Consider the following 55,923-nt stretch of genomic DNA (forward strand, 5'->3'; position numbering starts at 1 on the left):
CCTTCACCGGCTTCGCCACCGTCGGCGCGGTGGCGTTCTTCGCCGCCTGGAGCGTGCTGTCCAACCTCTTCTGCGCGCTGCTGATCTACGTCACCCGCGCCTTCCGGATCGGCGACGTGGTGGAGCTGCTGGAGTCCGGCGACAAGCCCGGCGTGAAGGGCCGCGTGATCGACATCAACCTGGTCTATACGACGCTGCTGGAAAGCGGCGACCCGGCCAGCGGCACCAGCCTGCAGCTGCCCAACAGCCTGTTCTTCCAGCGCGCGCTGCGCCGCTGGCATGGCGCGGCGGCCGACGGCGCGATCCTGCCCGCGCAGCAGATCCGGACCTGAATGACTTTCGGGCGCCACGGCCGGCGTTGCATTAACGTCGGCCCCCTGGACATCTCAGATCGGAACCCCGCATGAGCCTCACGCGCTTTTATCCCATCGGTACCCCGGGCGTGCCCTGGGGAGAACCGGAACGCGCCGCCTGGCGCGAGCGCCAGGTGCGCTCACGCAGTTATCGGGACGACGTGGTCCGCCGCGTCGAGGCGCTCGGCGAGCCGTTTGAAATCATCCGCTACGGCCAGCTGACCCATGACGGCGACGAGTTTCCGCTGCTCGCGCTGAAAAGCCGCTCCTGGAACGCGATGCGCCCCGTGGTGCTGGTCACCGGCGGCGTCCATGGCTATGAAACCAGCGGCGTGCTGGGCGCGCTGCGCTTCGCCGAGGCCCACGCGGCCCGGTATGCGAAGGACGTGAACCTGCTCATCGTCCCGTGCGTCAGCCCCTGGGCCTACGAACGCGTGTGCCGCTGGAATTACTTCGCGGTCGACCCCAACCGGAATTTCGGCGCGAGCCGCGAGGCCGCCGAATCCTCCGCGCTGATCGACTTCCTCGCCCCTTACGCCGGGCAGTTCCTGCTGCACATCGACCTGCACGAAACGACCGACACCGACGCCAGCGAATTCACGCCCGCCAAGGCCGCCCGCGACGGCAAGCCGCACGAGCCCGAAACCGTGCCCGACGGCTTCTACCTGGTCGGCAACAGCGAAACGTCGCGGCTCGATTTCCAGGAATCGGTGATCCGGGCCGTCGAGCAGGTGACCCATATCGCGCCGGCCGACGCGAACGGCCGGATCATCGGATTCCCGGTGATCGCCAAGGGCGTGATCGAGTTTCCGGTCCGCGAGGCGGGGCTGTGCGCCGGCCTCACCCGCGCGAAGTTCTCGACCACCACCGAGGTCTACCCCGACAGCCCGCGCACCAATCCCGAGGAGTGCATCGAGGCCCAGGTGATGGCCGTGCGCGCGTCGCTGGATTTCGCGCTGGCGCACGCACACTGACTCGGGCGCGCCCTCGCTCAGCCCAGCACCGATCGCTGGCGCGAATAGCCGAAGTACATCAGCAGCCCCAGCGCCACCCACACGCCGAAGGCGATCCAGGTGGTGGGCTGCAGGAAGGTCATCAGCGTGACGCAGAGCCCGATCGCCAGCAGCGGCACCACCGGCACCGCCGGGCAGCGGAACGCGCGCGGCAGGTCCGGCCGCGTGCGGCGCAGCACGATCACCGCCAGCGCGATCAGGCAGAAGGCCGCCAGCGTGCCGATGTTGATCAGCTCGGCGAGCACGTTCAGCGGCACCAGCGCCGCGATCAGGCCGAACAGGCCGCCGACCAGCCAGGTCGCGAAGAACGGCGTGCCATGGCGCGGATGCAGCGCCGACAGGCGGCGCGGAAGCAGGCCGTCGCGCGACATCGCGAAGATGATCCGCGTCTGGCCATAGGTCATCACCAGGATCACCGTCGTCATGCCGACGATCGCGCCCAGGTCGACGAAGCCGGCGAACCAGGTCTCGTTGGCGCGCTGCAGCGCCAGCGAGACCGGATGGTCGACGCCGACGAACTCGCGGAACGGGACGATGCCCGTCATGATCAGCGACACCAGCACGTACAGCGCCGCGCAGACCGCCAGCGAACCGATGATGCCGATCGGCAGGTCGCGGTCGGGGCGCTTGACCTCCTCGGCGGCCGAGGACACGGCATCGAAGCCGATGAAGGCGAAGAACACCAGCGCCGCCGCGCTCAGCACGCCGCTGGCGCCGAAGGGCGCGAAGGGCTGCCAGTTCTCCGGTCTGACGTGACGCGCGCCCACCACGATGAACAGCAGCACCACGGCGATCTTGACGACCACCATGACGTTGTTGAGCCGGCTGGACTCGCGCATGCCCAGCGACAGCATCCCCGCCAGCACCAGCACGATCAGGAAGGCCGGCAGGTTGAACCAGGTGTGCGCGTGCGGCAGCGCGCCGGGCGCCGCCGTCAACGCGACCGGCAGCGAGACGCCCAGGCCCGACAGCAGCGACTGGAAGTAGCCCGACCAGCCGACCGCAACCGCGGACACCGCCAGGCCGTACTCCAGCATCAGGTCCCAGCCGATGATCCAGGCGACCAGCTCGCCCAGCGTCGCGTAGCTGTAGGTGTAGACGGAGCCGGCGACGGGGATGGAGCTGGCGAACTCCGCATAGCACAGCGCGGCGAAGGCGCAGGCCAGCGCGGCGATGACGAAGGAGATGGTCAGCGCCGGCCCGGCGGTGAGCGCGCCAGTGCCGGTCAACACGAAAATGCCGGTGCCCACGATGGCGCCGATGCCGATCAGCACCAGGTCCAGCGGACCGAGCACCTTCTTCAGGCCGTGGCCGGGGGCGCGCGATTGCGCGAGCAGGTCGTCGAGGTTCTTGGTTCGGAAGAGGCTCAAGTCGATCTCCAGGTACTGCCGGGGAGGAGGCGCGAGGCCGGGACCTTGTCCGGTTGAAAACCGTGCATTGGACCAGATCCCTCCGTTCGCGCCGCGACCGCGTCACGGACGCTGAGGTACCCTGTTCAGGGAGGATCCCGGCTCCCCCGGGATCGACAAGACCAAGGGACGCGCAGTGAAAACCATCGACGAGATGTTGAACCTGGACCTGATCACGATCGAGCAGCACCGGGAGATCGGCGCCTGGATCGAGCGCTCGCGCACGCCGGAGCAGATCCTGGCGATGCCGAGCGATCTCTGGCAGGCCGTGGAGCGCGCGAGCGAGCAGATGGGCGTCGACGCCGACCTGCTGCGGCCGCCCTCGCTGGACGCGGACGGGCTGCTGCACAACTGACCTCGCGCGCCAGCCGCCTGCGGTTCACTCCGGCTCGATGCCGGCCGCCTTGATGATCTGCCCCCACTTGCGGGTCTCGGCCGCCTGGAAGGCCCGCAGCTCCTCCGGCGTGCTCGACCAGACGTTCACCCCGGCGCCTTCGAAGAAGGTCTTCGCGGGCGCGCTGCGCAGCGCCGCGATGAGCAGCTCGCGCAGCCGCTCGACCACCGGCGCCGGCGTCGCCGCCGGCACGTAGGCGGCGAACCAGTAACTCATGTCGTAGCCCTTGACGCCGGCCTCGTCGATCGTCGGCACGTCAGGCAGCAGCGCCGAACGCTTCGTCATCGAAAAGCCCAGCGCCCTCACCTTGCCCGCCTTGATCTGCGGCAGGCCGGTGGCCGTATCCGTGATCATGAAATCGACCTGCCCGCCGATGAGATCGGTGAGCGCCGGCGGATTGCTCTTGTACGGGATATGCAACAGCTGCGTGTGCGAGAGCTGCTGGAACTGCTCGCCAGCGACACGGCTCGACGCGCTCCCGCTGCCGAAGCTGACCTTGCCCGGCTCGCGCTTCGCGCGCGCGATCAGGTCCGCCACGCTCTTGTACGGACCATCCGCCTTGACCACCAGCACCTGCCCGCCCTTGCCCAGCCCCGTCACCGGCGCGAAGTCCTTGACCGGGTCATAGGACAGCTTGCGGTACAGATGCGGATTGGCCGACTGCGTCGTGTTGGTCGCGATCAGGACCGTGTACCCATCCGGCGCCGCCCGCGCCGCCTGCTGCGCGGCCAGCATGCCGCTCGCGCCCGCCTTGTTGTCGACCACCACCGCCTGCTTCGTCTGCTCGGAGATCGCCTGCCCCAGCGCGCGCGCCAGTTGATCCGTCGCGCTGCCCGCGGCGAAAGGCACCAGGAAGGTGACCGGCTTGGCCGGATAACCCGCCGCGCCCTGAGCGAACACCGGCACACCCATCGTCATCGCGGCAAGACCCACGGCGGCCAGCACGGCCACGCGCCGGGTCATCAACGGCTTCTGCATCATCAGGTCGTCTCCATCAGGTGATCATCAAAATTCCTGAGCCAGGGGAGCAGGTCCCCAGGCACCCTCAAGGACATCGCCAGCAGCACGAAGGACAAGGCCTTGCCGTGGCTGTCAAGATTCAACGCATCATTCACGCCGCCATCGAGCACGCCATCAAGCACGAAGTTCATCGCGTGCAGATGCGGCAGCAGATGACGCGTCACGCGCGTCGGGCAGCGCGACGAGAACTGGCGGGCCACCGCCTCCTCGGTCAGTTGCTCCACCAGCAGCGGATATAGCGCCGGGGACCAGGCGATCACGCTGATGTTGGAACGGTCGCCCTTGTCACCCGTCCTGCCGTGAGCGGCATGGCGCAGGGGCACGGTCAGGGAGCGGCAGGTGGGGGAGGATGCTTTCGTGCGGTCGGGCAAGCGCGGGCTCTCCACGGGGCATGGGGGATCCCTCCTGGACCCCCAAGCCCCATTCCGGCCCCATCGAAGCTCGTTGACTTCACGTCCGTCGACGCGCTCGCTGACGGCGTGGCCGAACACCACATCGTGCGGCGCGAGTTCGCGCGGGAACAGCGTCGAGCGCAGCCCCAGCCGCAACCTCACATTCGTCCTCACGCCTCCACCACCCGCGGGGCCGCAGGTGTACAGCGCCGTGACCTCGCGCGTGAGACGGTCCGCACCCGCACGCGTCGGATGATTCGCGGCGACACGCAAGCGCACGTCGCGCGCATCGCCCGCCGCATGCGCGGCCAGTTGCCGCCCCGCGTCATCGCCCAGCACGCTGGTCACGCCAATCAGATCGACACGCAGCGGCCCCTGCCGCTCGCTCGCATCGAGCCGCTCCCGCAGAACCTCGGCCGCGAGACGCGCCCGCGCCTCCGCGCCGGGCCCGGCATAAGAGATCTCACCCTCCGCCAGCCAGCCATGGGCGAAGAACACATTCGCCTTCAACGCATCGGGCCGCCGATGACCGCGCACGCCGCTCAGCCTCACCGCATCCTCGCCGGCGCACTCGACCCGCGCCTCGCCGATGTCCGCGATGACGTCGGGCGTCAGATAGGCCGCCGGATCATGCAGCTCATACAGGAGCTGCTCCTTGACGGTGTGTTCGTCGAGACCCCCGCCCGTGCCGTCGGCCTTGAACACCGTGCAGGCACCATCCGGCTCGATGCGCGCGATCGGGAAACCGACCCGCGCAAGACCCGGCACGTCCTTGAAGCCCGGATCGGCGTAGTAGCCGCCGCAGACCTGCGCGCCGCACTCGAGCAGATGGCCCGCCATCGTGGCACCCGCGAGCCGGTCCCAGTCGTCGAGCGCCCAGCCGAAATGCGCCAGCGCCGGCCCGACCGTCAACGACGGATCGGCCACGCGCCCCGTGACGACGACCTCGGCGCCGCCCCTCAAGGCATCAGCGATGCCCTCGGCCCCGAGGTAGACGTTCGCGCACGCGATGTCGGCGTCGGCGAGCGGCTGCCCGTCGCGTGCGAGCGCCTCCGCGAGCCATGCGCGCTGCGGCGGCGAGGTCAACGCATCGCCGCCGACGATCGCCACGAGCGGCTCGCCGAGCCCGAGTTCGGCCGCCAGGGCCCGCACGCGACGCGCGGCGGCAGGCGGATTCGCCGCGCCGAAGTTGCCGACGATGGGGATGCGATGCCGCAGGCAGTCCGCCAGGACGGGCCGGAGCATGTCATCGAGCAACGGCTCGTAGCCGGCCTCGGGATCGCGCTGGCGGGCGAGCTGCGCCAGCGCGAGCGTGCGCTCGGCCAGCGTCTCGAAGATCAGCACCGCCGGTCCGCCGAGCCGGATCAGCGTGTCGACGACCGGCCGCGCGGCATCGGTGCGATCGCCCGAGAAGCCGGCCGCGCAGCCCACCAGCAGCGGCTCGGCCTCGCCGGAACGCGGCCCGCCATGGATCTCGGAAAGGGAGTCGGATCGGGTGTCCATCCCGCCGACTCTAGAGGCTCCCAGGCCCTGCGATGTTTCGGTTGTCCCTAGGGCTTCGTTCGCCAGATCTGCGGTTGGATTGACCGGTTCAGATCGAAAAGTTATACTTATTCATTAAATGTCAGTCAAACTCATCTGTTGACTGCCCTCGCGCGGCTCGCGGAGCATCGACTCCCGTCGCGCGGCAGGTTCGCCGCCGGGCCCGTCCCGGCATCTCCGGCCGGTCATCCGGCCCCACTGCCACGCCAGGCTCGACCGGGCGGCGCCCCTCGACCAGGCCCGCCGTCCGCGAACCGAGTCCCCAGCGGGCACTGGCCTCGCCTTCGCTTTCCGCCGTGCCCGCTGGCAGCCCGAGAGGCCCGCCGGGGCCGCCGCGTGCCCATCCGGCCTCCTCTCCACTGATGGCGTGACCGCCGCCGTGCCCGCGCGTTCGCGCGCCCGTGTCCTCGCGACCTCGCGACCTCGCGACGCGGACCGGCCGGCGTCCCTTCCCCCAGTCCCTCATTGCAGGAAAGGAGTCACGGCACATGGCCAAGGCAATCCACATCGATCACGTGTTCAAGGTTTTCGGCGACCGCCCCGAGCAGGCGCTGGCGCTGGTGCGCGAAGGCCTGGACAAGCAGGAGATCCTCGCCCGCACGGGCCAGTCGATCGGCGTGTTCGACGCGAGCTTCGAGATCCGCGCCGGCGAGATCTTCGTCGTGATGGGCCTGTCGGGCTCGGGCAAGTCGACGCTGGTGCGGCTGCTCAACCGCCTGATCGAGCCGACCGCCGGCCGCATCGTGATCGATGGCGGCGACATCAACGCGTATGGCGCTGGCCAGCTGCGCGCGCTGCGCCGCAAGGACTTCGGGATGGTGTTCCAGTCTTTCGCGCTGATGCCGCACATGACGGTGCTCGACAACGTGGCGTTCGGCCTGGAACTCGCCGGCACCGGCCGGCGAGCGCGGCTCGCGCAGGCCGGGCAGGCGCTCGAGCAGGTCGGCCTGGCCGGCTGGGGCGCGAAGTATCCGGACGAGCTGTCCGGCGGGATGCAGCAGCGCGTCGGGCTGGCGCGCGCGCTGGCCTCGGACCCGTCGATCCTGCTGATGGACGAGGCGTTCTCGGCCCTCGATCCGATCATCCGCGCGGAGATGCAGGCCGAACTGCTGCGGCTGCAGCAGGTGCGGCGCCGCACGATCGTGTTCATCTCGCACGACCTGGACGAGGCGATGCGCATCGGCGACCGCATCGCGATCATGAAGGACGGCCACGTGGTGCAGGTGGGCACGCCCGAGCAGATCCAGCGCGAGCCCGCCGACGACTTCGTCCGCAGCTTCCTCAACGCCGGCCGGCGCACGGAAGCCGCCGCGCCCGCCACGCTCACGCATTGAAGGTCTCCTCGATGAACGACACCCTCCTCCAACCGGTCGAGCTCGCCTCGTCCGACGCCGCGCGCGCGGCGATGCAATTGACGCCGCCGATGCCGGCGCCCTCGCCCTCGCCCGATCCCTGGGAAGCGATGGCCGCCGCGCCCGATCCAGCGGCCGCGAGCGCCTGGCTCGACGCGCCCGCGCAAGCTGCGCGACAGACCGCGGGACAGGCGGCGGCCCATGCCGCGACTCACGCCGACACCGCCGCGGGCGGCTTCCATTTGCAGCAGCTGTGGGACGGCTCGCTGCCGATCGCCGCCTGGATCAACCAGGGCCTGGGCTGGGCGGTCGAGCAGGCGCGCCCCTTCTTCCAGTCGGCGCGGCTGCCCATCGATGCGACGCTGCATTCGGTGCAGTCGATGCTGACCAGCCTGCCGGCGCTGCCGGCGATCGGCGTGCTGGGCCTGCTGGCCTGGCAGTTCGCCGGCGCCCGCATCGCCGTCGGCACGGCACTGTCGCTGCTGATCGTGGCGCTGCTGGGCATCTGGCCCGAGGCCATGGTGACGCTGTCGCTGGTGCTGACCTCGCTGGTGTTCTGCGTGCTGATCGGCCTGCCGCTGGGCGTGCTGCTGGCCAGCAGCGACCGCGCGCAGCGCTGGATGCGTCCGGTGCTGGACGCGATGCAGACGACACCCGCCTTCGTGTACCTGGTGCCGGTGGTGATGCTGTTCGGCATCGGCGACGTGCCGGGCGTGATCGTGACCATCGTGTTCGCGATCGCGCCGCTGGCGCGGCTGACCAGCCTGGGCCTGCGCCAGGTGCGTCCCGACCTGATCGAGGCCGCGCGCGCCTACGGCGCCTCGCCCTGGCAGATGCTGGTGAAGGTCCGGCTGCCGCTGGCGATGCCGTCGATCCTGGCGGGCATCAACCAGGCGCTGATGCTGTCGCTGTCGATGGTGGTGATCGCGTCGATGATCGCGGTCGGCGGCCTGGGCCAGATGGTGCTGCGCGGGATCGGCCGGCTGGACATGGGCCTGGCGACGATCGGCGGCGTGGGCATCGTGCTGCTCGCCATCACGCTGGACCGCCTGACGCAGGCCGTGGCGCGGCCGCGCCGCGGCCAGCCGCGCTGGTGGCGCACCGGCCCGGCCGGGCTGCTGCTCAGACCGCTGCGCCCGCTCGCCGCGATCGGGCTGCGCGGCGCGACGGCCCTGCTGGTGGTGCTCGGCCTGGCGCCGCAGGCGCACGCGCAGGAGCCCGGCGCCGCCCTGCCCGGCCAGGGCGTGACGGTGCAGCCGCTGAAGAGCTCGCTCGCCGAGGAAGCCTTCCAGACGCTGCTGGTGTCGCGCGCGCTGGAGCGGCTCGGCTACACGGTGCGGCCGATGAAGGACCTGGAGCCCGCGACCGAACACCTGGCGATCGCGAGCGGCGACGCGACCTTCATGGCCAACCACTGGCGGCAGTTGCACGAGGACTTCTATCGCAACAGCGGCGGGGACGCGAAGCTGGTGCGCGCCGGCTCGTACGCCGAGGGCGCGGTGCAGGGCTACCTGATCGACCGCAAGACGGCCGAGCAGTACGGCATCACGCGCCTGGACCAGCTCAAGGACCCGGCGCTGGCGAAGCTGTTCGACGCCGATGGCGACGGCAAGGCCGACCTGACCGGCTGCAATCCGGGCTGGGGCTGCGAGCTCGCGATCGAACGCCATCTCCAGGCCTACGGGCTGCGCGGCCAGGTGACGCATCGCCAGGGCAGCTACGCGGCGCTGATGGCGGACACGATCGCGCGCTTCAAGGAAGGCAAGCCGGTGCTGTACTACACCTGGACGCCGTACTGGGTCAGCGCGGTGCTGCGTCCGGGCCGCGACGTGGTGTGGCTGCAGGTGCCGTTCTCGGCCTCGGTGGACGGCGGCGACACGCGGCTGGCCAACGGCCGCAACTACGGCTTCGAGGCCGATCAGGAGCAGATCGTCGCCAACCGCGCCTTCGTCGAGCAGCACCCGGCCGCGGGCCGGCTGTTCGCGGCGATGAAGCTGCCGATCGCCGACATCAACGCGCAGAACCTGCGGATGAGCGAAGGCGCCGATTCAGCGCAGGACATCGAGCGCCATGTCGACGGCTGGATCCGCGCCCATCAGGCGGCCTTCGACGGCTGGATCGAGGCCGCGAAGGACGCGCCGCGCTGAGGCGTCACGCCGCGGCGAGGAGCCGCGTCATGCCCGCTCCCTGTCCTCCTCGCCGCGCCGGTGCGCCAGCCGGTACAGCACCGGCAGCACCAGCAGCGTCAGCGCGGTCGAGGACAGGATGCCGCCGATCACCACGGTGGCCAGCGGGCGCTGCACCTCGGCGCCGGTGCCGGTCGCCAGCGCCATCGGCACGAAGCCCAGCGACGCCACCAGCGCCGTCATCAGCACCGGCCGAAGCCGCGTCAGCGCGCCTTCGTGGATCGCGGCGTCCAGGCGCTGACCCGCCTCGCGCAGGTTGCGGATGAACGAGATCATCACCAGCCCGTTGAGCACCGCCACGCCCGACAGCGCGATGAAGCCCACCGCCGCCGAGATCGACAGCGGGATGTCGCGCAGCCACAGCGCCACGATGCCGCCGGTCAGCGCAAACGGGATGCCGGTGAAGACGATCACGCCATCCTTCATGTTGCCGAACATCGCGAACAGCAGCACGAAGACCAGCAGCAGCGAGACCGGCACCACCACCTTCAGCCGCTCGGTGGCGGACTGCAGGTGCTCGAACTGGCCGCCCCAGGCCAGCCAGTAGCCGGTCGGCAGCTGGGCCTGCTGTCCGACCAGCCGCTGCGCCTCGGCCACGAAGCTGCCGATGTCGCGCCCGCGCACGTTGGCGCTGACGACGACGCGCCGCTTGCCGTCCTCGCGGCTGACCTGGTTCGGCCCCGGCGCCGTCGTGAGATCGGCCACCTCGCTGAGCGGAATGAACCGGCGGGCCCCGTCCGCGCCGACCGGCAGCGGGATGGGCAGGCGCTTGATCGCCTCGAGGTCCGCGCGCTGCGCCTCGGGCAGGCGCACGAGGATGTCGAAGCGGCGGTCACCCTCGAACATCGTGCCGGCCTCGCGGCCGCCGATCGCGGTGGCCAGCGTCTCCTGCACGTCCTGCACGTTGAGGCCGTAACGCGCCGCGCGCTCGCGATCCACGGCGACGCTGAGCATGGGCAGGCCGGTGGTCTGCTCGACGTTGACCTCCGATGCGCCCGCGATCCCTTGCAGCAGCGCGGCGATGCGCTGGGCCGCCGCCTCCAGCACGGCCATGTCGTCGCCGAAGACCTTGACCGCCACGTCCGATCGCACACCCGAGATCAACTCGTTGAAGCGCAGCTGGATCGGCTGCGAGAACTCGTAGTTCTGGCCCGGCAGCGTCGCCACCTCGGCCTGCACCGCGGCCAGCAGCTCGTCGCGCGTGCGGCGCGGCTCGGGCCACTGGTCGCGCGGCTTGAGCATCACATAGCCGTCGGAGATGTTGGGCGGCATCGGATCCGCCGCGATCTCCGCCGTGCCGGTGCGCGCGAAGACGCGCTCGATCTCGGGGAACTTCTGCTTCAGCCGCGCCTCGAGCTGCTGCTGCATCGCCACCGATTGCGTCAGGCTGGTGCCCGGGATGCGCAGCGCCTGGATCGCGAAGTCGCCCTCGTTGAGGCTGGGGATGAACTCGCTGCCCATGCGCGTGGCCAGCAGGCCCGAGAGCACGACGGTCACCGCCGCGAAGGTCAGCACCACCGGCTTGGCGCGCATGACGCGATGGAGCATCGGCTCGTACGCGCGCCGCGCCCAGCCCATCAGCCGGTTCTCCTTCTCGGCCACGCGATCGCCGATGAACAGCGCCACCGCGGCCGGCACGAAGGTGATCGACAGGACCATCGCGCCGATCAGCGCGATCACCACGGTGAAGGCCATCGGGTGGAACATCTTCCCTTCGACGCCGGCCAGCGCAAAGATCGGCAGGTACACGATCATGATGATCAGCTGCCCGAACAGCAGCGGCCGCCGTGCCTCCTGCGACGCGAGGAAGACCTCGTGGAAGCGCTCCGCGCGCGTCAGCGCGCGGCCCTTGTGGGTCTGGGCGTGGGCCAGCCGGCGCACGCAGTTCTCGACGATGACGACCGCGCCGTCGATGATGATCCCGAAGTCCAGCGCCCCCAGGCTCATCAGGTTGGCGCTGACCTTCTGCTGGACCATGCCGGTGAAGGTGAACAGCATCGACAGCGGGATCACCATCGCCGTCAGGATCGCCGCGCGGATGTTGCCCAGGAACAGGAACAGGACCGCGATCACCAGCACCGCGCCCTCGATCAGGTTCTTCCTGACCGTCGCGATCGCCTTGTCGACCAGCGTCGTGCGGTCGTAGACGGTGACCGCGTGCACGCCCCGGGGCAGGTTGGCGTTGATCTGCGCCATCCGCTTGGCCACCGCCTGCGAGACGGTGCGGCTGTTCTCGCCGATCAGCATGAAGACCGTGCCCAGCACGACCTCGCGCCCGTTGTCGGTGGCGGCGCCGGTGCGCAGCTCGCGGCCGATCTCGACCGACGCCACGTCGCGCACCCGCACCGGGACGCCGCCCTCGTTGCGCAGCACGATGTGGCCGATGTCCGCCATCGTGCCCACCTGCCCCGGCGCGCGGATCAGCACCTGTTCGCCGCGCCGCTCGATGTAGCCGGCGCCGACATTGGCGTTGTTGCGATCCAGCGCCGCCACGACGTCGCCCAGCGACAGCCCGTACGAGGACAGCTTCCCCGGATCCGGTGCGACGTGGTACTCCTTCGCGTAGCCGCCGATCGAATTGATCTCGGTCACGCCGGCGACCGTGCGCAGCTGCGGCTTGATGACCCAGTCCTGGATCTCGCGCAGGTCGGTCGGCGTGTAGGGCTGGCCATCGGGCTTCTTCGCGCCGGGCTCGCTTTCCACGGTCCACAGGTAGATCTCGCCCAGGCCGGTGGAGATCGGTCCGATGTGCGGCGTGACGCCGGCGGGCAGCTCGCCGCGCGCGGCCTGGATGCGCTCGTTGACGAGCTGGCGCGCGAAGTAGAGGTCGGTGCCGTCCTTGAAGATGACCGTCACCTGCGACAGCCCGTAGCGCGACAGCGAGCGCGTCTGCTGCAGCCCCGGCAGTCCCGCCATCGCGGTCTCGATCGGATAGGTGACGCGCTGCTCGGTCTCCAGCGGCGAGTAGCCCGGCGCGCCGGTGTTGATCTGCACCTGCACGTTGGTGATGTCGGGCACCGCGTCGATGGGCAGCTTCTGGTAGTTGTACAGGCCCAGCCCCGCCATCCCGAGCACGGCGAGCAGGACCAGCCATCGGTGCTCGATGGCGAAGCGGATGATGCGTTCGAACATGGTCGGCCGCCCTTCAATGCGCGTGGGACGCGGTGGCCTTGCCGGCCTCCGCCTTCACCACGAAGCTGCCCGCCGCCACGTAGGGCGTGCCCGCGCGCAGGCCGTCGAGGATCTCGACCCGCTTGCCATCGCCCCGGCCCACGCGCACCGGCTGCGCGGCGAAGCCCCCGGCGGTCTTGACGAAGACGACCGGCGTGCCGGCCATCGTCTGCACCGCGTCGGCGGCGACGGTGACCGGCGCGGCGAAGGCGTCGCCACGCACCTCGACGTTGACGAAGAGGCCGGGACGCCAGGCGCTGTTCGGGTTGTCGAGCGTGACGCGCGCCTGCGCGGTGCGGGTCTGCTCGCCGATCAGCGCGCCGACGTAGGCGACCTTGCCGATGGCGGACTGCTCGAAGGCGGTCGCGCGGATCGTGACGCCATCGCCGACGCGGACCTGCGCCAGGTCCTTGGCGGGCACGCTGATCTGCGCCCACACGCTGCGCAGGTCGGAGACGGTGAACACGGCCGTGTCCTCGCGCACCTGCTCGCCCAGCGCGATGTGCTTCTCGACGAGGGTGCCGTCGAAGGGCGCGCGCAGCTCGAAGCGGTTGAGCGCGCCGCTGTCCAGCGCCGCGCCGACCGCCTGCAGCTTCTGGCGCGCGTTGGCCACGGCGATCTCGGCTTCGCGCAGCGCCTGCTCGGCCACCTGCACGTCCTGCTGCGGCGAGATCTTCTCTTCGAAGAGCCGCCGCTCACGCTCATGGGTCGCGCGCGCGAGCTGCAGCCGCTTCTGCGCCGCCTGCAGGTCGGCGCGCTGGTCCGAGACCGCCGGGCTGCTGATCACCGCGAGCAGCTCGCCCTGGCGCACCACCTGGCCCAGCGACACCGGCACCGCCTCGACCACGCCGGTCACGCGCGGCACGACGTGGGCGGTGCGGTCCTCGTTGAACTTCACTTCGCCGGGCAGCTGGAAGCTGCCCTGCAGCGTCGCGCTCGCGGCCGGCTCGACAGCGATGCCAGCGGCCTTGACCTGCGCGTCGGTGAGGCGGATGACGCCCTCGTCGTCCGAATGGCCCTGGGCCTCTTCATGGCCGTGGTCCTCCTCCGCGTGCGAGTCACCGCCGGAGCGGCCGGCTCCGGTGAGGATGCCGATGCCGGCGGCCGTGCCGAGCAGCAGGATCGCCGCGATCGCGATGGCCTGCTTCCTGCGCGCGCCGCGGCGCGTGTCGTCGTTGAAATCGTGTGGGGTGTTCATGGGGAATCTGGTTGAAATGGGGTCGTTCGATCGGCCGCCCGGTCACGGGCGGGCGTCGGCGGCACCGAGCCGCCGGTCGATCTCGGCGCCGAGCCGGTGCGCCTGCGCGAGCGCCGCGAAGTACTGCCCGCACGCCTGCAGCCAGGTGCGCTGCGCGTCGAGCACGTCGAGGAAGCCGAACTTGCCCAGCTCGAAGCCGCGCCGCGCGGCCTCATGGGCGGCCTGCGCGCCGGGCAGCACGTCGCGGCGCAGGGTGGCAATCTCGTCGGCGCGCGCGCGGAGCTGATCGACGGCCTGCAGCACTTCGGCGCGCAGCTGCTGCTCCTCGGCCTGGGCGAGCGCCTGCGCGGCGTCGCGCTGGCGCAGCGCCTCGAACTGCGCGCCCTGGTTGCGATCGAACAGCGGGATCGGGATCGACACGCTGATCAAGGGCTGCGTGCGGCCGAGCTCCGCCGCCCGCTTGCCGCCGACGCCGACGGTCACGTCGGGCGTGGCGCGGGAGCGCTCCAGCTCGAACGCCGCATCGGCGCGCTGCACCGCCATGCGCGCGCGGCGCAGCAGCGGGGACTGCTCGATGCGTTCGTCCAGCGCGGGCCCTTCCGGCCAGGCGGGCAAGGCATCGGCGCTGCCATCGACGCGGACGATCGCGCCGGGCGCCTCGCCCATCACCGCGCCGAGCGCGCGCAGCGCCGACGCGAGGTCGGCCTCGGCCTGGCGAAGCTCGATGCGCGCCGAGGATTCGGCGACGCGGGCGCGCGTCTCCTCGATCGGCGAGACCTTGCCCGCGGTGACCCGGCGCGACACCGCCTGCGCGCCGCTCGTGGCGATCTCCAGCGACGCCTGCGAGACCTTGACCCGCTCCTGCGCGATCAAGGTGTCGAAGAACGCCTGGATGGCGCTCGCGCGCACCTCGGCGCGCCGGGCCTCCAGCGCCAGCGCGGCCACGTCGCGATCGCGCCGGGCCAGCGCCACGCGCGCGGCGCGCTTGCCGCCGAGCTCGATGGTCTGGCTCAGCATCAGCGAGGTGCTGCGCGTCTCGCGGCGGGTGTCCTCGACGTCCAGGCTCAGCGAGGGATTGGGGATCAGTCCCGCTTGGCGGATGGCGCCGTCGCTGGCCGCGAGTTCATGGCCGCCGGCCCGCAGCAGCGGGTTTTGCCGCAAGGCGGTCTGCACCGCGGCGTCCAGCGTGAGGCCGGGCTCGGCGCCGGCGGATGAGGCGGGGAAGGAAGGAAAGGAAGTCAGTGCCGCGCATGCCAGCGGCACAAGGAATCTGCGCATCGAATACTCCAGGGTTGTGGGAACAACACGGGGATTCGACGAAGGCAGCGCGGCCAGGGCCGCTCAACGGGGGATCAGGACGAAGGAGAAGTCCGCTGCGATCGCCGAATCAGGCGATGCGCCAGTTGGGGCGTTCCGGATGATCCGGCGCGCGCGAGGAGAACGGCTGCTGGGCCAGACCGGTCAGCACCTGCGCGCCGGGCCGCGGCAGCGGCACGCCGTTCATGGCCAGGGACTTGGCGGCGCTGAAGTGGCAGGCGCCGCAATCGTTGTCGACGGTCAGCTTGCCGCCGGCCGCCTTGGCCTTGTCGCCGGCGGCCTGCTGCGAGGCCTCGGCGCCGCCATGCGCGTGCTCGTGATGCCCGACATGGCGGGCATGGCCGGCGCGATCGTGCTGGCAATAGGCCGCCGCCGCTGCCCAGGAGAACTGGAGCGGCAGGAGGACCAGCAGGAGGATCGTGAGCCAGCGGCGCATAAGGCGCGGAGTGTAGCGCCGCGTCGCGCCCGAGGACTCAGAAGTGGACGACCGAGCGGATCGACTTTCCCTCGTGCATCAGGTCGAAGGCCTCGTTGATGCCGGTCAGCGGCATGGTGTGGGTCACGAAGGGCGCGAGCTGGATGTCGCCGCGCATCGCCTCCTCGACCATGCCGGGCAACTGGGAGCGGCCCTTGACGCCGCCGAAGGCCGTGCCCTTCCAGGTGCGGCCGGTGACCAGCTGGAACGGCCGCGTGGAGATCTCCTGCCCCGCGCCGGCCACGCCGATGATCACCGACTGGCCCCAGCCGCGGTGCGCGCACTCGAGCGCCGCGCGCATCACGTTGACGTTGCCGATGCACTCGAACGAATGGTCGACGCCCCAGCCGGTCATCTCGACGATGACCTGCTGGATGGGCTTGTCGTGGTCCTTCGGGTTGACGCAGTCGGTCGCGCCGAAGACCTTGGCCAGGTCGAACTTGGACGGGTTGGTGTCGATGGCGATGATGCGGCCGGCCTGCGCCAGCTTCGCGCCCTGGATCACCGCCAGGCCGATGCCGCCCAGGCCGAACACCGCGACGCTGTCGCCGGGCTGGACCTTGGCGGTGTTCTTCACCGCGCCCAGGCCGGTGGTCACGCCGCAGCCCAGCAGGCAGACCTGCTCGGGATTCGCGTCCGGGTTGATCTTGGCGAGGGAGACCTCGGCCACCACGGTGTACTCGCTGAAGGTCGAGCAGCCCATGTAGTGGTAGACGGGCTGGCCGTTGTAGCTGAAGCGCGTGGTGCCGTCGGGCATCACGCCCTTGCCCTGCGTCGCGCGCACGGCCACGCACAGGTTGGTCTTGCCGGACTTGCAGAACAGGCACTCGCCGCACTCGGCGGTGTAGAGCGGGATCACGTGGTCGCCGGGCTTGACGCTGGTGACGCCCTCGCCCACCTCGACGACGATGCCCGCGCCCTCATGGCCCAGCACCGCGGGGAACAGGCCTTCCGGATCGTCGCCGCTGAGCGTGAACGCGTCGGTGTGGCAGACACCGGTGTGGGTGATCTTGACCAGCACCTCGCCCTTGCGGGGCGGCGCGACATCGATCTCGACGACCTGCAGGGGCTGGCCCGCGGCGAAGGCAACGGCGGCTCGGGATTTCATGGTTGGGCTCCGGAGGAAGGCGTCAGGGGGCGCGAGTCTAAACCCGCGGCGCGCGTTCAACCACGACCGCCGGCCGTCCTCCAGCGGCCCTCGGGCGACCAGCGGAAGTGCTCCGGATCGCGCATGGGTATGGCGCTTGCCCGCCAGGGTCGCAGCCGGTCCACGCGCCGGCCGCAGCCGCCACGACGAAGGAACGCCCATGCCGCAAGCCGATCAATCGAAGAAGCAGGACCAGCGCCTCGCTGGCCGCGCCAAGGACTGGACCTTGAAGCCCGGCAGCGAATCGGCGCGCGCCGATCACGCGGGCGGGCCCGGCGGGCCCGAACTGTCCGCCCCGTGCGAGGGCTTCGTCGAACAGCCGATGACGCTGCAGGCCACCGTCGAGGAAGCGGCGCAGGTGCCGCGCGGCCCGTGCACGATCGAGCAGAGCGAGCATCGCGCGGTGCTGCGCTGGACCGAGGATGGCGAGGAGCGCCGCGGCTCCATGCCGATCGAGGACTACCGCGAGCGCCTGGCCGCCGGCACGCTGCGCCGTTGCTGCGACGATTCCGCCGCCGACGGAGCCGGGGCATGACCGCCACCGTCAGCGACCAGATCCTTGACCGCCTCCACGCCTGGGGCGTGCAACGCGTGTTCGGATACCCCGGCGACGGCATCAACGGGCTGATGGGCGCCTTCGGGCGCCAGCAGCACGGCATGGCCTTCGTGCAGGTGCGGCACGAGGAGCTGGCCGCCTTCATGGCCACCGCGCACGCGAAGTTCACCGGCGAGGTCGGCGTCTGCATGGCGACCTCCGGCCCCGGCGCGATCCACCTGCTCAACGGGCTGTACGACGCCAAGGCCGATCACATGCCGGTCGTCGCGATCGTCGGACAGAGCGCGCGCACCGCCATCGGCGGCGACTACCAGCAGGAGGTGGACCTGCACAGCCTCTTCAAGGACGTCGCGCACGAGTTCGTCCACACCGCGATGGCGCCGGCCCAGGTCCGGCACCTGATCGATCGCGCGATGCGGATCGCGCGGGACCAGCGCACCGTGACCTGCGTGATCGTGCCGCACGACCTGCAGGAACTCGATGCGGTGACCGAGCCGCCGCGCGCGCATGACACCGTGCACACCGGCATCGGCTGGACCGCGCCGCCGGGCGTGCCGGACGAGGCCCAGTTGCGCGCCGCCGCAGACATCCTCAACGCTGGCGAGCGCGTGGCCATCCTCGCCGGCGCGGGCGCGCTGCACGCGGGCGACGCGCTGGTGCAGGTGGCGGAGCGGTTGGGCGCGGGCATCGCGAAGGCACTGCTCGGCAAGATGGCCGTGCCGGACGACCTGCCCTTCGTCACCGGCGCCATCGGCCTGCTCGGCACCAAGCCCAGCTGGACGCTGATGAACGAGTGCGACACGCTGCTGATGGTCGGCTCCCACTTCCCGTACGCCGAGTTCCTGCCCAAGGAGGGCCAGGCGCGCGGCGTACAGATCGACATCGACGGCCGCCGCGTGTCGACGCGCTATCCGATGGAGGCCAATCTGATCGGCGACAGCCGCCTCACGCTCGAGGCGCTGCTGCCCTACCTCGTCCGCAAGGAAGACCGCCGCTGGCGCGATCGGATCGAGGACGAGGTGCGCGACTGGTGGCAGGTGCTGGAGGCGCGCGCGATGGCCGAGGCCAGGCCGGTCAACCCGCAGCGCGTGTTCTGGGAGCTGTCGCCGCGCCTGCCGGCCCAGGCGATCCTGTGCTGTGACTCCGGCACCGCGGCCGGCTGGTACGCGCGCGACCTGAAGGCCCAGCCCGGGATGATGGGATCAGTGTCGGGTGGGCTCGCATCGATGGGCTGCGGTGTGCCGTACGCGCTCGCCGCCAAGCTCGCGCATCCGCACCGGCCGGTGATCGCCCTGGTCGGCGATGGCGCGATGCAGATGACCGGCATCAACACGCTGGTCACGATCGCTCATCGCTGGCGCGACTGGGCCGATCCGCGCCTGGTGGTCATGGTGCTCGACAACGCCGATCTCAACATGGTGACCTGGGAGCAGCGCGTCACCGCGGGCGACCCCAAGTTCGAGGCCTCGCAGACCCTGCCGGCCTTCCCCTACGCGGACTACGCGCGCCTGCTGGGGCTGGAGGGCGTCCGCGTCGACCGTCCCGGCGACGTGGCGGGCGCCTGGGACCGGGCGCTGGCCGCGGACCGGCCGACGGTGCTGCAGATGGTCGTCGACCCGGACGTTCCGCCCTTGCCGCCCCATGTCGAAAAGAAGCAGATGCTGCAGTACGCCAAGGCGCTGCTGCACGGCGATCCCAATGCGCGTGGCGTCATCGCCGCCACGCTGCGCGAGCTCTGGGCCACCGTGACCAAGCGTCCCTGATCACGCGCCGTGATCCGACCTCGCATCTCTGCTGTCGGGCCTCGTCTTCGGCCTGGGCCTGCAGATCTCGGGCATGACCGATCCCGCCAAGGTGCTGGCCTTCCTGGACCTCGCCGGACGCTGGGACCCGTCACTGGCGCTCGTGATGATCGGCGCCATCGCCGTGACCATGCCCGCCTACCTGTGGAGCAGGCGCCGCCGCACGCCGGTGCTGGCGCGTGAGTTCGACCTGCCCTCCGCCACGCGCATCGACCGCCCCCTGATGCTGGGCAGCCTGCTGTTTGGCGCCGGCTGGGGCCTGGCGGGTCTCTGCCCGGGCCCGGCGCTGGTCCTCGCCGGCAGCGGGCGCGGACAGGCGGTGGTCTTCGTCCTGGCCATGCTCGCGGGCATGGCCGTCTTCGAATGGCGGCGGCGCCGCCTCGGTTGACCGGCGCCATCGGACCAGGCACGCATCACGGCACCACGATCGAGATGTTGGCCCGCTCCGTGCCCGGCGTCGACGACATGCCGGCCCAGAAGTCCGTGCTGCGCATCCAGGCCTGCAGCCCCATCGGGAAATCCAGGCTGGGGATCTCCGGCAGCTCCTCTTCCTTGAAGTCGCTGCCGTAGGGCACCAGCGCCCGGGCCTCGTCGGGATGCTGGATCGTCGGATGCAGCTTCTTCAACGCGACGTTCCAGTTGTCGAGCAGGTCCTTGCGCGTGATCGGCCCGCCGGGCTTGTCGGCCGTCGGATGCAGCGCCCGCTGATGGACCGCGGTGACGGCCTGCCCCGCCGGCGTCGCCTTGAACGCGGTCCAGGCCTCGAAGGCCGGTGTGCCGAAGGTGACGACCGCCTCGATCTTCCCCGGCGCGAACGCCGCCTCCAGCCATTGGTGGCGATAGGCCTGGATGGCCGGATCGTTCAGATGCGGCAGCGCCATGTCCTGGTTGTAGATGCCGTACAGGAAGGTGTTGATCATCAGGTAGCTCTTCGTGAAGCCCAGCTTCTCGACGAAGCCCTGCACGCGCCGGCCGGCCTGGCCCGACAGGATGCGGCGCGTGACCGCCTCGGTCTGCGCCGGATCCTGGCCGATGACCAGCAGCCGCGCGCTGCCCGTGGCGCGACCGCGGTAGAAGATCGGCCCCCAGAGCGAGCGGAAGCCGTTGGCGCCCGGATAGACCGTGTCGTCGGGGTAGTTGCGGCACAGCGTCCTGAACGCGCCCGTCGGGCCGGTGTCGAAGGGGTCGTTGCTCATCGCGGCCTCCATGGATCCAGGCATCGTCGGGCGCGCCGCCGGCCGGCGTCATCCTCAAGGCAGAGGATGGCGCGGGCGCAGACCCCTCGACGGCGACGGCCCGCGCCATCGAAGATGCCCGCGACGATCCACGCGCGACATGGGAGGCCCTGTGAGTCTGGTCATCTCGGGGCGCATCGTCCCGCTCACGCAGGACACCGCCGTCGCCGCCACCGAGCGCGAGGCCTTCGCGGGCAAGGTCTGGATCGGCGACGATGGCCGCATCGAGCGCGTCACGCGCGGCAATGCGGCGGGCCCGGCCGGCTTCGACCAGGCGCCGGTCGTCGACGTCGGCAACGACCTGGTGCTGCCGGGCTTCGTCGACCTGCACAGCCACCTGGCCTACGCCACGCTGCCGCTGTGGACCGAACCCGGCCGCACGATGCCCTTCCTGCATCACGATTCCTGGCCCTCGGCGCGCACCTATGCGGCCGACATCACCTGGCCCGCGTACGCGTTCATCGAGGCCTCGCCCCATGAACTGCTCGCGTACGCGGAGGTGCGGGCGCTGGTCGGCGGCACGACCAGCATCCAGGGCTCGCCGCCGAAGAACCGGCCGCTGGACGGCTGGATGGTCCGCAATGTCGAGGACGAGAGCTTCGGCGGCAGCGTCAAGTCCAATCAGGTGCTGTCCTCGACGCTGACGCTCAAGCCCGACGTGCTCGCGTCGCGCGCCGCGCAGATGAAGGCCGGTGCCTCGTTCATCTACCACTGCGCCGAAGGCCAGGTGAACTCGGTCGTCGAGCGCGAGTACCAGAGCGTGCGCAAGTGCGGCTGCCTGCAGCGCGGCTTCGTCGCCATCCACACCAACGCGGTCAACCCCGGCGACTACGGCGCCTGGACCGAGCCCGGCGCGATCGTCTGGTCGCCGTTCTCCAACCTCTGGCTGTATGGCAGCACGACCGACGTGCCGTCGGCGCTGGCCAGCGGCATCCCGGTGTGCATCGGCTCGGACTGGGGACCCTCGGGCACGCGCAACGTGCTGGGCGAGCTCAAGGTCGCCGCGCTCGTGAGCCAGGACAAGGGCTGGGGCCTCACGCCCTTCGACCTCGTGCGGATGATCACCTGCGTGCCGGGCGACGCGCTGCTGCGCGCCTGGGGCGCCCAGGCGGGACGCCTGCAGCCGGAGGCGCTCGGCGATGTCGTGGTCATCGACGCCGCCAGCAACGCCGAGCCCTTCGCCGCGGTGCTCGCGGCCACGGAAAAGGACGTGCGCTTCGTCGCCGTCGGCGGCCGGCCGCTGTACGGCGATCCGGCCCTCATGAAGGCGGCCAAGGCCAGCGCGCCGTCGAAGCTGACGATCGCGGGGAAGAAGCGGACGCTGTCGATGGTGCGCCTCGACGATCACTCGCAGCCCTGGGACTTCGCCGAGGTGCTGGCCCGGATGGAGCAGGTGCGCGCGGCGCCGAAGCAGGAGATCGACGCCGCGAAGAAGGCTTTCGCCGCGAGCCGGGGCGCGGGCGGCCCGCCGCGATTGCGGCTGGCGCTGGACATGCCGCTGGGCAAGGTGCCGATCGGTGGCCTGCCCAAGGACCTGGTCCAGGTCGTCGTGCCGCCGCTGCAGCCGCTCGAGCATGACGCCGCCTTCTTCGCCGCGATCCCCGGGCGCGGCTTCCACGGCGGGCTCCTGGACGGGCTGGCCGCGTTCTACGAATGAGGAGACAAGCATGGCGGCAAAGCCGACCCGCCCGGCCAAGGCGAGCCCCGCGAGCGCGCTGCTGAAGGCGCAGGCCGGCACGCCGATCGGCGGCCGGACGATGCGCACGGCGCTCAGCCGCGCGAAGGCGACGGCGCCGTCCGGCGACACGCTGGATGCCGCCGACCGCGAGCTCGTCGTCGACGCGTTGCTGACGGCGCTCGGCGGCGCGTACTGCCACCTGCCGCAGAAGCGCGCCGGCTATGCCAACGACCCGGTGCAGGCGCTGCAGCTGCTGCGCCTGCAGGCCGCGGAGATGAGCGACGCGGCCTTCCATCTCGCGCTCACCGGCCTCGTGGTCGACCTGCGCGACGCCCACACGCTCTACGCGGGCCCCAAGGGGCGCGGCGAGGCCGTCGCGCGCCTGCCCTTCCTGGTCGAGCAGTACGGCTCGACCGACGCGCCCGCCTTCGTGGTGAGCAAGGTGGCGCCGTCGACGCTGATCCAGGACGCGCGCTTCAAGCCCGGCGTGCTGCTCGAGACCTGGAACGGCATGCGCTTCGAGCGCGCCGTCGCGCTGCACGCCGACCGCGAGACCGGCGGACGGCCCGACGCGCGGCTGGCGCGGGCGCTGGAATCGCTGACCTTCCGCTCGCTGCAGTACGGGCCGCCGCCGGACGAGATGTGGGTGGACATCGGCTTTCGCGAGCGCGCGGGTCAGCCGGTGCGCGAGATCCGCATCCCATGGCATGTAGTGCATCCGGGCCGCGCGAAGTCCGGCGTGGAACCGGGCGCCCACGCGGCCTTGCGGCTCGCCGTCAGCCCCGCCGCGGAGCACGTCCGGCGCGCGAAGAAGCTGATGTTTTCCGGCGCGCAATGGGAGGCGGAGGACCAGCGCCGCGTGGCCCGCGACACGGACTGGCTCGAGACGCGTTTCCCCGACGCGCTGTCCGCGCGCCGCATCGCGACGGACACGCCGCTCCGCGAGATCGGCTACCTGCGGATCTGGACCTTCGACGTCGAAGACCATGACGCCTTCGTCGACGAGGTCGCGCAGCTCGTCGAGCAGTTGCCGGATGCGGGATTGATCGTCGATGTGCGCGGCAATCCGGGCGGCCTCATCTGGGCGGCGGAACGGCTGCTGCAGCTGTTCACGCCGAATCCGGTCTCGCCGACGCGCTTCAGCCTCGTTGCCACGCCACTGACCCGCGCGATGGCGCGCAGCGCGTTCAATCGCATGGAGCTCGAGCCGTGGATCAGTTCGCTGGAATCGGCGATCGCGACGGGCGAGACCTATTCGCAAGCGCTGCCGATCACCGATCCGGCCTGGTGCAACGACGTGGGGCAACGGTACGGGGGACCGGTGGTGTGCGTAGCGGACGCCAACACGTACTCGTCGGGGGATCTGTTCTGCGCCGGCTTCGTCGACAACGAGATCGGCGCGCTGGTGTGCGTCGGGCAGGCCACGGGCGCCGGCGGCGCCAACGTGTGGACCAGCCAGGACCTGACCGATGCGCTCGAAGGGACGGAGTTCGAGATTGCTCAGCTGCCCAAGGGCGTGAGCTTCACGATGGCCTTCCGCCGGGCGCTGCGCTGTGGCGATGCGGCAGGGGTGCCGATCGAGGATCTTGGCGTCGCGGGGATCCCGTACGCGATGACGCGCCGCGATGTGCTGGAGGGAAACGTCGACCTGATCGCGTACTGCGCCGAGATGCTCACCGGCGCGCCGCGCACGACGCTGCGGGTGACGCTGAGGACGGACGAAGTGAGCATCACGACAAAGGGCCTCGACGAGTTGGAGATCTACGTCGACGGCCGGCCCGCGGAAGCGGCGCGTCCCATCGCCGACGGGACGCTGACGCTGCCCCGCCCTTCCAGGGGAACGACGCTGGAGATCGCATGCCGCAAGGCGGGCAGCGTGGTTCAGCGGCGGCGGCTGTCGCTGGCGACATAGCGGCCGCCAAAAGCAAAACCCCCGCAGGACTTGCGTCTTGCGGGGGTTTTTTCTATCCGGTGGGGTGGCTGATGGGACTCGAACCCACGACAACCAGAATCACAATCTGGGACTCTACCAACTGAGCTACAGCCACCGGCGAAGACATAGATTATGGCCGACTTTTCCCTCTGTAGGAAGCACTTTCTGCGGTTCTCTTGAAAATTCCTTCCAGAGCACCGCAGGTCCGCGCGAATGCCGCCCAGAGGCCCGGCCGCGGCCTCAGTTGGCCGGCGCGGAGGCCGCCGCCGTCGCCTTCAGCGCCGACGGCTTGATCGAGGCCTTGTACTCGGCCTTCAGCACGTTGTAGTAGCTCTGCATCTCGGCGGTGCTCCAGGCGCGCGCGTACTGCTCGGCCGCGCGCTTGGCATCGATCAGCGCAGGGTCGCGCGGCAGCAGCTTCTCGATCTTCACGACGATGTAGCTGCCCTCGCCCGCGTCCACGCCGACATAGGCCGGCAGCTTCGACGCGTCCGCGCGCAGCACGGCGTCCAGCGCCTTCTGCGGCAGCACGCCCGGCTTGGCGCGCGACACGGTCACCACCTCGCCCAGGCCCTTGGCGTCGCCGCCCTTGCGCAGCTCGGCCAGGCGCGCTTCGCCCGCCTTCTTCGCGGCCTCGGCCGCGTGCTCCTGCACCCAGGCCGCGGTCACCGCCGGCTTGACCTCGGCCAGCGCCGGCACGCGCGCCGGCTTGTAGTCGACGACTCGCGCCGACACCAGCTGGTTGCCGCCGGCCTCGACGGCCGCCGTGTTGCGCTTGTTCTTCAGCGCGTCGTTGTCGAACACCGCCTCCAGCAGCTTGGCCGAAGCCAGCGGGCCGGCCGCGTCCGGCGCCGGCTTGCGGCGCACCGTCGCCTTCTGGATCGTCAGCTTGAACTTGTCGGCCGCCGGCTTCAGCGAATCGCTCTGCTCATAGACCGTGTTGCCGAAGTCCTCGGCCATCTCGCTGTAGCGCTTCTGCGCCAGCTGCTTGCGCAGCTCGGCCTCGATCTCGGCCTTCACCGTCTCGAACGGACGCACCTGGCCGCCGCGCACATCGGTCAGCATGATGATGTGATAGCCGAAGTCGGACTGCACCACGTTGCTGATCTCGCCCTTCTTCAGCGCGTAGACGGCGTCCTCGAACGGCTTGACCATCGCGCCCTTGCCGAAGAAGTCCAGGTCGCCACCATGCGCGGCCGAGCCCGGATCCTGCGAGTTCTTCGTCGCGACCTCGGCGAAGCTGGCCGGGTTCTTGCGCACTTGCGCCAGCAGCTCCTCGGCCTTGGCCTTCGCCTTGGCCTTGTCGGCCGCCGGCATGTCCGCGCCCGCCTTGATCAGGATGTGGCTCGCGCGGCGCTCCTCATCGGTCGTGTAGCGGGCCTTGTTGTTCTCGTAGAACTTCTGCGCCTCGTCGGCCGGCACCGTCACGCCGGCCTGCAGCGCGGCGGCGTCCAGCACGATGTACTCGATGTCGGCGCTCTCGGGCAGCTGGAACTTCGCGGACACCTTCGGATCCTTGTAGTAGGCCTCGAGCTCGGCGTCCTTCGGCGCCAGCGTCGCGGCGAAGTCCTTCGCGGCGAACGGCTGGAACTGCACCTCGCGCTGCTGCAGCAGCGCATCGAAGGCCAGCGTGGCGCTGGCCTGCGTGGGCAGCGCGCTCTGCGCCAAGGGGCCCAGCACCGAATTCATCTGCAGCTCCTGGCGCAGGCGCTGCAGCAGGCCGTCCACCGTCAGACCCTGCTGCGCGGCGATCTGCTTGGCCACTTCAGGATTGCGCAGCGGCGCGAACTGCGGGTCGTTGCGGATCAGGTCCAGCAACTGGTCGTCGCTGATGCTGCGATGCTCGTCGGCCACCACCGCGGCCAGCACGCGCTCGCGCAGCAGGTTCTCCAGCACGTCCTTGCGCACTTCCGGCGAGTCGAACACCTTCGGGTCCATCGTCGGCGCCTGCTGGCGCATGCGCTCGGTCTGCTGGCGCTGCGCCTGGTCCCACTCGGACTGCGTGATCTTGCGGCCGTCGACGGTCGCGACCGTGGCGTTGCTGCCGTCCATGAAGCGGCTGTAGCCCTCCACGCCGAGCAGCACGAAGGACGGCAGGATCAGGATCAGCAGCAGGAACTGAAACAGCCTCGTGTGCTTGCGAACGAAATCAAACATCAACAACCTCGGGTCATTTCACATACGACAAAGGCGAACCGGGGTTCGCCTTTGGGCCGCGGCATTCTAGTCCACGGGAACCATGGACCTGCCTCGGATTTCTGGTGGGCGCTGACGGGCTCGAACCGCCGACAATCTCCGTGTAAGGGAGGTGCTCTACCAACTGAGCTAAGCGCCCGGCATCTGGGTCAGTTCACCGCGTCCTTCAGGGCCTTGCCCGGACGGAACTTGGGAACCTTGGCCGACTTGATCTTGATCGCCTCGTTCGTGCGCGGATTGCGGCCGGTACGCGCGGCGCGCTTCGTGACGCTGAAGGTGCCGAAGCCCACCAGCGACACCGTCCCGTTCTTCTTGAGCGTGGTCTTCACGCCGCCGATCACGGCCTCCAGCGCGCGCCCCGCGGCGGCCTTGGAAATGTCCGCCTGCTTGGCGATGTGCTCGATCAATTCGGACTTGTTCACGAAGGTATCCCCTCATTGGTTTGCCAGGCCGCCGAACGGCGCGGGAAGCGGATTCTAGACGCATTGCCCGCACCAACCGACAAGGGGGAAGTCCCGATACAAGGGGCGTCAGCGCGCCTTGGCCCGGATCTCGGGCAGCGCCTTCTGCAGGTAATAGACCATCGACCAGATGGTCAGCACCGCGGCCAGATAGATCAGCCAGGTGCCCCACAGCCGGGTGTTGATGAGGCCGAACAATCTGCCGTCGAACAGCAGGAAGGGGATGGCCACCATCTGTACCGTCGTCTTGAGCTTGCCCAGCATGTGCACCGCCACCGAGCGCGAGGCGCCGATCTGCGCCATCCATTCGCGCAGCGCGGAGATCGCGATCTCGCGTCCCACGATCACCAGCGCGACCAGCGCGTCCACGCGCTGCTGCTCCAGCAGCACCAGCAGCGCCGCGCAGACCAGGAACTTATCGGCCACCGGATCCAGGAAGGCGCCGAAGGACGAGGTCTGGTTGAGCCTGCGCGCCAGGTAGCCGTCCGCCCAGTCGGTCAGCGCGACCGTGATGAACAGGACGGTGGCCAGCAGGTTTTGATGGGCAGGCGCCATCTGCAGGTGGAACACCCCGACGATCAGCGGGATGGCCACGATGCGGGCCCAGGTCAGCAAGGTTGGCAGCGTCCAGAACATGGGCGGCATTGTGCCCAGGTTTCGGTGTGCCCGGTCCCCGGTCTTCGCTGAATCGGCGCGGGCCGCGCGCGGCCTTCAATCGTCCAGCGTGCGCGGCTTGAAGCGGCGGTCGTCGTCGAAGAGGAACACCTCGACGAACTTCCAGGGCTTGGGCAGCCGGCTGACATCGCCGAACGGCGCGGCGCGGCGCACCGCGGCGATGGCGACCTCGATGGTGTCCTCGGCCTGCGTGGGCTTGCGCAGCACGCGGATGTGCTTGATCGAGCCGTCCTGGTTGAGCTCGATCTCCAGCACCGGGATCGCGAGCAGCTCCGGCGGGACCTCGCCCATGTAGGTGCCCTCCGGATTGGCCGCGACCATGCGCATCGCCGCCTGGCGGCGCAGGTCCTCGTGCGTGGTGACCGCACGCGGCGCCGGCAGCGGCAGGCCGCGGCGCACCGCCGGCGGCGTGGGCACCGGCGTGGCCGGCGCGATCGGCGTGGCGGCCATCTCGCGCGGCGGCTCCTGCGCCGCGGGCGGCGAAGGCGCGCGCGAGGCCGGCGCGCCGCAGGCCGCCAGCGACAGGGCCAGCGCCAGCCTGCCGGTCCAGCGCGCCAGGCGCTTCACTGAAGTTCGATCGATGGTGTCCATTTGCCTTTGCTTTCCCAACATCCGCGCGCCGTTCAATGCAGCGCGCGGTAGATCTCCTCGGCCAGCTCGCGCGAGATGCCCTTGACCGAGCACAGTTCCTCAACGCTCGCGCCGGCCACGCCGCGGACACCGCCGAAGCGCTGCAGTAGCTGCGCGCGCTTCTTCGGCCCGACGCCGGGCACGTCCTCGAGCCGCGAGCCGCCGGTGCGGATCGACGCCCGCTTGGCCCGCATCCCGGTGATGGCGAAGCGGTGCGCCTCGTCCCGGATCTGGGCTACGAGCATCAGCGCCGCCGAGTCGCGCCCGAGGTACACCTTCTCGCGGCCGTCGGCGAAGACCAGTTCCTCCAGCCCCACCTTGCGGCCCTCGCCTTTCTCCACCCCGACGATCAGGCCCAGGTCGACGCCGAGCTCCTCGAAGACCTCGCGCGCCATCGACACCTGCCCCTTGCCGCCGTCCACCAGCACCAGGTCGGGCATGCGGCCGGTGCCATTCTGGGCGGCCTCCGCCATCTTGCTGTAACGGCGTGTCAGCACCTGGCGCATCGCCGCGTAGTCGTCGCCGCCGGTGATGCCCTCGATGTTGAAGCGCCGGTACTGGCTGCTCTGCATCTGGTGGCCTTCGAAGACGACGCAGGACGCCTGCGTCGCCTCGCCGGCGGTGTGGCTGATGTCGAAGCACTCGATGCGGAACTTGTCGAGCTCGGTGACGCTGAGGTCCAGCGCATCGACCAGCGCGCGCGTGCGCGCCTGCTGCGAGCCCTCTTCCGACAGCAGCCGCGCCAGCGCGATCTCCGCGCCCTTCATGCACATCTCCTGCCAGATGCGGCGCTGGCCGCGCGGCTGCGCCTGCGTCGTGACGCGGTAGCCGGCCTGCGCGCTCAGCGCCTCGGCCAGCGCCGGATCGACCGCGTCCGACAGCACCAGCAGCGACGGCACCGGCATCTCCAGGTAATGCTGGGCGATGAAGGCCTCCAGCACCTGGCGCTCGGGGCTGGGCGGCGTACCGCCGGCGGGCGCGACTTCCTCGTCGTCCAGCAGCTGGACGGCGGTGGCGTCGTCGACGTGCTTGGGGAAGTAGGCGCGATCGCCCAGATGACGGCCGCCCCGCACCATCGCCAGGTTCACGCAGGCGCGGCCGCCCTGGAGCCTGACCGCCAGGATGTCGACGTCGCGATCGCGGCCGGTGGCGCTGTTCTCGTCGACCGCCTGCTGCTGCAGCACCTTCGACAGCGCGGTGATCTGGTTGCGGATGCCCGCCGCCTGCTCGTACTCGAAGCGCTCGGCGTGCGACATCATCTGCGTCTGCAGCGCGTCCATCACCTCCTGCGTCTCGCCGAGCAGGAAGCGCTCCGCGTTGCTGACATTGCGCCGGTAGGCGTCGTTCCGCCCTTCGGGCACGCAGGGGCCGGTGCAACGATGGATCTGGTGCAGCAGGCAGGGGCGGCTGCGGTTGTTGAAGACGGTGTCCTCGCAGGTCCGCAGCTGGAAGACCTTCTGGATCAGCTGGATCGACTCCTTCACCGCCCAGGCGCTCGGGAACGGGCCGAAATAGCGATGGCGCTTGTCGACCGCGCCGCGGTAGTAGCTGATCCGCGGCCAGGCGTGGCCGGACAGGCGCAGGTAGGGATAGCTCTTGTCGTCGCGGAACAGGATGTTGAACCGCGGATTGAGCGCCTTGATCAGGTTGTTCTCGAGCAGCAGCGCCTCGGCCTCGGTGCGCACCACCGTGGTCTCGAGCCGCGCGATACGCGCGACCATCATCCCGATCCGCGTCCCGCCATGGTCCTTCTGGAAATAGCTCGAGACGCGCCGCTTCAGGTTCTTCGCCTTGCCGACGTAGAGCACCTGATCCTGCGCGTCGAAGTAGCGATAGACGCCGGGCAGCTGCGGCAGCGCGAGGACCTCGGCGAGCAGGCGGTCGCGGACCTCGCGCGCGGCGCGTTCCAGGTCGGCCACGCGGCGCGATTCGGCGGCCTCGATGGCGGCGGACTGCGGGGTGCCGGTGTCCGCGGGGGAGTCAGGGGGCGCGGAAGGATTCGGATCCGGCACTTCGCTGGCGCCGGCGGGGATCGTGCTCATGGGGCGCGATTGTGCCGCTTGATAATCGCGCGATGCCGATCTGGGACATCTTCTGCCGCGTCATCGACAACTACGGGGATCTCGGCGTCTGCCTGCGGCTGGCGCGCGATCTGGCGCGGCGAGGCGAGCAGGCCCGGCTCTGGTGCGACGACCTGTCGCCGCTGGCCTGGATGCAGCCGCAGGCGGTCCAGGGCCTGGCCTGCCGGCCCTGGGACGAGAGCGCCCAGGCCGCGCCGGGCGATGTCGTCGTCGAGACCTTCGGCTGCGAACTGCCCGCGCCCTTCGTCGCCGCGATGGCGGCACGGCCGGTCCGGCCGGCATGGATCAACCTCGAATACCTCAGCGCCGAAAGCTACGTCGAGCGCAGCCACGGACTGAAGTCGCCGCAGTTTTCCGGCCCCGGCGCCGGGCTCGACAAGTGGTTCTTCTATCCCGGCTTCAATGAACGCACCGGCGGGCTGCTGCGCGAGCCGGGCCTCCTCGAGGCGGCGGACTCGCACGGCGGCGAGGCGTGGCTTGCGGCGCGCGGCTGGGGACGCCGGCCGGGCGAACGGGTGCTGAGCCTGTTCGCATATCCGCAGGCGCCGCTGGCGCCCCTGCTCGAGGCCCTCGGCCCCGGCTGGCTGCTGCTGCTCTGCCCGGGCGCGCCGCAGGCCGCCGTGCCGCCGCTGCTGCGCGACGGGCAGCGCGCGCTCGCGCTGCCCCACCTGACGCAGGACGGCTACGACCACCTGCTCTGGTCCTGCGACCTGAACCTGGTGCGCGGCGAGGACTCGTTCGTCCGCGCCCAATGGGCCGGGCGGCCGATGCTGTGGCAGATCTATTTCCAGGAGGACGGCGCCCACGGGCCGAAGCTGGACGCCTTCCTGGACCGGTCGCTGGCTGGCGCCGAGGCGCCGCTGCGCGCGCGCTGGAGCGCCCTTTCCCGAGCCTGGAACGGGCTCGCGCCCTGGACCGCGGACGCGGCGGCGGCGCTCCGGGAACTGCCGGCCGCGGCCGCGCATGCGCACGCCTGGCGTGCCAAATTGGCCGCGCAGGCGGATTTGACCTCGCGGCTGCAGGCGTTTGCACGGCGCGCGAGTGGCGCGTGACAGGCCTTTCGAGCTAGAATGCGCGGCTTTTCGCGTTCTGAACGCGCGGTTTCCGAACCAGCGCCGAACGCCTCACACCGCCGGAACAGTTCGGATCTCCAAGCATCCAAGTGACTGTGCCCGGACCCAATCTCCCGGAATCATCATGAAGATCGCTCAAGAAATTCGCGCCGGCAACGTGATCATGCACGGCAAGGACCCCATGGTCGTGCTGAAGACCGAATACAGCCGCGGCGGCCGCAATGCCGCGACGGTGCGCATGAAGCTGAAGAGCCTGCTGAACAACTCCGGCACCGAAGTCGTCTTCAAGGCCGACGACAAGATGGACCAGATCATCCTGGACAAGAAGGAGTGCACCTACACGTACTTCGCCGATCCGATGTATGTGTTCATGGACACCGAGTACAACCAGTTCGAGGTGGAAGCCGAGAACATGGGCGACGCCATCAACTACCTGCAGGACAGCATGGAAGTGGAAGTGGTGTTCTACGACGGCAAGGCGATCTCGGTGGAAATGCCCACCAGCGTCGTGCGCGAAGTGACCTGGACCGAGCCGGCCGTCAAGGGCGACACCTCGGGCAAGGTCCTGAAGCCCGCCAAGATCGCCACCGGTTTCGAAATCCCCGTGCCCATCTTCGTGGCGCAAGGCGACAACATCGAAATCGACACGCGTACCCACGAGTACCGCAAGCGCGTCTGAGCCTCCGGCCGGAGCCCAATGAAAAAGCAGCCCTCGGGCTGCTTTTTTCGTTGGGGCGCGCGGCACGGGGATCGGACCGCGGCCCGTCTTCAGGCGCTGGCGCTGCGCTTGGCCTTCCTGGCCTTGCCGGCGTGGGCGACCTTCTTCGAGCCGGACTTCTCCGACGACGCATGCTGGGCCGGCTTCTTCGCACCGGACTTCTTGGCCGTGTGCTTGCCCTTCTTCGCCGTCTTGCCGGCGGCCTTGTGCTTGGCGCCGGACTTGGCGGGCTTGGCCGCCGGGGCGGCCATGTCGGCCTGGGCGGCCGGAATCGGCGCCGTCGCGGGCGGCATCGGCTGGCTCTGCGCCTGCGCGAGGGTGGCCAGCAAGGCGGTGCTCAAGGCGGCGATCAACGACTTCATGAGAGTTCCTTCTTCAAGACAACGAACGCCGGCCCGTCCCAGGATGGCGGCCGGCGCGATGGGCCGAGTCTAGCGCCCGGCCGGTCAAGGCCGCGTCAAACGAACTCGCCCTGACGTAACCATTTCGTGGCGACCCATTTCTCGCCCTCGATCACGGGCGCGCCGCCGTGCAGCGTCAGCGTGCTGGGATCCGGCCGGTCGTAGCTGAAGAACACGGCGTTGCCCTTCTGCGCCATCACGTCGAGCTTGATGTCCGGAAACACCGTCGCGCCGCCGCGCTCGGGCGTGTTCAGGTACATCACCAGGGTCGCGACGCGCTGGCCGCCCCGATCCAGGATCGCCTTGCTGCTCGCATGGCGCGGGTCGAAGTAGTCGTAATGCGGCTGGTATTCGGCGCCGGCGCGGTAGCGCAGCACCTGCAGGCCTTCCCCATTGCGGACCGGCCAGTTCACCAGCGACGCGATGCGGCGCTCCACGCGCGCGACGACCTCGTTCTCGCCCCGCTCGAAGAACATGCCCTCGCTGGTCCGGGCCGAGTTCACCTCGCTGCCCTCGCGCCGCGCCGCGACCGTCTCCGAGCGCGCCAGCCGCGCCCCCGCGGCGGTGACGATCGCGTCGCACTCCTCTTCCGAGAGCAGGTTCCCGAACACGATCACCCGGGGCCGCTGCAGCGCCATCACGATCTGGACGCGGTGACCGTCCGGCAGCAGCACGCTGCGCTGCTCGCTGAAGTCGGGTTCGGGCAGCGTGCCGGGCTCGATGGCCGGCTCGGGAAGCTCGGGCAGCCGCAGCGGCGGCTCGAACGGCCGGTGCTCGGCCAGCGCCTGCTGCGCCATGTCGGGCTGCCAGCCGCTGGTCAGCATCGCCTGGTACAGCGCTTCGCGGGTGATGCCATTGGCCAGTTGGGCGGCCACCCAGTCGCGCAGTTCCGGCGTGAGGTATTGCGTGGTGCTCATGTCCGCGACAGTATCAAAAGGATCCGTTTCCGCTTGTATCGAGGCCCTTCAAGCGGCTCACTCGGCGATCCGGCGCCGGAAGACCAGCCGGTCCGGCTCGCTCGCCTCCGGGGCGTATGCGTAGCCGTCGGCGGCGAACTCCAGCAGCCCCGCCGGCGTGCCGACGCGCTGCTGGATCGCGTAGCGCGCCATCAGGCCGCGCGCCCGCTTCGCGAAGAAGCTGATGACCTTGTAGCGGCCGCCCTTCCAGTCCTCGAACTGGCATTCAATGACGCGCGGCTTCAAGGCCTTGCGCGCGGCGGCCTTGAAGTACTCCTGCGAGGCCAGGTTGACGATCACCGGCGCGGTGAGCTGCGCGCTCTGCGCGTTCAGGTGCTCGGCGATGACGTCGCCCCAGTAGGCGTAGAGATTGCCGCCCTTGTCGTTCTTCAGCGCCGTGCCCATCTCCAGGCGATACGGCTGCAGCCGGTCCAGCGGCCGCAGCACGCCGTAGAGCCCCGACAGGATCGCCAGGTGGCGCTGCGCCCATTGCAGGTCGTCGATCGACAGCGTCGCGGCCTGCAGGCCGTCGTACACGTCGCCATTGAAGGCCAGCGCGGCGGGCTTGCTGTTCTTGTCGGTGAAACGGGTCGACCACGCGTGGTAGCGCGCGACGTTCAGCGTCGACAGGGCCTCGGAGATGTCCATCAGGCCACCGATGTCGGACGGCGACTTCGTCTTGAGGATCCCGATGAGCTCGGCCGCCTGCGGCACGAACTGGGGGCGGCTCGCCAGCGCGGCCAGTTCCGGCGGCGTGGGCGTGTCGTAGTCCAGGGATTTCGCGGGGGAAATGACGTACAGCATGGGGGCGGATTGTCGCGCGGGATGGACGCAAGACCTGTCACCGGCCGCTCGCGGCGCGGCCCGGATGCACGAAGGCCGCCCGCGGGCGGCCTTCGCCGGATCAGGTCCGCGGGCGCCTTACTTCGCCAGCAGCGTGTTGATCGCGCTGACGTCCTCGGGGCGCAGCTGGCCGGAGGCCTGGCGCAGCTTGAGGCTGTTCACCAGCACGTCGTAGCGCGCCTTGGCCAGGTCGCGCTGCGTCGTGTAGAGCTGGGTCTGCGCGTTCAGCACGTCCAGGTTGACGCGCACGCCGACCTTGTAGCCGAGCTGCGTCGCCTCGAGCGCCAGCTTGGACGAGGCCTCGGCGGCCTCGTAGGCCTTGACCTGCGCCTGCAGCGACTGCACGCCGAAGAAGGCGCGCTTGGTGCCCTCCTCCACGCTGCGGCGGGCGAAGTCCAGGTCGTTGCGGGATTTCTCCTCCAGCGCCATCGTTTCCTTGATGCGGTTGGTGATCGCGCCGCCGCTGTAGACCGGCAGGTTCACCGACACGCCCAGCGTGCCGGACTTCGTGGTGCCGGTGTAGCTGAGGCCTTCGCCGGTCTGACGCTGCACGCCCAGCGTGGCGTTCAGGTCGACGGTCGGATAGCGGGCCCCTTGCGCGCGCTCGATCTCGATCTTGGCGATGTCCAGGCCCAGCTGGGCCTTGCGGATGGAGGGATGGGCGCTCTCGGCCTGGCTCACCCAGGGCTCGACGGTGGACGGCGCCACCGGCGGCAGCGCCACGGGCACGGCCAGCGGACGCGGCTCGACGCCGGCGCGGCCCACCAGTTGATCCAGCGTCACGCGCTTGACGCGCAGGTCGTTGTCGGCGGCCAGTTCCTGGGCGGTCGCCAGGTCATATCGGGCCTGCGCTTCGCGGGTGTCGGTGATCGTCGCGGTGCCGACCTCGAAATTTCGCTTGGCCGAGGCCAGCTGCTCCGCGATGGCAGCCTTGTTCGCGCTCGACGTCGACAGCGTGTCCTTCGCCGCCAGCACGTCGAAATAGGCCTGCGCCACGCGCACGATCAGGTCCTGCTCGGCGTTCTGCAGATCGGACTGGGCGACGTCGACGCCCAGGCGCGCCTGCTCGATGCTGCCGGCGTTCGGGCGGTTGAAGATCGCGTACTTCGCGTTCAGGCCGGCGTTGGTCGTGGTGTTGCCCTGCCAGCCCGGATTGGTGGTGCCGCCCAGGGTGGGGATGGCCGGCAGGTCGGTCTCGCTGCGGGTGGCCCCGACGCCCAGGCCCACCGACGGCCGTGCCAGCGCCTGCGTCTGGCCGTAGCGGTACTGGGCCGAATCCGCCGTCGCCCGGGCCGCCAGGTAGGTGGCGTCGTAGGCGCGGGCCGCGTCGTACAGCTCTTGCAGGCTCTGCGCCTGGGCCGCCCCCCCCATCAGCGCGAGCGCCGCGGCGAGAAGCGAGACCCGCGGCAGGCGGGAGGTCGGAGACGTACGGCGTTCAGCGGCCATGAGGCATCCTCGTATCGATGTAATGTTCTTCGGATCGGTCCGACTGCGGACCGGCCGCGACAACGCCGCGGCCGGGATTCAGTAGCTCGGCACGGCCGGATCGATCGCCTCCGATCCGCCTGACGGTGCCGCGGGCGAGGTTATAGATCACCTCCCCCGCCTGTCTCGAAAGAAATGCGACGACTTGCAGACTTCGCACCCCTTGTTGGCAATACGGCGCGACGGGCTGCTTGCCGGGCCAGCCGCGCCGCCGGCCGCTCAGAACGTGAAGTGCGAGGCCGTGTCGAAGCCGTCCAGACGCTGGACGACGGTCTCGAACAGGTTTTTCGTGGCGAACTCGCGCTCGCCGGTGCGGGTGACGATGCGCGCGGTCATCGCGGGCTCCTCGCCGACGATCACGCCCATGCGCCCGCCGATCTTGAGCTGGTCCAGCAGCGCCTGCGGCGCCTGCGGCACCGAGCCCGACAGCAGGATGACGTCGAACGGCGCCTCGCCGGGCAGGCCCTTGACGCCGTCGCCGGCCACGACCGTCACGTTCAGCACGCCGTTGCGGCGCAGCGCGTCGCGCGCCTGCGCGGCCAACTGCTCGTCCTTCTCGACGGTGAAGACCTGCTGCGCCTTGTGGCCCAGCAGCGCGGCCATGTAGCCGCTGCCGGTGCCGATCTCGAGCACCTTCTCGTGGCGCTCGATCTGCAGTTCCTGCATCCAGCGGGCCTCGACGCGCGGGGGCAGCATCTTCTGGCCATTGGCCAGCGGCAGCTCGACGTCGGTGAACGCCACGTTGCGATAGGCGGCCGGCACGAAGTCCTCGCGCTTGACCACGGCCAGCAGGGCCAGCACCGAGGGATCCAGCACATCCCATGGACGGATCTGCTGTTCGATCATGTTGAAGCGGGCTTGTTCGAAGTTCATGTTCAGTCCTCTGGGCGGCCCCATGGCGCGCCGAATGCGGGCGGTATTCTAGGCGGGCGGGCGGGCCGTGGCCGGATCGCGCGGGCGGTTGAGAAGTCCCTCGAACATGAGTTCGAGCTGCAGGTCCAGCACCTGCTCAGGCGTCGGCTTGTGGGTATGCGCGACGCCGGCCGCGCCGATCGAATGCTGGTGCAGCACCAGATGCAGCACCGGACCGATCAGCACCATCACGGTCGCGTCCGGGTCGACGTCGCGGAACTCGCCCGAGGCGATGCCGCGCTGCACGACCTCGGCCAGCAGCGCGCAGCTGGGCTCGATGACCTCGGCGGTGTAGAAGGCGGCCAGCTCGGGGAAGTTGCCGGCCTCGCTCATCATGATCTTGTGGATGCCGCCGGCCGGGGTCAGGCCCAGGCGCTCCCACCAGCTCCACAGCATCCAGGTCAGCAGTTCCGCCATCGAGCCCTGGTGCTTGCCCAGCTCGGCGACGCCCTCGGCGATCTTCGCGCCCAGCGACTCGCGGACCACCGCCTTGAAGAGCTCTTCCTTGGAGGGGTAATAGAGATAGAGCGTCCCCTTGGACACCCCCGCCCGGGCGGCGACCTCCTCCGAACGGGTGGCGGCGAAGCCCTTCTCGACGAACAGCGACAGCGCCGCCTCGAGCAGCTCCTGCGGCCGCGCCTCCTTGCGCCGTTGACGGGCGGAGGGGGGCGCCGGACTGGCGGTCTTGGCGGAAGCGCGAGGCATGGGGATGGGCGGGACTGCTAACTGACTAACCGGTCAGTAATGTAGCTGTGGGCTTTCGAGGCGGTCAAGCCGGTCACGACCCGCGGCTATGATCCGCGCCGACCGCCTCCGGACCCGCGCGAGGCGACCCGAATTGGAGTCGAAGTTGGACACTGTGCTGCTGATCAAGGCCGCGATCATGGGGATCGTCGAGGGCCTGACCGAATTCCTGCCGATCTCGTCGACCGGCCACCTGATCCTGGCGGGCTCGCTGCTCGGCGGTTTCGAGGACGCCCGGGGCAAGGTCTTCGACATCGCCATCCAGACCGGCGCCATCCTGGCCGTGGTCATCGTCTACTGGCAGCGGCTGCGCGAGACGGCCGCGGGCCTGGGCAGCGACGCGCGCGCGCGCAGGTTCGTGCTGAACGTGGCCATCGGCTTCCTGCCGGCGGTGGTGCTGGGCCTGCTGTTCGGCAAGGTCATCAAGGAGCACCTGTTCACCCCCATCGTGGTGGCCAGCACCTTCATCCTGGGCGGATTCATCATCCTGTGGGCGGAGCGCCGCCAGCAGACCGCGGTGCGCATCCAGGACGTCGACCAGATGTCGCCGCTGGACGCGCTGAAGGTCGGCTTCGTGCAATGCCTGGCGATGGTGCCGGGCACGAGCCGCTCCGGCGCGACCATCATCGGCGGCATGCTGCTGGGCCTGTCGCGCAAGGCGGCCACCGATTTCAGCTTCTTCCTGGCCATCCCGACGCTGATCGGCGCCGGCCTGTACAGCCTGTACAAGGAGCGCGCGGTGCTGTCGGCGGCGGACATCCCGCTGTTCGCGGTGGGGCTGTTCTTCTCCTTCGTCAGCGCCTGGATCTGCGTGCGCTGGCTGCTGCGCTACATCGCGAGCCACAGCTTCGTGCCCTTCGCCTGGTACCGCATCGCCTTCGGCATCGTGGTGCTGGTGACGGCCTACACGGGCGTGATCGTCTGGGCCGATTGAGACCGGCGCCGGGGAGGCGCCGGGCCTTCCCCCGGCGAGGGGATGGCCAAGCGCCTAAAATGCGCGCCCTATGACCATCACGATCAAGACCGGCGCCGACATCGACGCCATGCGCATCGCCGGCCGTCTGGCGTCCGAGGTGCTGGACATGCTGACCCCGCACGTCAAGCCGGGCGTCACGACCGACCACCTCGACAAGCTGGCCCACGACTACATCGTGAACGTCCAGCAGGGCATCCCCGCCCCGCTGCACTACCAGCCGCCGGGCTACACGCCGTACCCGAAGTCGATCTGCACCTCGATCAACCACCAGGTCTGCCACGGCATCCCCAACGACCGCCCGCTGAAGAACGGCGACATCGTCAACATCGACGTCACCGTGATCAAGGACGGCTGGCATGGCGACACGAGCCGGATGTTCGTCGTCGGCGAGGGCTCGATCGCCGCGAAACGGCTGTGCTCGTTCACCTACGACGCGATGTGGAAGGGCATCCAGAAGGTCAAGCCCGGCGCGCGCCTGGGCGACATCGGCCACGCGATCCAGACCTTCGCCGAGAACGCCGGCTTCAGCATCGTGCGCGAGTTCTGCGGCCATGGCATCGGCCAGAAGTTCCACGAGGAGCCGCAGGTGCTGCACTACGGCCGTCCGGGCACGCTCGAGGAGCTGGTGCCGGGCATGGTCTTCACGATCGAACCGATGATCAATGCCGGCCGGCGCGAGATCCGCGAGATGGGTGACGGCTGGACCATCGTCACCAAGGACCGCTCGCTGTCGGCGCAGTGGGAACACACGGTGCTGGTCACCGAAACCGGCTACGAGATCCTGACCCAGTCCGCCGGCACCCCGCCGCCGCCGGAATTCGTGCAGCCGCCGGCCGTCCCGGCCTGACCGCCGCGGAGCGTCCATGAACGCCAGGATGCCCGGCGGGGCCGGCGCTTCGCCGGTGGCCGAACTGCGCCAACGCTTCAAGGCGGGCAAGCAGGCGCTGCTCGAGGAATTCGCTGCCGCCAAGACCAGCGTCTCCGCCGCCACGCGGCTGATGCGCCAGCTGGCCAGGCACGTCGACGCCAGCCTGCAGGCGCTGTGGGCCGATGCCGGCATCGCCGCGGCGGCGCCGGACGCGGCCCTGGTCGCGGTCGGCGGCTACGGGCGCGGCGAGCTGTTCCCGCATTCGGACGTCGACGTCCTGGTGCTGCTGCCCGAGGGCCTCGCGCCCGACCAGCCCGGTCCGCTCAAGCAGGCGATCGAGGCCTTCATCACCTCGTGCTGGGACATCGGGCTGGAGATCGGCTCCTCGGTGCGCACGCTGCGGGAATGCCTGGACGAGGCCGCCGCCGACGTCACCATCCAGACCGCGCTGCTGGAGTCGCGCTGGCTCGCCGGCTCACGGCCGCTGGTGCGGCGCTTCGACAAGGCCTTCTGCAACGCGCTGGATCCGCGCGCGTTCATGCGCGCCAAGACGCTGGAGATGCGCCAGCGCCACACCAAGTACGAAGAGACGCCCTACGCGCTCGAGCCCAACTGCAAGGAGAGCCCCGGCGGGCTGCGCGACCTGCAGGTGCTGATCTGGATCGCGCGCGGCGCGGGCCTGGGCAAGACCTGGCCCCAGCTGGCCGCCAAGGGCCTGATCACGCCCTTCGAGGCCCGCCAGCTGCAGCGCAACGAGGGCCTGCTCAAGACCATCCGCTGCCAGTTGCACCTGGTGGCGCGGCGGCGCGAGGACCGGCTGGTCTTCGACCTGCAGACGGCGGTGGCGGAAGGCTTCGGCTACGAGTCCACGCGCTCGCTGCGCGCGTCCGAGAAGCTGATGCGCCGCTACTACTGGGCGGCCAAGGCGGTCACGCAGCTGAACCAGATCACGCTGCTCAACCTCGAGGACCAGATCAACGGCACGCAGGGCAACGAGCCGCGTCCGATCAACGCGCGTTTCCTGGAGCGCAGCGGCATGCTGGAGATTGCCGCCGACGATCTCTACGAGCGCGAGCCGCACGCGATCCTCGAGACCTTCCTGATCTACCAGCAGGCGCCCGGCATCCGGGGCCTGTCCGCGAAGACGCTGCGCGCGCTGTACAACGCGCGCGGGCTGATGAACAGCGCGTTCCGGCGCGATCCGGCAAACCGCGCGATGTTCCTGCGCATCCTGGAGGAGCCGCAGGGCCAGACCCACGCGTTCAGGCTGATGAACCAGACTTCGGTGCTGGGCCGCTACCTGTGGGTGTTCCGGCGCATCGTCGGGCAGATGCAGCACGACCTGTTCCACGTCTACACGGTGGACCAGCACATCCTGATGGTGCTGCGCAACATCCGGCGCTTCTTCATTCCCGAGCACACGCACGAATACCCGTTCTGCTCGCAGCTGGCGGCGCAGTTCGACCGGCCCTCGCTGCTGTACATCGCGGCGCTGTTCCACGACATCGCCAAGGGACGCGGCGGCGACCACTCGGACCTCGGCGCGGTCGAGGCGCGGCGCTTCTGCCGCGCGCATGGCCTGCCCAAGGCGGACGCGGCGCTGGTGGTGTTCCTGGTGGAGCATCACCTGACGATGTCGCGCGTCGCGCAGAAGGAGGACCTGTCCGATCCGGAGGTGATCCAGCAGTTCGCGCGGCGGGTGAAGGACGCGCGCACGCTGACGGCGCTGTACCTGCTCACCGTGGCCGACATCCGCGGCACCGGGCCCAAGGTCTGGAACGCATGGAAGGGCAAGCTGCTCGAGGACCTCTACCGGCTGACGCTGCGCGCGCTGGGTGGCGCCAAGCTCAACATGGCGGCCGAGATCGAGGCGCGCAAGCAGGAGGCGCGGCAGGAACTGGCGCTGAAGGCGCAGTTGCCGGGCACCGAGGACGCGTTGTGGAAGACGCTGGACCTGAGCTACTTCGCGCGGCATGACGCGCCGGACCTGGCCTGGCATGCGCGGGCGCTGTGGCGCCACGTGGAGAGCGCCGAGCCGGTGGTGCGCTCGCGGCCCTCGCCGGTCGGCGAAGGCCTGCAGGTGCTGGTCTACGCGCGCGACCAGCAGGACCTGTTCGCGCGGATCTGCGGCTACTTCGATGGCGCGGGCTTCAACATCCTGGACGCCAAGGTGCACACGACGCGCAGCGGCTATGCGCTGGACACCTTCCAGGTCATCGCGCCGGAGCTGGACCTGCATCACCGCGACCTGACGGCGCTGGTCGAGTCCAAGCTCGGCCAGGCGCTGGTGGCGCCGGGGCCGCTGCCCGAGCCGCGCAAGGGCCGGCTGTCGCGGCGGGTCAAGAGCTTCCCCTTCACGCCGCGCATCTCGCTGCGGCCCGACGAGCGGGCACAGCGCTGGCTGCTGTCGGTCAGCGCGACCGACCGCGCCGGCCTGCTCTACGCGATCGCGCGCGTGCTGGCGCGGCATGGGATCAACCTGCAGCTGGCGAAGGTGTCCACGCTCGGCGAGCGCGTCGAGGACACCTTCCTGCTCGATGGCGCGGCGCTGCAGCAGAGCCGCATGCAACTCCAGATCGAGAGCGAGCTGCTGGACGCGCTGTCCGTTCAATGAGCCAGTACCACGTCATCCCCTCGGCCGACGCGTTCGCGCGCCTGGGGGAATTCAGCGCCGTCATCGACGTGCGCTCGCCCGGCGAGTTCGCCGAGGACCATCTGCCCGGCGCGCTCAACTGGCCGGTGCTCGACAACGACGAGCGGCGCATCGTCGGCACGCTGTACAAGCAGGATCCGCTGGAGGCCCGCAAGCTCGGCGCGGCGATGGTGGCGCGCAACATCGCCCGGCATCTCGACACGCACCGGCCCATGATGCAGAAGCACTGGCGGCCGCTGGTGTACTGCTGGCGCGGCGGGCAGCGCTCGGGCGCGATGAACTGGTTCCTGAACCAGATCGGCTTCAAGTCGCTGCAGCTCGTCGGCGGGTACAAGGCGTTCCGGGGCGAGGTGCTGAAAACGCTGGGAGAGCAGCCGGGCCGCTTCGACTTCGTCGTGCTGTGCGGCCGGACCGGGTCGGGGAAAACGCGGCTGCTGCAGGCGCTCGCGGCGGCGGGGGCGCAAACGCTCGATCTGGAGGCGCTGGCGCGCCATCGCGGGTCGGTGCTCGGCGCCCTGCCCGATCAGCCGCAGCCCAGCCAGAAGGCCTTCGACACGGCGCTGTGGCAGGCGCTGGTCCGGCTGGATCCGGCAAGGCCTGTCTTCGTCGAGAGCGAGAGCCGCAAGATCGGCGGCGTGCAGTTGCCGGAAGCCCTGCATCTGCGGTTGCGGCAGCACGGGCGCTGCGTGTGGATCGACATGGCCGAGGCAGGGCGCGTGCAGTTGCTGCTGGAGGATTACGCCCATTTCAAGGCGGATCCCGAAGGGTTCAATGCACTCATCGCCGGGCTGGCGACGCTGCGCGGCAGGGAACGCGTCGAGCGATGGCAAGGAATGGCGCGAGGCGGGCAATGGGCCGAGCTCTTCGGGGAGCTCATGCGAGAGCACTACGACCCGGGGTATGAACGGTCGCTGACCAATCACTTTCCGCAGTTGGCCGCGGCGCCTCGGGTCAGGCTGGAGGACACCAGCGTGAGCAGCACCGGCAGCGCGGTGAATGCGCTGCTGGCGATCGGGAGCAGCTGAGCGCTGGCCACCAGCCCCCTCTCCCCTGCCCTCTCCCCCCTCGCGGGGGGCGAGGGAGTTCTAACTCAGCAGGGGTTGGGGGGCTCGCGCGGTCAGACTGCAAGCAGTTCCACTTCGAAGAGCAGCGTCGCGTGCGGCGGGATGACGCCGCCGGCGCCGTACGCGCCGTAGCCAAGTTCCGACGGAATGACCAGGAAGCGCGTGCCGCCGACCTTCATTCCCTGGACGCCTTCATCCCAGCCCTTGATGACTTCCCCGGCGCCCAGGTGGAAGCGGAACGGATCGCGCCTATCCTTGGACGAATCGAACTTGCGTCCCCGCTGCCCGTCCTTGTACAGCCAGCCGGTGTAGTGCACCGTGACGCGCTTGCCGGCTTCGGCGATGGCGCCCTCGCCTTCCTTGACGTCCTCGAACTGGAGTCCGGAGGCGGTCTTGGCGAGGTTGCCCAGCGTCAGCGGCTCGGAACCGCCAGACACTCCGAGCAGCTCCACCTCGAACATGAGCGTGGCATTGGGCGGAATCACGCCGCCCGCGCCGCGGGCGCCATAGCCGAGCTGCGGCGGGATGACCAGCACGCGCGTGCCGCCGACCTGCATGCCTTGCACGCCTTCATCCCAGCCCTTGATGACCATGCCGCCATCGAGTTCAAACTCGAACGGCTCGCCGCGATCCTTGGACGAATCGAACTTGGCGCCCTTCTGGCCGTCCTTGAACAGCCAGCCGGTGTAATGGACCTTCACATCCTGGCCGGCCTTGGCGGTGGCGCCGGTGCCTGGCGTGGTGTCGTCGAATTGCAGGCCGCTGTCGGTCGTTTGCATGGTGGGAGGTCCTCAAAAAGCGAAAACCACGATCATGCCAGCCGCCGAAGGCCCTATCGCATGCGCAGCCGTGCGCTCCACGCCCGTACGGCGTGCGCGAGCCAGTCGGGCGTGGTCGAAGCGTCGATCACGGGCAGCCCCAGCCGCGCGCCGGCCCGCCTCAACGCGGCGAGCGGATCGCGCAGGTCCAGCGCCAGCGCGCCGTTCTGCTTGGAGAGCTTCTCGCCGTTCTCGCCGAGCACCAGCGGCGTGTGCAGATGGCGCGGCTCCGGCAGCCCGAGCAGCTGCTGCAGCCGGATCTGCCGTGGCGTGTTGTCGGCCAGATCCTCGCCGCGGACGATGTCCGTGATGCGCTGCCAACCGTCGTCGACGACCACTGCCAGCTGGTACGCCCACAGCCCGTCCGCCCGCTTGAGCACGAAATCCCCGACCTCCGCCGTCAAGTCCTGCGACTGCCCGCCCAGACGCCGGTCCCGCCAGTCGACGCGCAGCGGCGCATCGCCGGCGAGCGTGGCGGTGCTTCTCAGGCGCCAGGCGCGCGCGGGCTTGCCGTTCAGGCCATGCCGGCAGGTGCCGGGATAGACGAGTTCGCCATGCCGCGGCTTGTGCCCGCCGCGGGCCGCGATCGCCTCGGCGATGTCCTTGCGCGAGCATCCGCACGGATAGGCCCACCCCGCCGCGACCAGCCGGTCCAGCGCCTGCTGGTAAGCCGCGCCGCGCCTGGACTGCCACACCGGCGGTTCGTCCGGCAGCAGCCGCGCCTGCGCCAGTTGCGACAGCACGACGGCATCCGCGCCGGGCGGGCAGCGCGGCCCATCCACATCCTCGATCCGGATCAGCCAGCGCCCGTCATGCGCGCGGGCGTCGAGCCAGCTCGCCAGTGCCGCGACCAGCGAGCCTTCATGCAGGGGCCCCGTCGGCGACGGCGCGAAGCGCCCGACGTAGCGGCCCGGACTCACAGCAGCAGGCCCTCGTGCTGCTCCAGCAGCGAGCGCCGCGTGGCCTCGCTCTTCAGGCGTTCCAGCCACCAGGCCAGCGCCTTCGCCGGCCGGTGGCCGGTGTTGCGCCAGGCGTAATGCATCGGCGACACGCGCACGCCCTGGAAGGTCTGCTTCATCACGAGCCGGCCGGCCTCGACATGGCGCCGCACCATCGGCGTCGGCAGCGAGCCGACCCCGAGTCCGCGCAGCATCGCCTCGAGCTTGACCGCCATCGACGGCACGGTCAGCACCTCCTGCCCGGGCACCACGCCCACCGTCATCGGCGCCAGATGACGCGCGGTATCCGCCACCGCCACGATGCGGTGCCGCGCGATGTCGGCCGAGGTCAGCACCCCCTCGAACCCCGCCAAGGGGTGATGCGGCGCCACGCAGAACACCATCTCCATCGGCCCCAGCACCTCGCACACCACCGAGCTGCCGGGCGGCTGCGCGGTGGTGCCGATGGCCAGGTCGGCCTGGCCGGAGATCAGCGCCTCCCAGGTGCCGGACAGCACCTCGGTGCGCAGCTTGAGCCGGGTCGGCGGCGCCTTGCCGTCCTCCTTCTGCTCATAGAAGGCTTCCATCAGATCGAAGATCGCCCGCCGCGCGACCGCGTCGTCGAAGGCGATGGTGAGCTCGCTCTCCCAGCCGGTGGCCACGCGCTTGACGCGGTTCGCGACCGCGTCCATCTCCTGCAGCAGGCGCCGGCCCTCGGTCAGCAGCTCCTGCCCGGCCGCCGTCAGCACCGCCTGGCGCGAGCTGCGGTCGAACAGCAGCACATCCAGCGCGTCCTCCAGCTGCCGCACCGAGTAGGTCAGCGCCGACGGCACCTTCCCCATCTCCCGCGCCGCCGCCGCGAAGCTGCCGCTGCGGGCGATGCTGTCCATCATGGCCAGCGCCTCGGGCGTCAGCACCCGTCGTTTGTCTTGCTGTGACATCCCTTCATCTTATTTGAACGCTGGCTTCAAGGCCCCTCCCCCTCGGGAGAAGCCCGCTTGCCTACAGTGAAGTCATCGCAAACACAGCAGGCCCGGACGGGCCGGACAAAGGAGCATTCAAATGCGTGAAGTCATCAAGTCCTCGGACCGCGGCCATGCCGATCACGGCTGGCTGAACAGCTTCCACAGCTTCTCGTTCGCGGACTACTACAACCCGCGCCGCATGGGCTTCGGCCCGCTGCGGGTGATCAACGAGGACCGCATCGCCGGCGGCACCGGCTTCGGCACCCACGGCCACCGGGACATGGAGATCATCAGCTACGTGCTGAGCGGCGAGCTGGCGCACCAGGACAGCATGGGCAACGGCAAGCCCGGCGGCGCCAACGCCGGCGTGATCCGTCCCGGCGACGTGCAGCGCATGAGCGCCGGCACGGGCGTCATGCACAGCGAGTTCAACCACTCGAAGGAGGGTGAGACCCACTTCCTGCAGATCTGGATCATGCCGGACCGCCAGGGCGTGACGCCGGGCTACGAGCAGAAGCACTTCGCCGACGCCGACAAGCGCGGCCGGCTGCGCCTGGTGGCCTCGCCGGACGGCGCGGACGGCTCGGTGTCCATCCACCAGGACGCGCGCCTGTACGCCGGACTGTTCAATGGCGATGAACGCGCCGAGCTGCCGCTCGACGCCGGCCGGCTCGCCTACGTGCATGTGGTGCGCGGCCAGGTCCGCGTCAACGGCGAATCGCTGGGCGCCGGCGATGCGCTGCAGCTCGCCAAGGAGGACCGCCTCGCGGTCGAGGCCGGCCAGGACGCCGAGGTGCTGGTGTTCGATCTGCCGGTCTGAGCCTCCCCCCGGCGGGCGCCCTTGGAACTCCGCTTCCAGCGGGTCGCACTGCCGCCCTGCCCGGACCGGCCGGCCACATGTCGCGGCCGGCCGGCGTCCGGGCGGAGTCTCGCGATGCCAGTTCGCCTGCCGTGCCTCGTTCAGCCGCCGCCCGTGTCCATGGGCTGCCCCGATACCCAACCGCTGGCGGCGCGGGGCGGCCTGCTGGCCGGCCGCGGCGAACGGCCCGCCGACCACGGCGTACGCGTCGACGGCACGCGCCCCGGCTTCGGCCGCCGTTCCCCGCTCACCGCCGGCCGCATCGCCACGGCGCGCCGCGTGATCGACATTCGGTTCGATCCGGAGACGGGCGGCTTCGAGTGCCTGAGCTGCCAGTCCACGGGCTTCGAGCTGCCCGCCTGGCTGGGACGGTCGCCGGAAGTCCAGGTCGTCGACGCCGTGCTCAAGGGCCTGGCCGCCCACGTGGCGGCCGCGCTGATGGACCTCTCGACACTGCTGGCGCTGTGGCCGCAGGACCCGCCGCCGGACCCGGCCGAGGCGGACGCGGCGCGGAGCGCCCCTACACTCGCGCGATGCCCACGCTCCGCCCCCTGCTGTCCGCGCTGCCACTGCTCGATTGGTTCGCGCTCGCCCTGTACTTCCTGACCTGGGTGGGCTATGCCCAGTTCTCCAAGCGGCATGCCGAGGAACGCGGCTCGCTGCTCGCCATCACCAACCGCGTGCGGCGGCAATGGATGCTGCAGCTGACCTACCGCGAGATGCGGGTGCTGGACGGCGCGGTCAGCCAGGCGCTGCTGTCGAGCCCGTCCTTCTTCGCCTCCACGACCATCCTGATCATTGGCGGCCTGCTCGCCGCGCTGGGCGCCAGCGAGCAGACCAGCGCGCTGGTGCTGGAGCTGCCCTTCACGGTGAAGACCAGCACGCTGGTGTTCGACCTCAAGCTGGCGCTGCTGACCGGCATCTTCGTGTACGCCTTCTTCCGCTTCACCTGGAGCATGCGGCAGTACACCTTCGGGGCACTGCTGGTGGCGTCCGCGCCGGAGGCCGGCCAGTTCGCGCAGCTCGGCCACGAGGCCCGCGAGCAGTTCGCCGACCGCGCGGGCGCCGTCGTCGGCATGGCCGCGGAAGCCTTCAACGACGGGTTGCGCGGCTACTACCTCGCGTTCCCGGTGGTGGGCTGGTTCTTCTCGCCCTGGGCGCTGATGCTGGCCGCCGCGGGCGTGGTCTACGTGCTCTACCAGCGCGAGTTCCGGTCGGAAGTGCTGGAGAAGCTGCGGCCCTGAACGCCCGGCGGCGGCGCGGTCAGTGCACGACGCGCCCGAAGCTGAACTCGCCCGGCTCGCCGCCCGGCGCCATCTCGACGCTGACCGGGATCACGTCCTTCGGACCGAAGCGGCCCTGCAGGATCAGCTTGGACAGCGGGTTCTCGATGCGCTGCTGGATCGCGCGCTTGAGCGGCCGCGCGCCGAAGACCGGATCGAAGCCGACCTTGGCCAGTTCGTCGAGCGCCTCGTCGCTGACGTCGAGCTTCATCTCCAGCTTCTCGAGCCGCTGCTCGAGCTGCTTGAGCTGGATCTTCGCGATGGACTTGATGTGCGTCGCGCCCAGCGCATGGAAGATCACCGTCTCGTCGATGCGGTTGAGGAACTCGGGCCGGAAGTGCGCCTTGACCTCGCCCCACACGGCGTCGCGGATGACCTCGTCCGGCTCGCCCTGCAGCGCCATGATGTGCTGCGAGCCGAGGTTGGACGTCATCACGACCACGCAGTTCTTGAAGTCGACCGTGCGTCCCTGGCCGTCGGTCAGGCGGCCGTCGTCGAGCACCTGCAGCAGCACGTTGAACACGTCCGGGTGCGCCTTCTCGACCTCGTCCAGCAGCAGCACGCTGTAGGGCTTGCGGCGCACGGCCTCGGTCAGGTACCCGCCCTCGTCGTAGCCGACATAGCCCGGGGGCGCGCCGATCAGCCGGCTGACCGAGTGCTTCTCCATGAACTCGCTCATGTCGATGCGGATCATGTGGTCCTCGCTGTCGAACAGGAAGCCCGCCAGCGCCTTGCACAGCTCGGTCTTGCCCACGCCCGTCGGGCCCAGGAACAGGAAGCTGCCCAGCGGCCGGTTCGGGTCGGACAGCCCGGCGCGCGAGCGCCGGATCGCGTCCGCCACCGCGACGATCGCCTCGTCCTGGCCGACCACGCGCTCATGCAGCTTCGTCTCCATGTGCAGCAGCTTGTCGCGCTCGCCCTGCATCAGCTTGGCGACCGGGATGCCGGTGGCGCGGGCCACGACTTCCGCGATCTCCTCGGCGCCGACCATGGTGCGCAGCAGCTGCGGGACGGTCTTGTCCCTGGCCTTGCCGGCCTCCTTGGCCTGGGCCTCGTTGAGACGCTTCTCCAGCTCGGGCAGCTGGCCGTACTGCAGCTCGGCGACCTTGTTGAAGTCGCCCTTGCGCTTGAGTTCCTCGATCTGGAACTTGATGCGGTCGATCTCCTCCTTGACGTGCGCGGAACCCTGGGCCTGGGCCTTCTCGGCGGTCCAGATCTCCTCCAGGTCGTTGTACTCGCGCTGGAGCTTGAGCAGCTCTTCCTCGATCAGCGTGAAGCGGCGCTGCGAGCCCTCGTCGGTCTCCTTGCGCACGGCCTCGCGCTCGATCTTGAGCTGGATCATGCGGCGGTCGAGCCGGTCCATCGCCTCGGGCTTGGAGTCGATCTCGATCTTGATCTTGGCCGCGGCCTCGTCGATCAGGTCGATGGCCTTGTCGGGCAGGAAGCGGTCGGTGATGTAGCGGTGCGAGAGCTCGGCCGCGGCGACGATGGCCGGGTCGGTGATCTCGACGCCGTGGTGGACCTCGTACTTCTCCTGCAGGCCGCGCAGGATGGCGATCGTCGCCTCGACGCTGGGCTCGTCGACCAGCACCTTCTGGAAGCGGCGCTCGAGCGCGGCGTCCTTCTCGACGTACTTGCGGTACTCGTCCAGCGTGGTCGCGCCGATGCAGTGCAGCTCGCCGCGCGCGAGCGCGGGCTTGAGCATGTTGCCGGCGTCGATGGCGCCCTCGGCCTTGCCGGCGCCGACCATCGTGTGGATCTCGTCGATGAACAGGATGATGCGGCCCTCGTCGGCGGCCACTTCCTTGAGCACCGACTTCAGGCGTTCCTCGAATTCGCCGCGGAACTTGGCGCCCGCGAGCAGGCCGGCCATGTCCAGCACGAGGACGCGCTTGTCCTTGAGCGACTCGGGCACCTCGCCGTTGACGATGCGCTGGGCCAGGCCCTCGACGATGGCGGTCTTGCCGACGCCGGGCTCGCCGATCAGCACGGGGTTGTTCTTGCTGCGGCGCTGCAGGACCTGGATGGCGCGGCGGATCTCGTCGTCGCGGCCGATGACCGGGTCGAGCTTGCCCTGGCGGGCGCGCTCGGTGAGGTCCAGCGTGTACTTCTTGAGCGCCTCGCGGTTGCCCTCGGATTCCTGGCTGTCGACCTTCTGGCCGCCGCGGACCGCCTCGATGGCGGTCTCCAGGGCCTTGCGCGTCAGGCCGTGGCCGCGCACGACGCCGGCGAAGTCGGACTTCGCGTCGGCGAGCGAGAGCAGGAACATCTCGCTGGCGATGAAGTGGTCGCCGCGCTTGGACGCCTCCTTCTCGGCGGCCTGGAGCAGGCTGACGAGGTCGCGGCCGGGCTGGACCTGCTGGCCCTCGCCGTGCACCTGCGGCAGGCCGGCCAGCAGGGTGTCCACGGCGGCCTTGAGGGCCGGCACCTTGACGCCGGCGCGCTCGAGCAGCGCCTTGGGGCCCTCGTCCTGGGCCAGCATCGCGGCCAGGACGTGGACGGGTTCGATGTAGGGGTTGTCGCTGGTCACGGCGAGGCTTTGGGCCTCGGCCAGCGCTTCCTGGAACCGGGTGGTGAGCTTGTCGACTCGCATGGGTGAAAAACCTCCGTTGCGAAGCCAAGTGGGAGTGTGTCCCCCATTTTCAAGAGCCCGCCGTTCGCGGCAAGCCCCATGCCCATCGTCAGGAAAGGGTCGGCATCAGGCGAGGGTCTGCGTCAGGACCGCGCGGCCGCCGCTCCAGTCCAGACGCCCGAGCGCGCCCTGCACCACCGGCCGCTCACGCGGCGGTCAGCATCTGCATCACCTTGAGCCCGGCGGCGGCGGCGGCCAGCGAGCCGACCACGTGCGCGGCCGAGTGGCCCAGCGCCAGCAGGAATTCGCCGCGCTGCAGCAGCGAGAGCGATTCGCCGGAGAACGACGAGAAGGTCGTCAGGCCGCCGAGAAAGCCGGTGACGAGCAACAGCTTGAGGAAGTCGTCGGGGTAGCGGCCGAACCATTCGAGCGCCATGCCGATCAGGAAACCGCCGACGAGGTTGACGGCCAATGTTCCCAGCGGGAAGCCTTGCCACTTCGTGTTCAACCACATCCCCGCGCCCCAGCGCGCGAGCGCGCCACCCGACGCGCCGGCGGACACCGCCGCCACTTGCACCCAGCTCATCGGCCATTCCCCTCCACGTTGATCCCCCAGCGCGCGAGCGCCTCGTCGTCGGCGACGCGCGCGTCCACCCATCGGGCGCCGTCCGGTCCGTGTTCCTTCTTCCAGAACGGCGCCTGCGTCTTCAAGTAGTCCATCAGGAATTCGCAGGCCTGGAAGGCCTGGCCGCGATGCCGCGAGCTGACGAGCACCAGCACGATCTGGTCGCGCGGCCGGAGCGCGCCGACGCGATGGATCACGCGCGCGCCGCGCAGGTCGAAGCGGCGGAAGGCCTCGTCGATCATGGCCTCGATCGAGGCCTCGGTCATGCCGGGGTAGTGCTCGAGCTCCATCAGCGTGACCGGGGCGCCGTCCGCGCCGTCGCGCACCGTGCCGACGAAGCTCACCACCGCGCCGATGCCGCCGTCGTCCGCGCGCAGCGCCAGGGTCTCGGCCGAGAGGTCGAAGTCGGCGGTCTGGACGGAGACGCGCGGGGGGCGCGAGGACTGCGAATTCATCCGGCGATTGTGGCATCGCCGTGCGCGCCGCACGGCCGGGGCAATGCCGTGCCGGGCATGAGAACGAACCTCTCTCTCGAGACCTCGACGCATTGATGAAGGCGTGGGTGGAAGCAAATCCGGCCGTGCCGTCCCCTCGCACCAGCCATTGATGAGTTCTTTACGCGTCGGTACCGGGTCTTGCCCTCCCCTTGAGGCGGTGCTCCGTACGCTGGACTCCTCGCAACCACGGCGCTCCCGGTGCGCGCCCACCCGAATGAGACCGGTGTTGATCCTTCAGCACGAACCCGCCCAGGGTCCGGGTTTCCTGCTCCAGTGCCTGCAAGCCCGCGATGTCCCGGTGCACCTGATCCGGCCCGACCTCGGCGACGCGATGCCACGCACGGCCTCGGCCTTCAGCGGCCTGGTGCTGCTGGGCAGCGATCACAGCGTCCATGACGGCACCCCTTGGATCCGCGCCGAGCAGGCACTGCTGATCGACGCGCTGCGGCTCAGCCGCCCGGTACTCGGTCATTGCTTCGGCGCGCAGCAGCTCGCGAGGGCGATGGGCGCGACCGTGGCCCGCAATCCGCGCCCCGACATCGGCTGGCGCGAGCTCTGGATCACGCTCGCCGCGCGGCCGCTCTTCGGCGGCGAGGACCGCCTCCTGAGCTTCAACTGGCATTACGACAGCTTCCAGCTCCCCGCCGGCGCGACGCGCACGCTGTTCGGCTCGAACTGCCTGAACAAGGGCTTCGCGCTCGGACCGCACATCGCCCTGCAGAGCCACCTCGAAGTCACCGCGCAGAGCCTGCGCGACTGGTGCGCGCAGGGCCGCGACGAATTGCGGAGCGGCCGCTGCGTGACCGTGCAGAGCGAGGACGAGATCCTCGCCGCGCTGCCGCAGCGCCTGGCCCGCCTGCGCTGCGCCGCGGCGAGCGTCTACCGCCACTGGATCGGGCAGCTGGATCGCCCGCCAGTTTTCGGGGGCATGCGCGCCGCGTGACTTTGCGCGGCCGGCAGGCGACGATGGGCGCCCTCGCACGCCTGTCAGGAGCCGCCCTTCATGACGCTGTCCGCCGCTCGCCCCCTTGCCCTTGTGTTGTCGCTCGCCGTCCTGGCGGGCTGCCAGACGCCGGCCCCCTCGCCCAGGCCGGCCCCGCCCGCGCCGGAGCATGACGCCCGCTTCACCGCGCCGCTGGCCGCCTGGGACCGGGATGAGGACCGGACGCTTCAAGGCGTCGTCGTGCTGCGCGACGGCCAGCGGGTCGCGGAGCGCTACTACAACGGCGCCACAGCCGACTCGCTCAACGATGTCCGCTCGGCCGGCAAGAGCATCACCGCGCTGCTGGCGACGATCGCGATGGACCGCGGCGCGATCGCCAGCGCCTCCGATCCCGTCTCCCGGTACTGGGCGGCGGCGAGCCAGGCCCCGTTGGGCAAAGCCAGCGTCGACGACCTGCTGACGATGCGCTCCGGCCTGGCGGCGGAGGACGAGGATCCCGCCTCCCCCGGCCAGGAGGACCGGCTGGACGAGGCGCCGGATCCGGTGGCCTTCCTGCTGTCGGTGCCGGCCAAGGAGGCGCCGGGCAAGACCTGGCGCTACAACTCGCTGAGTTCGTACGCGGCCGGGCTGGTCATCGGCAAGGCCACCGGCATGGACCTGGGCGCCTTCGCCTCCTCCGCGCTGTTCGAACCCCTGGGCATCACGGCCTGGCGCTGGGACAAGGACGCCGCGGGCCACACGAAGGGCCAGGGCAACCTCTGGCTGAGCGCCCGATCGCTGGCCGCGATCGGCGAGATGGTCCGCCGCGGCGGCGAGCACGAAGGCCGGCTCATCGTCAGCGCCGGCGGCACCGAGGCCCTGATGCAGCCCCGCGTCGCGATCGCGGCGAAGGATCCCTATGCGGACCAGTACGCGCGGTCCTGGTACTACAAGGTCCACACGCTCGGCGGCCGGCGCGTGCCGGTCTGGTTCGCGTCGGGCAATGGCGGCAACAAGATCTACGTCGTGCCTGAACTGCGGCTCGTGGTGGCCGTCACGTCGCAGGCCTATGGCCGCGGATATGGCCAGCGGCGCTCGCAGGCCATCCTTCTGGCCGTGCTCCAGGCCGCGGTCGCAACCACGTGATGATGCCGACATGACCCACACCAAGACCCTCCTCGCCGTGCGCCACCTCGCTTTCGAGGACCTGGGGCTGCTCCGTCCCGTGCTCGAGGCCCGCGGCTTCGAGCGCTTCGTCACGCTGGACGCCGGCGTCGACGACCTGCGCGATGTCGACCTCGATGCGGTGGATCTGCTGGTCGTGCTCGGCGGGCCGATCGGTGCCTGCGATGACGCGCTCTATCCGTACTTGCACGACGAGGTCGCGCTCATCCAGCGCCGCCTCGCCGCGCGGCGCCCGCTGCTGGGCATCTGCCTGGGCGCGCAGTTGATGGCGCGCGCCCTGGGCGCCGCGGTGAAGCCCATGCCCCATGGCGGGAAGGAGATCGGCTTCGCGCCGCTGACGCTGACCGAGGCGAGTCTCGCATCCGCGCTGGCGCCGCTCGCGAGCGGCCAGCCGGTGCTGCACTGGCATGGCGACCAGTTCGACCTGCCCGAAGGCGTGCCGAGTCTTGCCTCGACGCCGCTCTGCCCTCACCAGGCCTTCGCTGTCGGCGGCCATGCGCTCGCGCTGCAGTTCCACCTGGAATGCGACCCGGCGCGGCTGGAGCAATGGCTGATCGGCCATGCCGGCGAACTGGCCCAGGCCCGCGTTCCGCTGGACGCCCTGCGGCGCGACGCGGCGAGGCATGGCGCGGGCCTGCGCGCGGCGCTCGATCAGGTCATCGATCGCTGGCTGGCGGCCTGAGCGTCCGGCCGCGCGGTCTCGGGCGTCGGACATCGAGCGCCTCAGGAGCATCGGAGCTCACGCGCCTTGCCCGCGCTGGCGGCCTCCGCGGCAAACGCCTTGAGCGTTGGCAGCGACGTGATCGTCCGCAGCCCGAGGTCGCGCCAAGTGACCGTCGGCGCCTCGGCGAAGAGGTCCGCGCCCGGCGCGAGCCCGTTGGGCAGGATCGGCCGCTGGGCGTGAGGCCCGTCGCCATCGAGCATCGTCCGCGTGAACGACGGCCTCACCAGTTGGTAGCGGGCCAGCACCTGCTCGTCGTCCTCGACCTTCAGGTACAGGCCTTCTGACTGGTCCGATCTGTCGGTCTGCCTCCAGCAGCGCTCAAGCGGCAGCGATTCGCGCCGCGTCGCCGCCTCGAAGGCCTGGCGCCAGCCGGCCGACTTCGCCAGCGAGCGCGCCACCAGCGCCCAGAGCAGATGAGGCTGCGTCGGCATCGGCCCCGCGTACAGCACCGGCACCGACAGCACCGGCGAGCCCGCGAGCAGCGCGTGACGGCGCGGCGTCGACAGGAACTGCCCGGTCGCGCGGTCGAAGATGTCGAACTCGTTGAAGTAATGCGGCAGCCGGTCGTACCAGACGCTGCGCTTGGCATAGGCCCATTCGCCGGCCATCACGTAGCGGTCCTCGAGGCGCTCGATCAAGCGGCGCTCGTGCGCCAGCGCCCAGATCTTCATCGGATTGAACTGGCGCTCGCCGAAGCCGCCGGTCAGGTAGCGACCGCGCGACTGCAACAGCAGGTCGCCGTCCTCGCTGAACGACAGGCCGGCGTGGGCGCCGTCGAGCTTTTCCTCGATGACCACATGGCGGCCCTCGAGCGCCGCCAGCGGCAGCGGGTCATGGGCGGAGTCGCCCGCCTGCGGGCGGCTGCCCGCGAGATGCGCCGTGCGCGGATGGCGCAGCGGCGGCAGGGATTGGAGATGCATGGATGTCCGTCACCCGCCGCGTTGGCGCGGGCGGGTCCTGGTGGAGTCAGGGAACCGACGGACGTGCAGGAGGCGCTCAGCGCGCCGACACGGATGCTGCGGGGAGGCAGCCGTCGGCCATCAGCAGGGGAAGGATGTACGGATCTTCATCGGGCACCTCCTGGATCGAAGAGGGTGGGCAGACGCCGGGCGGAGCCGCCCGGCGTGGGCGCGATTCTTCCATCGCGCCATTGGCGGCGTCAACCCGGACGCCGCGATGGGCTTACTTGCCCTTCTTCTGGACCAGCTTGGCGTAATCCGCCTGCATCTTGGTCATGAAGTCGAGGGAGGCGCGAAACTGCTGTTCCTGGAAGTCGATCAGCTTCTGGAATTCATCGGCGGCCACCTCGAAGGGCGTGCCCGCCGCGCGCATCGATTCCATGATCGCCTTCTGCGACGTGAGCACCGTGCTCCACGCCGCGTAGTTCTGTTCGAAGGCCTTCTTGGACTGCTCGAAGAAAGTCTTCGCGAGTTCGACCTGAGCCTGCTGGATCATGTGCTGTCTCCTGTTGTGCGGGGGGTCTCGACCTGCGCCTCGGCGAAGCGCAGAGCGGCCATCCTACACAGGAGTTCCTCCTTGTTCAGTCCTGTGCACATACCTCGGCATGGTTCGGCGCCCTTGCTCGTCACGCTGCTCGACCTTGATCGCGGACGCCTGGTGAGCGCC

49 protein-coding genes, 2 tRNA genes and 4 pseudogenes (2 of these 55 running past the window's edge) are annotated in these 55,923 nt (G+C 70.0%); 22 read left to right on the forward strand and 33 right to left on the reverse strand.

Features of this window, described 5'->3' with window-relative positions; all coding sequences use genetic code 11:
* Both ACEN96_RS17215 and ACEN96_RS17220 read left to right on the forward strand, forming a co-directional pair.
* On the forward strand, positions 1-332 hold the 3' portion of the coding sequence (locus ACEN96_RS17215) for a mechanosensitive ion channel family protein (RefSeq protein WP_495584312.1). Its footprint begins 280 nt before the window's first position; 332 of the gene's 612 nt are visible here — the last part of the coding sequence; its start codon lies off the left edge, out of view; the stop codon is at positions 330-332.
* A gap of 71 nt (positions 333-403) precedes the next feature.
* On the forward strand, positions 404-1,327 hold the full coding sequence (locus tag ACEN96_RS17220) for a M14 family metallopeptidase (RefSeq protein WP_495584313.1): 924 nt from the start codon (positions 404-406) through the stop codon (positions 1,325-1,327).
* 17 nt (positions 1,328-1,344) lie between these two features.
* Here the strand turns inward: ACEN96_RS17220 and bcaP are convergent, their stop codons facing one another.
* The gene (gene bcaP, locus ACEN96_RS17225; protein WP_495584314.1) at positions 1,345-2,736 is read right to left on the reverse strand and encodes a branched-chain amino acid transporter BcaP; all 1,392 of its coding nucleotides are present in this window, start codon (positions 2,734-2,736) and stop codon (positions 1,345-1,347) included.
* Positions 2,737-2,911: 175 nt separating this feature from the next.
* Here bcaP and ACEN96_RS17230 point away from each other — a divergent pair, with 175 nt between their 5' ends.
* Positions 2,912-3,130 (forward strand): hypothetical protein, encoded by a 219-nt coding sequence (locus tag ACEN96_RS17230; RefSeq protein ID WP_495584315.1) that lies wholly within the window; start codon positions 2,912-2,914, stop codon positions 3,128-3,130.
* 24 nt (positions 3,131-3,154) lie between these two features.
* On the opposite strand, the gene ACEN96_RS17235 is transcribed toward ACEN96_RS17230, so the two are convergent.
* The 3 genes and pseudogenes from ACEN96_RS17235 to ACEN96_RS17245 all read right to left on the reverse strand — a co-directional run.
* Entirely contained in the window at positions 3,155-4,150 is a 996-nt protein-coding gene (locus ACEN96_RS17235; protein WP_495584316.1) for a Bug family tripartite tricarboxylate transporter substrate binding protein, read from the reverse strand.
* Positions 4,150-4,683: an AtuA-related protein gene (locus ACEN96_RS17240; RefSeq protein WP_495588629.1), complete on the reverse strand. Its 534-nt coding sequence runs from the start codon at positions 4,681-4,683 to the stop codon at positions 4,150-4,152. Before ACEN96_RS17240 ends, ACEN96_RS17235 begins: the two co-directional genes overlap by 1 nt.
* A 15-nt stretch (positions 4,684-4,698) precedes the next feature.
* A pseudogene (locus ACEN96_RS17245) lies at positions 4,699-6,084 on the reverse strand (acyclic terpene utilization AtuA family protein); the annotation flags it as partial.
* Positions 6,085-6,611: 527 nt separating this feature from the next.
* Here ACEN96_RS17245 and ACEN96_RS17250 point away from each other — a divergent pair.
* Positions 6,612-7,436: pseudogene (locus ACEN96_RS17250) on the forward strand (quaternary amine ABC transporter ATP-binding protein); the annotation flags it as partial.
* Between the two features lie 32 nt (positions 7,437-7,468).
* Complete coding sequence (proX, locus tag ACEN96_RS17255; protein WP_495584317.1) at positions 7,469-9,622, forward strand: glycine betaine/L-proline ABC transporter substrate-binding protein ProX; 2,154 nt, start codon at positions 7,469-7,471, stop codon at positions 9,620-9,622.
* A gap of 27 nt (positions 9,623-9,649) precedes the next feature.
* Here the strand turns inward: proX and ACEN96_RS17260 are convergent, their stop codons facing one another.
* The 5 genes from ACEN96_RS17260 to ACEN96_RS17280 form a co-directional block, all read right to left on the reverse strand.
* A complete protein-coding gene (locus ACEN96_RS17260; RefSeq protein WP_495584318.1) occupies positions 9,650-12,793 on the reverse strand; it encodes a CusA/CzcA family heavy metal efflux RND transporter in 3,144 nt (1,047 codons plus the stop codon).
* Positions 12,794-12,806: 13 nt separating this feature from the next.
* Positions 12,807-14,030, reverse strand: a complete 1,224-nt coding sequence (locus ACEN96_RS17265; protein WP_495584319.1) for an efflux RND transporter periplasmic adaptor subunit — start codon at positions 14,028-14,030, stop codon at positions 12,807-12,809.
* A gap of 42 nt (positions 14,031-14,072) precedes the next feature.
* The gene (locus ACEN96_RS17270; protein WP_495584320.1) at positions 14,073-15,308 is read right to left on the reverse strand and encodes a TolC family protein; all 1,236 of its coding nucleotides are present in this window, start codon (positions 15,306-15,308) and stop codon (positions 14,073-14,075) included.
* Between the two features lie 109 nt (positions 15,309-15,417).
* On the reverse strand, positions 15,418-15,783 hold the full coding sequence (czcI, locus tag ACEN96_RS17275; RefSeq protein WP_495584321.1) for a cation efflux protein, CzcI family: 366 nt from the start codon (positions 15,781-15,783) through the stop codon (positions 15,418-15,420).
* Between the two features lie 37 nt (positions 15,784-15,820).
* Positions 15,821-16,930 carry an S-(hydroxymethyl)glutathione dehydrogenase/class III alcohol dehydrogenase gene (locus ACEN96_RS17280; RefSeq protein ID WP_495584322.1) on the reverse strand — a complete coding sequence of 370 codons (1,110 nt, stop codon included), beginning with the start codon at positions 16,928-16,930 and terminating at the stop codon, positions 15,821-15,823.
* A 199-nt stretch (positions 16,931-17,129) separates the two neighbouring features.
* Here ACEN96_RS17280 and ACEN96_RS17285 point away from each other — a divergent pair, with 199 nt between their 5' ends.
* From ACEN96_RS17285 to ACEN96_RS17295, 3 genes are read left to right on the forward strand one after another with little or no spacing between them, the layout of a single operon-like run.
* Positions 17,130-17,504: a hypothetical protein gene (locus ACEN96_RS17285; protein ID WP_495584323.1), complete on the forward strand. Its 375-nt coding sequence runs from the start codon at positions 17,130-17,132 to the stop codon at positions 17,502-17,504.
* A complete protein-coding gene (locus tag ACEN96_RS17290) occupies positions 17,501-19,288 on the forward strand; it encodes a thiamine pyrophosphate-requiring protein (protein WP_495584324.1) in 1,788 nt (595 codons plus the stop codon). Before ACEN96_RS17285 ends, ACEN96_RS17290 begins: the two co-directional genes overlap by 4 nt.
* Positions 19,289-19,316: 28 nt before the next feature.
* A complete protein-coding gene (locus ACEN96_RS17295) occupies positions 19,317-19,715 on the forward strand; it encodes a DUF6691 family protein (protein WP_495588630.1) in 399 nt (132 codons plus the stop codon).
* Between the two features lie 25 nt (positions 19,716-19,740).
* Here the strand turns inward: ACEN96_RS17295 and ACEN96_RS17300 are convergent, their stop codons facing one another.
* A complete protein-coding gene (locus ACEN96_RS17300; protein ID WP_495584325.1) occupies positions 19,741-20,523 on the reverse strand; it encodes a uracil-DNA glycosylase family protein in 783 nt (260 codons plus the stop codon).
* 151 nt (positions 20,524-20,674) lie between these two features.
* Between ACEN96_RS17300 and ACEN96_RS17305 the strand changes: the two genes are divergently transcribed.
* Both ACEN96_RS17305 and ACEN96_RS17310 read left to right on the forward strand, forming a co-directional pair.
* Entirely contained in the window at positions 20,675-22,219 is a 1,545-nt protein-coding gene (locus ACEN96_RS17305) for an amidohydrolase family protein (RefSeq protein ID WP_495584326.1), read from the forward strand.
* 10 nt (positions 22,220-22,229) lie between these two features.
* Positions 22,230-24,152, forward strand: coding sequence for a S41 family peptidase (locus ACEN96_RS17310; RefSeq protein ID WP_495584327.1), 1,923 nt, complete (start codon positions 22,230-22,232; stop codon positions 24,150-24,152).
* Positions 24,153-24,212: 60 nt separating this feature from the next.
* Here the strand turns inward: ACEN96_RS17310 and ACEN96_RS17315 are convergent.
* From ACEN96_RS17315 to uvrC, 7 genes are all read right to left on the reverse strand, one after another.
* Positions 24,213-24,288 (reverse strand) — tRNA-His (locus tag ACEN96_RS17315).
* A 125-nt stretch (positions 24,289-24,413) separates the two neighbouring features.
* Positions 24,414-26,330, reverse strand: coding sequence for a peptidylprolyl isomerase (locus ACEN96_RS17320; protein ID WP_495584328.1), 1,917 nt, complete (start codon positions 26,328-26,330; stop codon positions 24,414-24,416).
* 102 nt (positions 26,331-26,432) lie between these two features.
* A tRNA-Val gene (locus ACEN96_RS17325) sits at positions 26,433-26,508 on the reverse strand.
* Between the two features lie 10 nt (positions 26,509-26,518).
* Complete coding sequence (locus ACEN96_RS17330) at positions 26,519-26,791, reverse strand: HU family DNA-binding protein (RefSeq protein WP_067270581.1); 273 nt, start codon at positions 26,789-26,791, stop codon at positions 26,519-26,521.
* 108 nt (positions 26,792-26,899) lie between these two features.
* On the reverse strand, positions 26,900-27,466 hold the full coding sequence (gene pgsA / locus ACEN96_RS17335) for a CDP-diacylglycerol--glycerol-3-phosphate 3-phosphatidyltransferase (protein ID WP_495584329.1): 567 nt from the start codon (positions 27,464-27,466) through the stop codon (positions 26,900-26,902).
* 75 nt (positions 27,467-27,541) lie between these two features.
* Positions 27,542-28,096, reverse strand: coding sequence for a hypothetical protein (locus tag ACEN96_RS17340; RefSeq protein ID WP_495584330.1), 555 nt, complete (start codon positions 28,094-28,096; stop codon positions 27,542-27,544).
* Positions 28,097-28,128: 32 nt separating this feature from the next.
* Complete coding sequence (gene uvrC, locus ACEN96_RS17345) at positions 28,129-30,177, reverse strand: excinuclease ABC subunit UvrC (RefSeq protein ID WP_495584331.1); 2,049 nt, start codon at positions 30,175-30,177, stop codon at positions 28,129-28,131.
* Between the two features lie 32 nt (positions 30,178-30,209).
* On the opposite strand from uvrC, the gene earP reads away from it, so the two are divergent.
* Both earP and efp read left to right on the forward strand, forming a co-directional pair.
* Positions 30,210-31,268 carry an elongation factor P maturation arginine rhamnosyltransferase EarP gene (gene earP, locus ACEN96_RS17350; protein WP_495584332.1) on the forward strand — a complete coding sequence of 353 codons (1,059 nt, stop codon included), beginning with the start codon at positions 30,210-30,212 and terminating at the stop codon, positions 31,266-31,268.
* Positions 31,269-31,413: 145 nt separating this feature from the next.
* Positions 31,414-31,968 (forward strand): elongation factor P, encoded by a 555-nt coding sequence (gene efp / locus ACEN96_RS17355; RefSeq protein ID WP_416763127.1) that lies wholly within the window; start codon positions 31,414-31,416, stop codon positions 31,966-31,968.
* Positions 31,969-32,057: 89 nt separating this feature from the next.
* On the opposite strand, the gene ACEN96_RS17360 is transcribed toward efp, so the two are convergent.
* From ACEN96_RS17360 to ACEN96_RS17385, 6 genes are all read right to left on the reverse strand, one after another.
* Positions 32,058-32,369: a hypothetical protein gene (locus ACEN96_RS17360; protein ID WP_495584333.1), complete on the reverse strand. Its 312-nt coding sequence runs from the start codon at positions 32,367-32,369 to the stop codon at positions 32,058-32,060.
* Between the two features lie 95 nt (positions 32,370-32,464).
* Entirely contained in the window at positions 32,465-33,325 is an 861-nt protein-coding gene (locus tag ACEN96_RS17365; protein WP_495584334.1) for a 2OG-Fe(II) oxygenase, read from the reverse strand.
* A 57-nt stretch (positions 33,326-33,382) separates the two neighbouring features.
* Entirely contained in the window at positions 33,383-34,168 is a 786-nt protein-coding gene (gene yaaA, locus ACEN96_RS17370) for a peroxide stress protein YaaA (RefSeq protein ID WP_495584335.1), read from the reverse strand.
* Between the two features lie 117 nt (positions 34,169-34,285).
* Complete coding sequence (locus ACEN96_RS17375) at positions 34,286-35,653, reverse strand: TolC family outer membrane protein (protein WP_495584336.1); 1,368 nt, start codon at positions 35,651-35,653, stop codon at positions 34,286-34,288.
* A gap of 258 nt (positions 35,654-35,911) precedes the next feature.
* Positions 35,912-36,565 carry a protein-L-isoaspartate O-methyltransferase family protein gene (locus tag ACEN96_RS17380; protein ID WP_495584337.1) on the reverse strand — a complete coding sequence of 218 codons (654 nt, stop codon included), beginning with the start codon at positions 36,563-36,565 and terminating at the stop codon, positions 35,912-35,914.
* A gap of 48 nt (positions 36,566-36,613) precedes the next feature.
* On the reverse strand, positions 36,614-37,309 hold the full coding sequence (locus ACEN96_RS17385) for a TetR/AcrR family transcriptional regulator (RefSeq protein WP_495584338.1): 696 nt from the start codon (positions 37,307-37,309) through the stop codon (positions 36,614-36,616).
* Between the two features lie 145 nt (positions 37,310-37,454).
* Here ACEN96_RS17385 and ACEN96_RS17390 point away from each other — a divergent pair, with 145 nt between their 5' ends.
* The 4 genes from ACEN96_RS17390 to mnmH all read left to right on the forward strand — a co-directional run bounded on the left by ACEN96_RS17390 (position 37,455) and on the right by mnmH (position 42,870).
* Entirely contained in the window at positions 37,455-38,282 is an 828-nt protein-coding gene (locus ACEN96_RS17390; RefSeq protein WP_495584339.1) for an undecaprenyl-diphosphate phosphatase, read from the forward strand.
* Between the two features lie 70 nt (positions 38,283-38,352).
* Complete coding sequence (gene map / locus ACEN96_RS17395) at positions 38,353-39,171, forward strand: type I methionyl aminopeptidase (RefSeq protein ID WP_495584340.1); 819 nt, start codon at positions 38,353-38,355, stop codon at positions 39,169-39,171.
* A gap of 16 nt (positions 39,172-39,187) precedes the next feature.
* Positions 39,188-41,806 (forward strand): [protein-PII] uridylyltransferase, encoded by a 2,619-nt coding sequence (locus tag ACEN96_RS17400; protein ID WP_495584341.1) that lies wholly within the window; start codon positions 39,188-39,190, stop codon positions 41,804-41,806.
* Positions 41,803-42,870 (forward strand): tRNA 2-selenouridine(34) synthase MnmH, encoded by a 1,068-nt coding sequence (gene mnmH / locus ACEN96_RS17405; protein WP_495584342.1) that lies wholly within the window; start codon positions 41,803-41,805, stop codon positions 42,868-42,870. The genes ACEN96_RS17400 and mnmH overlap by 4 nt, the downstream gene beginning before the upstream one ends.
* Before the next feature lie 92 nt (positions 42,871-42,962).
* Here the strand turns inward: mnmH and ACEN96_RS17410 are convergent, their stop codons facing one another.
* The 4 genes and pseudogenes from ACEN96_RS17410 to ACEN96_RS17425 all read right to left on the reverse strand — a co-directional run bounded on the left by ACEN96_RS17410 (position 42,963) and on the right by ACEN96_RS17425 (position 45,606).
* Positions 42,963-43,370 carry an FKBP-type peptidyl-prolyl cis-trans isomerase gene (locus ACEN96_RS17410; protein ID WP_495588631.1) on the reverse strand — a complete coding sequence of 136 codons (408 nt, stop codon included), beginning with the start codon at positions 43,368-43,370 and terminating at the stop codon, positions 42,963-42,965.
* Positions 43,344-43,688 (reverse strand): annotated as a pseudogene (locus ACEN96_RS17415) (FKBP-type peptidyl-prolyl cis-trans isomerase); the annotation flags it as partial. The gene ACEN96_RS17410 and the pseudogene ACEN96_RS17415, both read right to left, overlap by 27 nt.
* A gap of 53 nt (positions 43,689-43,741) precedes the next feature.
* Positions 43,742-44,647 carry a tRNA glutamyl-Q(34) synthetase GluQRS gene (gene gluQRS, locus ACEN96_RS17420; RefSeq protein ID WP_495584343.1) on the reverse strand — a complete coding sequence of 302 codons (906 nt, stop codon included), beginning with the start codon at positions 44,645-44,647 and terminating at the stop codon, positions 43,742-43,744.
* Entirely contained in the window at positions 44,644-45,606 is a 963-nt protein-coding gene (locus ACEN96_RS17425; protein ID WP_495584344.1) for a LysR family transcriptional regulator, read from the reverse strand. The genes gluQRS and ACEN96_RS17425 overlap by 4 nt, the downstream gene beginning before the upstream one ends.
* Positions 45,607-45,727: 121 nt before the next feature.
* Between ACEN96_RS17425 and ACEN96_RS17430 the strand changes: the two genes are divergently transcribed.
* The 3 genes from ACEN96_RS17430 to ACEN96_RS17440 all read left to right on the forward strand — a co-directional run bounded on the left by ACEN96_RS17430 (position 45,728) and on the right by ACEN96_RS17440 (position 47,733).
* The gene (locus tag ACEN96_RS17430; protein WP_495584345.1) at positions 45,728-46,450 is read left to right on the forward strand and encodes a pirin family protein; all 723 of its coding nucleotides are present in this window, start codon (positions 45,728-45,730) and stop codon (positions 46,448-46,450) included.
* 114 nt (positions 46,451-46,564) lie between these two features.
* Entirely contained in the window at positions 46,565-47,095 is a 531-nt protein-coding gene (locus ACEN96_RS17435; protein WP_495584346.1) for a hypothetical protein, read from the forward strand.
* Positions 47,023-47,733 carry a DUF599 domain-containing protein gene (locus ACEN96_RS17440; protein ID WP_495584347.1) on the forward strand — a complete coding sequence of 237 codons (711 nt, stop codon included), beginning with the start codon at positions 47,023-47,025 and terminating at the stop codon, positions 47,731-47,733. Before ACEN96_RS17435 ends, ACEN96_RS17440 begins: the two co-directional genes overlap by 73 nt.
* Positions 47,734-47,752: 19 nt before the next feature.
* Here ACEN96_RS17440 and clpB read toward each other — a convergent pair whose 3' ends face one another.
* The 3 genes from clpB to ACEN96_RS17455 all read right to left on the reverse strand — a co-directional run bounded on the left by clpB (position 47,753) and on the right by ACEN96_RS17455 (position 51,424).
* Complete coding sequence (gene clpB / locus ACEN96_RS17445; protein WP_495584348.1) at positions 47,753-50,365, reverse strand: ATP-dependent chaperone ClpB; 2,613 nt, start codon at positions 50,363-50,365, stop codon at positions 47,753-47,755.
* A 184-nt stretch (positions 50,366-50,549) separates the two neighbouring features.
* Positions 50,550-50,930, reverse strand: coding sequence for a fluoride efflux transporter CrcB (crcB, locus tag ACEN96_RS17450; RefSeq protein ID WP_495584349.1), 381 nt, complete (start codon positions 50,928-50,930; stop codon positions 50,550-50,552).
* Positions 50,927-51,424, reverse strand: a complete 498-nt coding sequence (locus ACEN96_RS17455; protein ID WP_495584350.1) for a molybdenum cofactor biosynthesis protein MoaE — start codon at positions 51,422-51,424, stop codon at positions 50,927-50,929. Before ACEN96_RS17455 ends, crcB begins: the two co-directional genes overlap by 4 nt.
* 256 nt (positions 51,425-51,680) lie before the next feature.
* Between ACEN96_RS17455 and ACEN96_RS17460 the strand changes: the two genes are divergently transcribed.
* From ACEN96_RS17460 to ACEN96_RS17470, 3 genes and pseudogenes are all read left to right on the forward strand, one after another.
* A complete protein-coding gene (locus ACEN96_RS17460) occupies positions 51,681-52,409 on the forward strand; it encodes a type 1 glutamine amidotransferase (RefSeq protein WP_495584351.1) in 729 nt (242 codons plus the stop codon).
* A 60-nt stretch (positions 52,410-52,469) separates the two neighbouring features.
* On the forward strand, positions 52,470-53,534 hold the full coding sequence (locus ACEN96_RS17465) for a serine hydrolase domain-containing protein (protein ID WP_495584352.1): 1,065 nt from the start codon (positions 52,470-52,472) through the stop codon (positions 53,532-53,534).
* Positions 53,535-53,544: 10 nt separating this feature from the next.
* Positions 53,545-54,280 (forward strand): annotated as a pseudogene (locus ACEN96_RS17470) (glutamine amidotransferase); the annotation flags it as partial.
* A 16-nt stretch (positions 54,281-54,296) separates the two neighbouring features.
* On the opposite strand, the gene ACEN96_RS17475 reads toward ACEN96_RS17470, so the two are convergent.
* From ACEN96_RS17475 to ACEN96_RS17485, 3 genes are all read right to left on the reverse strand, one after another.
* Positions 54,297-55,217, reverse strand: coding sequence for an RNA ligase family protein (locus ACEN96_RS17475; protein ID WP_495584353.1), 921 nt, complete (start codon positions 55,215-55,217; stop codon positions 54,297-54,299).
* 262 nt (positions 55,218-55,479) lie between these two features.
* Positions 55,480-55,752, reverse strand: a complete 273-nt coding sequence (locus tag ACEN96_RS17480) for a hypothetical protein (protein ID WP_495584354.1) — start codon at positions 55,750-55,752, stop codon at positions 55,480-55,482.
* Positions 55,753-55,815: 63 nt separating this feature from the next.
* Positions 55,816-55,923 carry the final stretch of a hypothetical protein gene (locus ACEN96_RS17485; protein ID WP_495584355.1) on the reverse strand. 648 nt of this gene lie beyond the right edge of the window, so only the last 108 of its 756 coding nucleotides appear in the window; its start codon lies off the right edge, out of view — the gene reads right to left on this strand; its stop codon occupies positions 55,816-55,818.

It is taken from the genome of Roseateles sp. Mitsp63 (assembly GCF_059491535.1).

Excerpts from the sequence above, each read along its gene's own strand:
- yaaA (WP_495584335.1), bottom strand. The coding sequence starts at position 34,168 with ATGCTGTACGTCATTTCCCCCGCGAAATCCCTGGACTACGACACGCCC.
- ACEN96_RS17455 (WP_495584350.1), bottom strand. The coding sequence starts at position 51,424 with ATGAATTCGCAGTCCTCGCGCCCCCCGCGCGTCTCCGTCCAGACCGCC.
- ACEN96_RS17410 (WP_495588631.1), bottom strand. The coding sequence starts at position 43,370 with ATGTTCGAGGTGGAGCTGCTCGGAGTGTCTGGCGGTTCCGAGCCGCTG.
- ACEN96_RS17380 (WP_495584337.1), bottom strand. The coding sequence starts at position 36,565 with ATGAACTTCGAACAAGCCCGCTTCAACATGATCGAACAGCAGATCCGT.
- ACEN96_RS17220 (WP_495584313.1), top strand. The coding sequence starts at position 404 with ATGAGCCTCACGCGCTTTTATCCCATCGGTACCCCGGGCGTGCCCTGG.
- ACEN96_RS17310 (WP_495584327.1), top strand. The coding sequence starts at position 22,230 with ATGGCGGCAAAGCCGACCCGCCCGGCCAAGGCGAGCCCCGCGAGCGCG.
- ACEN96_RS17480 (WP_495584354.1), bottom strand. The coding sequence starts at position 55,752 with ATGATCCAGCAGGCTCAGGTCGAACTCGCGAAGACTTTCTTCGAGCAG.
- ACEN96_RS17430 (WP_495584345.1), top strand. The coding sequence starts at position 45,728 with ATGCGTGAAGTCATCAAGTCCTCGGACCGCGGCCATGCCGATCACGGC.
- efp (WP_416763127.1), top strand. The coding sequence starts at position 31,414 with ATGAAGATCGCTCAAGAAATTCGCGCCGGCAACGTGATCATGCACGGC.
- czcI (WP_495584321.1), bottom strand. The coding sequence starts at position 15,783 with ATGCGCCGCTGGCTCACGATCCTCCTGCTGGTCCTCCTGCCGCTCCAG.
- proX (WP_495584317.1), top strand. The coding sequence starts at position 7,469 with ATGAACGACACCCTCCTCCAACCGGTCGAGCTCGCCTCGTCCGACGCC.
- ACEN96_RS17270 (WP_495584320.1), bottom strand. The coding sequence starts at position 15,308 with ATGCGCAGATTCCTTGTGCCGCTGGCATGCGCGGCACTGACTTCCTTT.
- ACEN96_RS17320 (WP_495584328.1), bottom strand. The coding sequence starts at position 26,330 with ATGTTTGATTTCGTTCGCAAGCACACGAGGCTGTTTCAGTTCCTGCTG.
- ACEN96_RS17385 (WP_495584338.1), bottom strand. The coding sequence starts at position 37,309 with ATGCCTCGCGCTTCCGCCAAGACCGCCAGTCCGGCGCCCCCCTCCGCC.
- ACEN96_RS17360 (WP_495584333.1), bottom strand. The coding sequence starts at position 32,369 with ATGAAGTCGTTGATCGCCGCCTTGAGCACCGCCTTGCTGGCCACCCTC.
- ACEN96_RS17400 (WP_495584341.1), top strand. The coding sequence starts at position 39,188 with ATGAACGCCAGGATGCCCGGCGGGGCCGGCGCTTCGCCGGTGGCCGAA.
- ACEN96_RS17375 (WP_495584336.1), bottom strand. The coding sequence starts at position 35,653 with ATGGCCGCTGAACGCCGTACGTCTCCGACCTCCCGCCTGCCGCGGGTC.
- ACEN96_RS17290 (WP_495584324.1), top strand. The coding sequence starts at position 17,501 with ATGACCGCCACCGTCAGCGACCAGATCCTTGACCGCCTCCACGCCTGG.
- ACEN96_RS17285 (WP_495584323.1), top strand. The coding sequence starts at position 17,130 with ATGCCGCAAGCCGATCAATCGAAGAAGCAGGACCAGCGCCTCGCTGGC.
- clpB (WP_495584348.1), bottom strand. The coding sequence starts at position 50,365 with ATGCGAGTCGACAAGCTCACCACCCGGTTCCAGGAAGCGCTGGCCGAG.
- pgsA (WP_495584329.1), bottom strand. The coding sequence starts at position 27,466 with ATGTTCTGGACGCTGCCAACCTTGCTGACCTGGGCCCGCATCGTGGCC.
- ACEN96_RS17260 (WP_495584318.1), bottom strand. The coding sequence starts at position 12,793 with ATGTTCGAACGCATCATCCGCTTCGCCATCGAGCACCGATGGCTGGTC.
- ACEN96_RS17440 (WP_495584347.1), top strand. The coding sequence starts at position 47,023 with ATGCCCACGCTCCGCCCCCTGCTGTCCGCGCTGCCACTGCTCGATTGG.
- ACEN96_RS17280 (WP_495584322.1), bottom strand. The coding sequence starts at position 16,930 with ATGAAATCCCGAGCCGCCGTTGCCTTCGCCGCGGGCCAGCCCCTGCAG.
- ACEN96_RS17465 (WP_495584352.1), top strand. The coding sequence starts at position 52,470 with ATGACGCTGTCCGCCGCTCGCCCCCTTGCCCTTGTGTTGTCGCTCGCC.
- earP (WP_495584332.1), top strand. The coding sequence starts at position 30,210 with ATGCCGATCTGGGACATCTTCTGCCGCGTCATCGACAACTACGGGGAT.
- ACEN96_RS17235 (WP_495584316.1), bottom strand. The coding sequence starts at position 4,150 with ATGATGCAGAAGCCGTTGATGACCCGGCGCGTGGCCGTGCTGGCCGCC.
- ACEN96_RS17475 (WP_495584353.1), bottom strand. The coding sequence starts at position 55,217 with ATGCATCTCCAATCCCTGCCGCCGCTGCGCCATCCGCGCACGGCGCAT.
- ACEN96_RS17300 (WP_495584325.1), bottom strand. The coding sequence starts at position 20,523 with ATGAGCAACGACCCCTTCGACACCGGCCCGACGGGCGCGTTCAGGACG.
- uvrC (WP_495584331.1), bottom strand. The coding sequence starts at position 30,177 with ATGAGCACGATCCCCGCCGGCGCCAGCGAAGTGCCGGATCCGAATCCT.
- ACEN96_RS17425 (WP_495584344.1), bottom strand. The coding sequence starts at position 45,606 with ATGTCACAGCAAGACAAACGACGGGTGCTGACGCCCGAGGCGCTGGCC.
- map (WP_495584340.1), top strand. The coding sequence starts at position 38,353 with ATGACCATCACGATCAAGACCGGCGCCGACATCGACGCCATGCGCATC.
- crcB (WP_495584349.1), bottom strand. The coding sequence starts at position 50,930 with ATGAGCTGGGTGCAAGTGGCGGCGGTGTCCGCCGGCGCGTCGGGTGGC.
- ACEN96_RS17435 (WP_495584346.1), top strand. The coding sequence starts at position 46,565 with ATGCCAGTTCGCCTGCCGTGCCTCGTTCAGCCGCCGCCCGTGTCCATG.
- ACEN96_RS17460 (WP_495584351.1), top strand. The coding sequence starts at position 51,681 with ATGAGACCGGTGTTGATCCTTCAGCACGAACCCGCCCAGGGTCCGGGT.
- ACEN96_RS17265 (WP_495584319.1), bottom strand. The coding sequence starts at position 14,030 with ATGAACACCCCACACGATTTCAACGACGACACGCGCCGCGGCGCGCGC.
- mnmH (WP_495584342.1), top strand. The coding sequence starts at position 41,803 with ATGAGCCAGTACCACGTCATCCCCTCGGCCGACGCGTTCGCGCGCCTG.
- ACEN96_RS17365 (WP_495584334.1), bottom strand. The coding sequence starts at position 33,325 with ATGAGCACCACGCAATACCTCACGCCGGAACTGCGCGACTGGGTGGCC.
- ACEN96_RS17340 (WP_495584330.1), bottom strand. The coding sequence starts at position 28,096 with ATGGACACCATCGATCGAACTTCAGTGAAGCGCCTGGCGCGCTGGACC.